This is a genomic window from Ruegeria sp. CDSB113, from assembly GCF_059611045.1.
In genome coordinates, this window is record NZ_JBXWOU010000014.1 from 1 (window position 1) to 55,915 (window position 55,915).

Consider the following 55,915-nt stretch of genomic DNA (forward strand, 5'->3'; position numbering starts at 1 on the left):
CAAACAAACTGCCAGAACCAGAAGGCCTCACAGCCTGAGCATACCGTTGGGGCGCAAAAAATGCGCCCCAACGAAACTGAATTTTGCACAAGTTTGAAAATTGGCCATGATGTCAACGTGCTAAATTTCCCCCCTTTAAGGTTTGAATGTCTGAATGGGGCGTGTTAGCCGGGATTTCCCAGCCGTTTACAGTGTGTGAATGTTAGCTTTCCGGGGCTTTTGGCTGGGGCCCTGAAAGTGGTTTTTGATATGGTATGAATTCAAAGCTAAGACCCATCTTCAGCCTGTGCAGCCCACAACGCGTGGTGGCCGGAGCGTTCTTCCTTCCTATGCTGGCTTACGCTTTTCCGCCGTTCCAGATGTCGGATTTGCCGTTTGTCATAAGCTTCTTATTTTGGTTCGGGGTGATGGGTATCGCCGTTACGTCGACCTGGATGGCCCGAAAACTGATCCGAGAATCCGGGACTGTTCTGAACTTGCCGGTGCGTGATCTGGCAATCGCCCTGTTTGTTTTGCTGTTGTTTATCCCGTCCCTTTGGGTGCTGGCCGTGGTTCTGTTTTCCATTGGGGGCCACTCCGCACCCGGCATCCCGCGGGTTATTGGATACAGCGCCTTGTTTACCGCTGGTCTGATTCTGACCAGCCGGGCAGAACCCAAAAGCGCTCCACCATCATCCCCGGCGCCGCGGCTTGCGCGACGGTTGCCTGCGTCTTTTCAGGGGCAGATTTATCGCCTGAGCTCGCGCAATCACTATGTGGATGTGGTCACATCAGAGGGTACCTTTGCGATCCGGTTACGGCTCTCTGATGCGGTCGGGGAAATGGAGCCCTTGCGCGGGCATTGTGCGCACCGGTCCCATTGGATTGTGGACAACGCAGTCACAGGCACTGAGAAGGTAGCCGACAGAATCTACTTGAAGCTGGTGAACGGTGACCTGATACCGGTCAGCCGGAAGTACAAGCCGATGCTTGAGGACGACGGGTTGATATGATCTCAGCGTGGCATTGGGATGATTTTTGGATAAGGGCCGGTCAGGATGGCCATTGCCCGGTCGCCCATCAAGTCACTTAGAACTTTCTCGGAACTTCGCAGCCCGCCTGTATAGGTGCCATAGGCCGGTAGGATAAGCCGTGCATTATCCATCAAAAACGCCGGGCGTGTGATGGTCCGACCGCGTGCCCTAATGCGGGTCTTGGGATGATAGTGCCCCGAGATTTCGTCGTGACCACTGGGTTGGGCGATATGCCGGAAAACCAATGGGCCTGCCGTGTATTCAGCCAGATGTGTTCCGCCCAGATCTATTGGACCCGGGTCGTGGTTTCCTTCGATCCAAATCCATTGTCGGCCTGCCTGAAGGGCCGTCAACGAAAGCTTCTCGGCGGTGCCCAATGCGGCCAACGCGTGCAGATCGTCAAAGCTGTCGCCCAGGCAGATGACAGTTTGCGCGCCGGTTCTGTCGATGTCGGCTGCCAGCCGGGTCAGGGTGTCCTGACTGTCATAGGGCGGCAAAGAGGGACCACCGCGCCGCGCCATACGTTCGGATTTTCCAAGATGCAGATCGCTGACGCATAGCAGATTCCGGCTTGGCCACCACAACGCACCAGTTCCCAATGCGCGCAGGTCTTGTTCAGCAAAGGAAAACGCCAACTCGTTCATGGTACGTTCTTTGCCTGTTTTGACCGCTGGCGCAAGCTGATTTACTTTGCGTCTAGTCCCGCAGCCTGTAGCAACCGGGCGCTTTCCTCGGCCAACAGTCGTTCTTCGGCGGCACCTTTGACCGGTACTTTGCCAACCTCCAGAAACAACGGTGCAGCAAGCGGAGAGACCCGATCCAGCCGAACCAAATCGATACGGTCGCCAATTCGTTCAATCATCGCTTCAATGCGTCCAAAATCCACCAGACCGCGCATCGCTTCTTCGCGGGTGATCTGCATCAGCAGGTGGTCGGGGTCATATTTCAGCAACGTGTCGTAAAGGATGTCCGATGAAAACGTAGCCTGACGCCCGCTTTTTCGTTGCCCGCCTGTATTGCGCTCGATCAGGCCTGCGATCGTGGCTGAGGCGCGAAAGGTGCGTTTCATGACAGCGTTGCCCGCCAGCCATGTCTCAAGCCCGTCACGAAGTTCGCCCAGTTGGAACAGAGGGCGTGGGTCGGTCACAGCATCCAGGCCCCAAACCAGCGTCGCATAGTCGGTGGCAACAAAACCAAGCGGCGCCAGCCCGGTTTCCTCCATCCGCTTGGTCAATAAAAGCCCAAGGGTCTGTTGCGCATTGCGCCCGGCAAAGCCGTAAACACATAAATGTTCGCGGCCATCATTGGGAAAGCTCTCGATCAATAATCGGTCGCGGTGGGGCAATCGGGACATATCCCGCTGCAACGTTAACCACTCGGACGTGTGGGCAGGTAGTTGTGGCCAGTCGGGCTGATCGAACATGCGCAGGATACGGTCGCTGAGTTGGGTCGAGGTCGCGAACTTGGTGCCCGAAAATGTAGCGATTTTGGGTTTCTTGTCGGCCCGACGGGTGACTTCCACCACCATTTCGCGCAGCCCCTCGTAACACACGATCTGCCCGCCAATCAGGAACGTATCTCCGGGCGTCAGAGAGGCAGCAAATGCCTCCTCGACTTCACCCAGCGGTTTGCCCCCGCGATTGCGCTTTAGGCGGACTTTCAGCGTGTCTGTGTCCTGAATCGTGCCCAGGTTCATACGAATACGCTGTGCAGCCCGCGGGTCTCTTAGCTGCCATTGGCCGTCGGGTCGCTGCAACAGTCGCTGCCAGCGATCATAGGCGCGCAGCGCGTAGCCACCGGTCGCACAGAAATCCAAACAGGCGTCGAACTCAGCGCGGCTGAGGTCGGAAAATGGCCCTGCTGCTGTCATTTCGGTGAACAGGGCATCTGCATCAAACGGACCTGCTGCAGCGGCGATGAGCATATGCTGGCACAACACGTCCCTTGGGCCCGGTCCGCGCGGTTCGCCATCCAGATCATGGGCCTTTGCGGCCTCCAGCGCGGCGACGCACTCTACGACTTCGAACCGGTTCGCTGGCACCAAAAGGGCCTTGGAGGGGGCGTTGTAGCGGTGATTGGCCCGACCAATCCGCTGCACCAGACGCTTGACGTTCTTGGGCGCGCCAATCTGGATCACCAGATCCACATCGCCCCAGTCGATGCCCAGGTCCAGGCTGCCGGTGCAGACAATAGCGCGTAGGTCACCGCGGACCATCGCGGCCTCAACCCGTTCGCGCTGTTGCCGATCCAGGCTGCCATGATGGATGCCAATGGGTAGCCCGTCGTCATTGGCAAGCCAGATATTGTGAAAGAAAATCTCGGCCTGCGCGCGGGTGTTGTGAAAGATAAGCGTGGTCTTATGCCGTTTGATCTGCTCAACAACGGCGGGGATCGAATAGGCCGCCCCTCCGCCGGACCAGGGCGGCATCTCTTGCGTCTCAAGCATTTGGATATCGGGGTCGGGGCCGGGATCAGCCTGAATGATCTTGCAAGGATCGGGGTGGCGGGCCAAAAACTGCGCGATGGCGTCGGGGTCTTCGACTGTGGCCGACAGGCCGACGCGTCGCAGGTCAGGGCACAAGCTTTGCAAACGGGCTAGCGCCAGCATCAATTGATCGCCACGCTTGCTTTCGGCCAGGGCGTGAATCTCGTCCACGATCACGCGCTGAACGCCTGCAAACATCCGCGGGGCGTCTTCGTACGAAGTTAGCAAGGCCAGGCTTTCAGGCGTCGTCAGTAGGATGTGCGGAGGGTCCACGCGCTGACGTTTCTTTTGCGTGGCCGAGGTATCGCCTGTCCGGTCTTCAATGCGGATGGGCAGGCCAATATCGTCCGCCGGGCCGCGCAGGTTGCGGCGAATGTCGGCAGCCAACGCTTTGAGCGGTGAAACATAGAGAGTATGCAGGCCGGGGCGATCATTTTCCGCCAGTTCGGCCAGCGTCGGCAGGAAACCGGCCATCGTTTTGCCACCGCCGGTTGGCGCAATAAGCAAAGTGGCCGGGTCCGCAGCCCGGTCAAACATCTCTTGCTGATGTGGATGGATGGACCAGCCTTTGGCGTCAAACCAATCCGTGATCCGGGCGGGAATCTGCGTCATGAACGCAGACTACCCGGCCTGTCCTGGAAATGGCACGGCGTTAATTTACGATTATCTCGTCTTTGACGAACATGTTGGCCCAAGCCCTGTCGATCAGGTCGGGGCTCATCTGATAGGGGATGCCCTCGAATTCGCAGATTGAGATCATCTGGTCGATCAGGAAGATCGGCTGATAGTTGGCATAGACGTTGTTGATGGTCGGGTACTTGACCTTCAGCAAATGCACCAAAGCGGATTCGTCCAGTGGCATGCCGCGCTTCCGCGCCACCATTGCAAAGATTTTTAGGAAGTCTTCTTGAACGGGACCACCGATCTTGATCTTGAAGAAGATCCGACGCAGGGCCGCTTGGTCGAATATCTCATTTGGGTGGAAGTTGGTCGAGAAGATAACCAGTGTGTCAAAAGGCACTTCGAACTTTTCGCCAGACTGCAGGCCAAGAATGTCCTTGTTCTCTTCCAAAGGAACAATCCAGCGGTTGATCAGCGCCTGTGGCGGTTCCTGCTGACGACCAAGGTCGTCCACGATGAAGATGCCACCGGTTGATTTCAGCTGCAGCGGCGCCTGATAGGTACGTGCAGTCGGGTTGTAGACCAGATCCAGCATTGAAAGCGAAAGTTCACCACCCGTTACCACGGTCGGGCGTTCGCACTGAACATAGCGGGTGTCGAACCGCTTGCGACGGCGCAGGCTGTTGGGGTCATCCGCCTCTTGCTCGATCGCAGTGTGGACGATCGGATCATAGACCGTGATGACCTGACCTGCATACTCGATGGCACGGGGAACATAGACGTTGTCCCCCAGCGCGTCGCGAATACCGTTCGAGATTGAGGATTTACCGTTACCCGGAGGGCCATACATCAGAATTGACCGGCCGGCGCTGACTGCGGGGCCCAGATGGTCCAGCAGGCTGTCGGGCAGAACAAGATGTCCCATCGCACCAGTTAGCTGATCACGGGTCACCTGAATATTTCGGATTGACTGACGCTTGACCTGTTCCCGGTATACGTCCAGCGGAACCGGCATAGCGCCGAAGTATTCAGATTGGCTCAGCGCGTCCAGTGCACGGGCTTTGCCGGCATCGGTTAGCTGATAGCCCATCTCGTTTCCACTGTTGGCGTTCAGTGTGCCCGTCGCTTCGAGCAGTTTCTGTTCGCGTGCAATGTCTACAAGTTCTTGTGTCACCGCACCCGGCAAACAGATCGCTTCAGCGATTTCCGTGACCGTATCCACGTTCTTTCGGAATATCGTCTTAAGCAGAATGTCCCGCATCATCACGATGGGCAGTTTCATTTCGGCCATACCCTTGGGGGCAGGGGGGGCCATAACCGAGGTCGTCTGCATATTCATGAGCGTTGCCCGTCTATCCACTAATCACGCCAAAAGCCCCACAAGGGCTGCTTGGATAAAATCTTAACCTGCTTTGTGTCAGCACAAAGGCATTGAAAAGGCGGACTGATGATAGTTTATGAGCCGGAAACAGTTCCGAAAATCAAATAGATCGCCAAACTGGCCCCTAACGGAAAACCCATCGGAAATTTCTTGCCCTGATCCCAGCTCTCCCAGTCCGGGGCGATCGCCCGAAGGCGTGTGTGCTTGGCTAGCCTGTGCGTCACATATGCACCAAGCATGGCGCAAGTGGCGATCAGCGTCATAAGCAGATAGTCACCAGCCCAAACAAAAGCCGAGGCGGCAGCCAAAAACTTGGCATCACCTGCGCCCATGACGCCAGCCGCATTGAACAGGATGCCAAAAAACAGAACGACCACGATGTGCAACAATTGCCATAGATAGGGCGGGAGTGTCAGGGTAATCGGCCCTACGCCTCCGGTCGTCCATTCGGTGGCCCAGGGTGGCAGCACAAACAATCCGACAACTGCAAAAACCACAGCCAGCGCGATCACGGCGTGATTTTTGATCAGCATGCTACGCAGATCGGTGAACGCCACATAAAAGCAGATCGGCAACACAAACGGCAAAAACCACGCGGCTGCCGTCGCAGGTATCATCATGAATCAGGCCTCTTCAAGCGCGCGAAGCGATCGAACGGCTTCCTCATAATGCTGGGGATGGGTTGCGATGGCTTCGCGGAACAGGTTCTTTGCGGTCGTGATGTCGCCTTGTTTAATCGCAGAAATACCCATTGTATTCAGCAGCATGGCACGCTCAATCTGCGTCAGAGGAACAACTGGCATGTTATAGTTGCCCTGTGCGGCCCTGGCCAACACGAGGTTGTTCTTGGCGGTAAACAGCGATTTGTCCTGACGGATTGCTTCAGAAAACAATCTTTCGGCATCGGCGTAGTCACCGCGCGACAGCTTGGAGTAGCCCCAATTGTTCATAACGCTGCCAGGGCGCGTGGTCAGACCGACGGCTGTTTCGTAAAAGTGATCCGCGCGCTTCCAGTCTTTGCTGGAGTCTGCGACGACCGCCTCAAGACGGTAACGTTGGAACGTTTCATAGGTTGGAGGAACGGAATCCAGCGTCGACTTGGCTGTTGACCAGTCACCCGCGCGGACCGATGCGGCGGCGTATTCGACCCGGTCGACGTTGCTCGCGCCCTTCATGGTCGTCACTTTTTTCCAAGCCGAAGCGGCCTCGGTCGTGCGCTTAGCGCGGGTAAGAGAAATCGCGAGGCCCCGTTGCAGGTCGATCCGGCCTGGGTTTTTTGCGGCGGCCCCTTTGAAATAGGTCACAGCCTCGTTTGGGTCAGCTGCGGTCAGAAGAACCTCGTTCAGGTTGGTTTCGTCAATGACGTTCACCTCCTGATAGGTGCGTTCGACCTTTTCTTCTTCGGTCTCTTTATCGCAGGCGGACAGAACCATCCCGCAGATCACCATCGTCAGAATCAAGAATTGTTGGCGCATTTTTTTGCGTCCCTTACTGCTCTTGCCAATGTTACGGGAGCTTGCGCAGCTTGAATTGCCCGTTGCCTTGCTGCTCCAGTGTATATTCTTGTTTTTCCGGGGTAGTATTAACAGGATTTTCCATTTTTGCGAGTGCTAAGCGCAGATTGTCCAAGATTGCGTCACTTTCGCCATTGTCCAAAGCAAAGGCGCGTCTGAACATCTGCTCTGCCTCGGGGTATTCGGCCTTTTCCATCAGCACAACACCCAGATTATTCCACGCAATGGGCCAGTCGGGTTCATCCTCTATCGCGCGGCGCAGCAGTTCTTCTGCCTGCCCCAAACGCCTGAGACCCAAGTTTGCAGTTCCCATTGAGGTCAAGAGTTCCGTTGTCATCCCCTGATCCAGCGCGGCACGGGAAAAGGAAGTCAGCGCCAGCTCATATTCTCCCGATGCCATCAGTCGGTTTCCGACCGTAACCGGATCAACGGCATCGGCTTTGGGGTCAACGCCTGGAGCGTCCAGACCGTTTGAAAGGCCCGATTCTGTACAAGAGGCCACCATGGCAAGAACCAAGGTGGCCTGAAACATGTGGCGTAACCTGAACCGGATACACCTGAAGTTAAATGTCATCGGGATGCTATCCCCCACTTGCAAAGTCCGAAATGCCTTTTGCCGAGGGGCCGACCAGAATAACCAGCAACGGCGGCACAGTCAGGATCATTGTGGCAAGTGTCATTTTGGTTGGCAACTTGTTCGCTGCCTCTTCGGCGCGCATCACCCGCTTGTCACGCATTTCACCGGCATAAACTCTCAGGGCTTCGGCGATTGACGTACCAAACGTGGCCGACTGGATCATGACAGTCACGAACGAGCTGACGTCTTGAACGCCGCAACGTGTGCCAAAGTCTCTGAGAACGCTGTCCCTGTCTTTACCGGCCTTCAGTTCGTGTGCGACAACCTCGAATTCCGAGGCGATATCCGGGTAAGAAACCTTCATCTCAGCCGCGACCCGAACAATCGCCTGATCCAGCGACTGACCCGCTTCGACGCAGACCAGCATAAGGTCCAGAGTGTCGGGGAAACCTGCAACGATGGCTTCCTGCCGTTCGGCAACGCGCCGTGTAATCCAATAGCGTGGGAGGAAGTAGAACGCACATGCCGGGATCAAGACGCGCGTGGCCATCTGGGCCGGGGTGAATTCCTGATCGCCGGCAAAAACTGTGACCAACAGAACGCCAATCGAAATGCCGACCAATCCAAGCGCAAATTGAGCAAAGTGGAAAAACCGGACCGAGTCCTTGGACTGATACCCGGCTTGGCGCAATTTGAGCTCCATCGCGGACAGTTCTTCCTTGTTCTGTGGTTCCAGGAAGTTCGCGAATTTTTGAAGTTGCTCGTTGCGGCTGGATTGTCGCAGTTTGTCCTGTTTGCCCTTCTTGCTTTCCTTGGGGGCCGCATTCGAACGCTGAAGTTTCTTGAGGGGGTCTTCTGGTTGGTTCAGCATCAGTGGCACGGCCACAAGGATCATGAAGAATCCCAAAATCCCGACCACGATTAGTGGACCGAACGGCCCCAATTGCTCGGTCAGGACTTCATTGATTTGGGTCAGAAATTCCATACTCGAGCCCTCAGACTTTGATATTCGTAAGAATGCGCATGACGATCAGGTTCAATGTCAGCATGATGCCCACAAAGAAACACATCGGAATAAACCACGGGTGGTCAAGAACTTCGTCGTAATAGTTCGGAGACTTCACCAAAATGAACAACAGGCAGCCTAGGGGGAAGCCAGACAGGAACTTGCCGGACCATTTGGCCTCGGCCGTGATCGCATTGACACGGCGGAACAGGCGAAACCGCGCTCGGATAACCTGGGCCAATCCCGCCAAAATCTCGGCGAGGTTACCACCAGCCTGTTGCTGAATTCCGACCGCAACGGACAAAAAGCGCAGATCCTGCATCCCAAGTCGTTCGGCAAGGTCCTTAAGGGCTTCACCCACGTCACGACCATAGGCGCATTCATCTGCGATGATACCAAACTCCGTCCCAAGCGGATCCTGCACTTCACTGGCAACAATTTGAATTGTCGAAACGAATGGGTTGCCGACACGAAGGGACCGAACCATCAGTTCAACTGCGTCAGGCAGTTGCTCTTCCATCAAGCCCATGCGTTTTTTGGCCTTGTTGTTGACCCAAGCATAAACGCCGCCCACGCCAATCGCGATCGAAAGCGCAATCCGCAAAACGATCTCCGTTCCTGTGCCGATACTCAACCCGACATAGGCAAAGCCAGAAACCAACATCATGATCATGATCAATTGGCGCGGCGAAAAGGCGATGGCTGCTTTTTGTGCTTTATCAGCCAACAGCGAATAGAGCGGGATGCTCTGGGATTTCATATGCTGCTGCATTTCCTTGCGCAGCTGTTCCAGAACCTGTTCGCGCCCGACGCCTTTCTCGAGCATATCCAGACGCCGGTTCACCCGGCTGTTCAGGCTGATGGACTTGCCAAATGCCACAAGATAGATGCCCTCGACCAGGAGAAGTACTCCGACGAAGATCACAACATAGATAAGGGCCTCTACGGGCAGTTGCATTTCCGGATCTCCTTAGATGGCCGTAGGTTCGTAGATGGATGGAGGCAGATCAAAGCCCCACAGACGGAAGCGTTCGGAATAGTGGCTGCGGACACCGGTCGCGGTGAAATGGCCAATGATCTTGTTGTCCGGTGTCAGGCCAACGCGTTGGAACTTGAAAATCTCCTGCATCGAAATCACATCACCTTCCATCCCCGTAATCTCGGTGATTGAGGTCATTCGACGCGAGCCATCCTGCAAGCGGCTGGCCTGAACGATTAGGTTCACAGCTGATGAGATTTGGCTGCGGACCGCTTTGAGAGGCATCTCGATTCCGGCCATTGCGATCATGTTCTCGAGACGCGAAATCCCGTCACGGGCCGAGTTGGCGTGGATCGTGGTCATCGACCCGTCGTGGCCGGTGTTCATGGCCTGCAGCATGTCGATCACCTCGGCACCACGCGTCTCGCCCACGATGATGCGGTCAGGGCGCATACGAAGGGCGTTTTTCAGACAGTCGCGCGGGCTGACTTCGCCTTTGCCTTCCACGTTAGGAGGGCGGCTTTCCATCCTACCCACATGGGTCTGTTGCAGCTGAAGTTCCGCCGTATCCTCGATGGTCAGGATGCGTTCGGCGTCATCAATAAAGCTGGACAAGGCATTCAGCGTTGTCGTCTTACCCGAGCCTGTACCGCCCGAGACGATGATGTTCAGACGCGTAGAAACAGCTGCCTGCAAATAGGCGGCCATTTCCTCGGTAAAGGCGCCGAAATTGACCAGATCATCAATGGCCAGCTTGTCTTTTTTGAACTTACGAATAGAAACCAGAGACCCGTCTACGGCGATAGGCGGCACCATTGCGTTGAAACGCGAACCGTCAGCCAGACGCGCGTCAACATAAGGGTTGGATTCATCAACACGACGACCCACGGCGGATACGATCTTGTCGATGATCCGCATCAGGTGCTTTTCGTCCTTAAATGTGATGTCGCTGATTTCAAGCTTGCCGTGCCGCTCGACAAAAATCTGCTGAGGGCCGTTTACCAAGATATCGTTGACGCTATCGTCTTGAAGCAGCGTCTCAAGCGGACCTAGTCCGGTAACCTCGTCATACAGTTCTTTGGTAAGCTGTGACCGGTCTTCACGATTCAGAACGATGTCACGGGATTCGAGGATTTCACTCGAAATCGCACTGATTTCCGCCCGAAGTTCGGATTCTCCTGCCTTTTCAAGTGCCGCAAGGTTCAGGTTTTCCAACAGCTCCCGGTGCATCTCGATCTTGATTTCACTCAATCGCTCTTTGCGCTTGCGATCCCGGTCCGAGGCTACCGGTTCGGCGGCCTTCTTTTGAATTGGGCGGCGGGCGACGGCGTTGGCAGAGGCGGTGGTCGCTTTTTCAGGAGCGGGCGTTTGCGCCGCAGCCTGAGGCGCCGGAGCAGATTCGACCGGCTGCGCTGCTGGCTGCTTCTTATATCTTGAAAACACGGCGACTACCCCTCTGAAATACTGTTACGCGGCTTCAGCGCTGCTGCTGCCCAAGCTGTGAAGTGATTTTGCAAGTTTAGCTATTTCCCGACGCAGCGGGTTCTTGGCGGCGGATTTGGCCAGCGGCAATCCGTGATCACCGCTTTGCATGACTGGTTTGCCACCATCCGGCAATTGCAGATCAATTGAAATGCCCAGGCTTTCGCCCATGCGCTTGACCCGGCCTTTGCCATTCAGGTCAGTGAATTTCGGGGCTCGGTTCAGAGCGAACCGGAGCTTGTTGAACGGCAGCTCCTCGGCTTGGAGGGCGCGCTTCAACCGCAGCGCGTTCTGAGCGGATCGCATATCCAGTTCGATCATTGCAAAGTAAACATGTGCAGCCTGAAGAACCGTTTCCGACCAATGAACAAGGGTCGTCGGCATGTCGACAACCACGTAGTCGAATCTTCTGCGGGCTATTTCGATGACGCGTTCGATGTCTTCAGGGGTGATAAGGTCCAAGGGAACCATGTCGGACGGTGCAGTCAGGACCTCAAGCTTTTCCTCATAGGTTTGAAGGGCCTGCGAGAAAACATCGTCATCCATCAATGTGGTATCCGACAGCATTTCAAATACGGTTTCGCGTCGAGGAAGGTCCAGGTACGTCGACACGCTGCCATACTGCAGATCCAGGTCGATGACGCACACGGAAGGCGCCTCTTTGTCTGATGCAGTTGCTAACTCCCAGGCGAGGTTGACCGCCATAGTCGTTGATCCCACGCCGCCTGCCAGCCCATGGACCACAAACAGCGCGCCTTCTTTCGAATCACCGTGAGCGGCTGGAGCCGTTGCAACTGCAGTCGCTGCTACCGGATCAGGTTTGTTCATCCGCTCGATGGCTTCCTGCAGTTCTCCTTCGGGAAGAGGGTAGGGGACAAACTCGTCCGCGCCCTTGCGAAGCAGCTGGTGCAGAGACGCGGGTGTGACGTCTTCGGCGATCAGAACGATCTTGATCTTTTTTTCCTTGGCCTGAGAGATGATTTCGCCCATCAGGGAAAGGTTGTCTTCATCTTCTCCGTCAATGGCAAGCGCAACGAATTCAAGGCTTTCCGCCTCTGGCTGGCTGAAAAAGGCCAGGGCCTCAGCAAAGCCAAGGTCGCCCCAACGTTCGCCCAAAATGGTCTCCATGTCCTCGATCAGAAGATCAAAGTTTTGGACGTCACGGCTGATCGTGCAAGCCAGAATAGCAGTTCCGTCATCATGCGTTTTGGCGCTTGTCATTCACACAATCCTTGTCGTCTGGGCCTGCTCACTGCCCGAACATGTCTGTTTCGGTTCAGTTCGCTGTTGCCCGGTCGCGGCCAATTCGGGCCGCACTTCACCTAATTGTTGAAAGGATGGCTTGGAACTTAGGCAAGAATTTGGCGCAAAAGAACCAATTGTAGGGAAATGGGCGACGATGTCGCCCATTTCTTATGGATTATTCATTCGTCGCTGCCGCCAGCGTCGTCACGCTGGATGTAGCTTTCTCTTGTCGCGCTTTCGACGTATTCGCGGTACACGATTTCGGCGTATTTGCCATCCAGTACCAGCGGGTTGCGATCCAAGAAGCCCGACACTTCCGTCACTGTACGCCTGTTGCGGCGATCTCGGTTCGGAGTGTCGATCAGAGGTCGTGTTTTCCCAAAGGAAACAACAGCTTCCAAGCGTGATCGCGAGATCCCCTGCTGCGTCAGGAATGCAACGGCGGCGTTTGCACGGCGCTGCCCAAGCGACTGGTTATAGGCAGTCGATCCGACGGCGTCGGTATGGCCATAAACGCGGAACCTCACTTCGGGGAACTGCTTGATCCATGCCGCTTGCCGCAACAAGACCCGCTGCGCCTGAGCGTCCAGCTGAGAACTGTTAAACGCAAAATTGATCTGCGTTGGCACTTCTGCGGCAAACCGCTGGCCCAGGATTTGTGCGTATGTCAGCTCACCGTTCATGACCTGAATGTTGTTTAGGGTTGCGTTGCCAAAGGCGCCTTGGTCAGCTTCGTACCCCGCTTCACGTGTACACGCGGCAACGGCGACCGACAGACCCAGTGTTATGATCCACTTTTGCATTGGTCCTATCCTCTCAATCATTCCAGGATGTAGCCGTATGAGCTGCCAAAGTCTTGTTTGGCGACTTCAGACGCAGCACCCGAACCAACGCGTGTGGTTCGCGCCGTTTTTCCGTTCAAGAACAGGTCAAACTCGCTAGGCGGTTTGACGCGGTCTGTCGGCAGGGCCAGGGCTTCACCACGGGTGGGTGATACCAGATGGGCTGTGACGATGATAACCAGTTCAGATTGCTGACGCTGGTATTCCGCGCTGCGGAACAAAGCACCCAATACAGGAATGTCGCCGACCCATGGGATTTGGCTGTTCAGGTCCGCGAAGTTGTCCTGAATCAACCCTGCAATCGCAAAGCTCTCTCCGTCTCGCAATTCAACTGTCGTCTTTGTTTGACGCGAGATAAAGGTAGGCACGTTGTTGCCTGCAATTGAGAAGTTGGAGTTCGGGTCAATAGTTGAGACCGATGTTCCTAACTCAAGGTTGATCAGATCACCATCCACCACGCGAGGGGTAAAGAGAACCTGCACACCGAAGTTCCGATATTCGATTGCAATGTTGCCGTCGTCCGCAGGAACAGGAATCGGGACTTGGCCACCCGCCAGGAATTCAGCTTCCTGACCCGACAGGGCTGACAGGTTGGGCTCCGCAAGAGTTCGGGCAAGCCCTTTAGTTTCAAGCGCTTCCAACAGCAACCGTACCTGTGTTGAGCCAGCACCAAAGCCGAAAAGGATAGCGCCTGTATTCGTCTGTTGGAGGGGAATGTTGTTGTTCAATGCATTGGCCAAAGCGCCTGCGCTGTTCAGGGTGTTGAAGCCGCCCGTAACGTCACCGCCGCCAAAGCCCAGCGATGCAGTCAGACTTTTCGCAACCGACCGATTCATTTCGGCAAAGCGAACTTTCAGCATAACCTGTTGAACGCCGCCAACCGACATCAGATTAGACACCCGCTCGGGCGCGTAGCGCTCGGCCAGTTCCAGAGCACGGGCCAATTTGGCCGCGCTAGAAATCGTTCCAGAAAGAACGATGCCGTCGTTGGCAGTGCGCACTTCAATTGGCTCGCTAGGCAGAATCTGCCGTAGCCTTTCTTTGAATTCAGACACATCCGGCGATACACGGACCCGAACATTGGCCAGCAGGTTGCCAGCCCCGTCGAACAAAGTCAGCGTGGTCAGGCCAGGTGCCTTACCCAAAACATAGATGGTACGATCAGAAAGCGACGAAATGTCAGCGATGCCTGCGTTGGCGATGCTGAGTTCCGCAAATGGTGTTTCGCTTTCAACGACAATTGCGCGGTTCATCGGGACGTCCAGCGTTTCCGCCGTGCCATTCTTAACCACGCGAAGTGTTTCAGCCTGGACAGCAGTGCTGGCCGAACTGATAACTAACGCCAACCCCAGAAGGGTTGCGTTTAACCAAGATATTATTTTCATGTGACCTGCCTCTCCGATCACGCCTCGTTTTAGGTCTAACGCCTATGTGCGATAACACTGCGCGAATTGCGAATTTATTGCAATAATCAATGGTTTCTGGAATTTTCCTTATGTGGATAATGCGCAACATACGAAACGAGACAAGCCGCGCTGAAGGCGCGGCTTGTGGCATTAACGTGTTGATTTTACGCTAGTTTGTGCAGGGTGTTGTTATTCCGGTGTCGACGATCTCGCCGCCGCGGCGCGCTTTGACAGTACAAACCTTTTCTTGGACTTTGACAGGGGCGGGCGCCGCTTCCTCGATTCCCAGCAGTTTTCTTTGGTCGACTTCAATCGCAGTCGCAATGGTCTCATCTTGTGCACCGACCAGCGCCAGTGACAACCGCCCGGTGTTCTGTGCCTGGGCGAGAGCGGCGACCTGTTCCGGGGTAATCGCAACAGTGACCGTCCTGGCAATAGTTGTGCCGGTAACGTCCGATCCAGCGCTCTGATCAATTGCGATCAGTTCGATGTTGGTCTGGATCAGACGCGTGATCTCTCCTTCGCCGCCGGCATCCCTCAGGGATCCTGTCCAGTATACGTCAACGTTGTCGCCCGGTCGCAAAAAGCCAGACACACCTGATGCTACATCCACGCTGATTGCAAAGGCTCGCATGCCCTTCTTTAGGCGCGAGGTAATGCCAGCTGATTCGCCAGGCTGGGTAACTTTGACTTCCAAAAGGGCTTCGTCTTTTTCGATTGTACGAAGGATAAACCGATCGCCTCTCCCATCCTTGGGAAACAAAACAGCCATGTCCGAAAAAGTCCCTTCGGGAATGGCGTCCTCTGGCCATTGCACGGTGCGAACATCTTCCTGGGTAAGACGTTCCCCGTACTTCATGGCTCGGTTAATGACCATGACGTCCACTGTCGGAATTGTCTTTACATTCGCGAGAGCGTTTTGAGTGGCCAGCCTCTCCCGCTCTAGCTCCGCTTGCGTTTGACTGATGTAGTCTTTTGCCAAGTACACCGCACCACCGGCCAGAGCGACCCCAATAATCAGAACAAGTCCAAATACCGCACGCATTTGTGTCCCCTCACACTTCTTTTTTAGTTAGATGTCGAACAGAATACGACACCATTTGACCTCTGTCTAAACGTGAATTGTGTCGAAAAGGGGGACAATGTGGGGTTTTCTTATTGCCCGTTCGTCACGGTACGAACCAAAAATCTGATCAATTCAGCCTTTATTCGCCAAAGCTCACGGTGACTTCCATGGTTTCAACTTGATCTGCTACAGTTAACATCGCAGCACCGTTCTTTGTGTCAATGTCTCTAACTGGGCCTGCGATGAATAAGGCCACAACGCCAGCCATAAATGCAACAAAGGCCGTCAACACCACCCAATCAATAGTCACAGCCCCGTCTTCACATTTGCAGAAATTTGAGATTGTTCTAAACATGGGAGCACCACGGCGAGTGTTAGAAAAAATAAGGGGCCAAGTTTGCAACTCAGCCCCTTTTAATCTCGTCAAGACGATCAGACGATTACTGCGCCACTGTCGTCTTTGACGTCGCTTACAGCTTTATTCCGGGTTGACTTGGACTTCGGACACAACGGCAGTTGAAGTGGTGGTCAGCGCGGAGCCAATGTTGTCCGCAACAGCTTTGGTGCCGTTGCCGATCTGAGTGTATGCAACTGCGGCCAGGCCAACAACGGCTGCGGTCAGAACGACCCAGTCTACTGTTACGGCGCCGTCTTCGTCTTTGCGGAAATTCTTGATGAACTTGATCATGTTACGTCCCTCCTAAAGGATCAAAAAAGTCTATTAAACCTCGGCGTCTTTCAGAGCTTTCTCTCTCAGTCCGCTCCCGATCGTCTCGGTATGGCACTATGATTGACCGCTGTGCATGGCAGGAATTGGGCCAAACCCTATTTTTTTTTGGTAAAGTTTAACTTTTTGGTAGTTCTTTTAGTAAGTGATTGTAAGAAAACAATAAAAAAACAAACTTGGCAGAGATTGTCTGGTAGCCCCGATGCAAATTTGCGGCAAATGAGGCGAAATTGCCCCATTTCGCATTGTTTTTCTGGCCTTGCGGGCAGATTTGAGGTTCAACTCAACCAAAAGAAAAACATGAGGCAGGCAAATGAATCTCCGGCTCGCAATGACTTGCGCCGGTTTGGCGGCGTTGATGCTGTCTGGCCCTGTGCCAGTCGTGGCAAACGAGGTTGAGCCAAGAGGCGTCTACAAAAGGGTCAAGGCCCCTAAGCCCGGCACACGACCGCGCGTCACGGTCCAGATCACGCCCGATGAGCATGCGAAGACCCCGTCTGCCCCTAGTACAGGCGTAGATTTAGTCGAACCTGAAATCATTGCGCGCACGCGTGTCGTACCGCCAACTCTTCCCGGTGCGGGCAAAAAACCAGTTGGCTCGTACAAGGCTTTCTGGGAGAGAGTGTCGCCGTCCTTGGCCGAGACCGGGTCCGGACGACTGCACGATGCCATGAATGCACTGGCTGCCATCAACGTCGCGGCACCGCGTTTACAGACCCTGCAAAATATCGCCCAACAGCGCCGCGTGGATATTCTGCGCTCGACCGTGGGAACAAATGTCTCACCGGCATTGGTTCTGGCGGTCATTTCCGTGGAATCCGCCGGGCGCACCGACGCTGTAAGCTCGGCAGGGGCACAAGGATTGATGCAGCTGATGCCTGCAACCGCCAAACGTTTTGGGGTTCAGGACAGTACGCAGCCGTCGCAAAACATCGCGGGAGGTGTGAAGTACCTGAACTGGCTGATGGAAGAATTCGGTAACGACCCGATCCTCGTCCTTGCGGGGTATAACGCCGGGGAAGGGGCCGTACGTAAGCACGAAGGCGTCCCGCCTTACGCAGAGACCCGTGATTACGTACCCAAAGTTCTTGCAGCGTTTCAGGTGGCGCGGGCGTTGTGTTCGACACCGCCCCAGCTGATTACGGATGGGTGTGTATTCCAATCGCTGAACTGAAAACGGCCCACCTGAATTTGGTGGGCCTTTTCATTGGTGTGAATCAGTTGACGATGTTGGCCTCGGTCGCGGCGCGGATTTCGTCCTCGGTCACGCCTTCAGCGATCTCGATGATCTTCAAGCCACCATCAACCACGTCCAGAACGCCAAGGTTGGTGATAATGCGGTTCACCACCTTCTTGCCGGTCAGGGGCAGGGTGCACTTCTTCAGCAGCTTGGATTTGCCGTGCTTGTTGGTGTGGTCCATCACGACGATCACGCGACGAACACCTGCAACCAGGTCCATCGCGCCGCCCATGCCCTTCACCAGCACGCCCGGAATCATCCAGTTGGCCAGATCGCCTTCTTCATCGACCTCCATCGCGCCCAGAACGGCAGCCGCAATCTTGCCGCCGCGGATCATGGCAAACGATGTGGCACTGTCGAAATAGGCGGTGCGGGACAGTTCCGTGATCGTCTGCTTGCCAGCGTTGATCAGATCCGGATCTTCTTCGCCTTCAAAGGGGAAAGGACCCATGCCCAGCATGCCGTTTTCCGATTGCAGGGTGATGTCCTTGTCGCCCACATAGTTGGCCACCAGCGTCGGAATACCGATGCCGAGGTTCACATACATGCCGTCTTCCAGCTCTTGCGCCGCACGTGCGGCCATCTGATTGCGATCCCAGGGCATTATGCTTCCTCCTTCTTACGGGTGGTGCGTTGTTCGATGCGCTTTTCGTGCTGACCCTGAATGATGCGATGCACGTAGATGCCGGGCAGGTGGATCTTATCAGGGTCCAGCGAACCACGCGGCACGATTTCCTCGACCTCGGCGATGCAGATCTTGCCACAGGTCGCAGCAGGTACGTTAAAGTTGCGCGCGGTCTTGCGGAAGATCAGGTTGCCGGTTTCATCGGCTTTCCAGGCTTTGACGATGGCCAGATCGGCAAAGATGCCTTCTTCCAAGATGTAAGTCTCGCCATTGAAGTCTTTGTGCTCTTTGCCTTCGGCGATCACGGTGCCCACACCGGTTTTGGTGTAGAACCCGGGGATGCCTGCGCCACCTGCACGCATACGCTCGGCCAGAGTTCCTTGTGGGTTGAATTCCAGCTCCAGCTCTCCGGCCAGATATTGGCGCATGAACTCGGCGTTTTCACCGACGTAAGAGCTGATCATCTTTTTGACCTGCTTGGTCTGCAACAGGATGCCGATTCCGAAATCGTCAACGCCGGCATTGTTCGAGGCAAACGTCAGATCTTGTGCGCCCGAGTTCTTGATCGCCTCAAGCAGCAGTTCGGGAATGCCGCACAGGCCAAAACCGCCTGCCGCGATCATCATGCCGTCTGAAATCACTCCATCGAGTGCCTCAGTGGCATTGGCATAGACTTTCTTCATGGAAAACTCCCCCAATGACATGGTGATGGCGCAGGTTGTGCCGCCACGTCACGGGGAAGTCAATGAAACCAAGGGGTGGGTGGTATTTCTACCTAACCCCCTGTCAGGTGGCCGCCTTTTTGGTTGTTTTCTTGGCCGCAGCCTTCTTCTTGGGGGCCGCTTTTTTCTTGGTGCCCTTTTTGGTTGCGCGTTCGTTGACCAGTTCGATGGCCATTTCCTGTGTCACGTCTTCGGGCTTGATGTCCTTGGGAATCGTCGCATTGACCTTTTCCCATTTCACGTATGGCCCATAACGCCCATCCAGAACCTGCATCGCGCCGCCATCGGGATGCTCGCCCAATTCCTTCAACGCCTTGGCCGCTGCGCGACGGCCACGCCCGGGGTTGGCACGCTTTTCGGCCAGCAACTCGACCGCGCGGTTCATGCCGATCTCGAACACGTCGTTGGGGTCTTTGAGGTTGGCGTAGACCGGCTTGGCCTCATCCGCCAATTGATGCATCAGATAGGGACCAAACCGCCCGAAATTCGAACTAATCATGCCGCCCTCGGGGTGTTCGCCAATCTGGCGGGGCAGGGACAACAGCGTCAGCGCCTTGTCCAGATCCATGTCATCCTTGCTCCAGCCACGCGGTAGTGAGGCGCGCGGTGGTTTCTTGTTCTCGGGCGTCGGTTCGCCGCGCTGAACATAGGGGCCAAAGCGGCCGGATTTCAGCCAGATATCATCCCCTGCATCTTCGCCCAGAAGACGTTCCTCGCCTTCAGCGCCTTCGCCGGCGATGGGGCGGGTATAGGTGCATTCAGGATAGTTTCCACACCCAACGAACCCGCCGGTTCGCGACGTTTTCAGGTGCAATTGACCCATTCCGCATTTCGGACAGACACGCGGGTCCGAGCCGTCTTCACGCGGCGGATAAAGCTGCGGCGCCAGGGCTTCGTCGAGTTTGTCCAGAACCTCGGAGATCCGCAATTCGGACGTCTCGCCGATAGCAGCCGAGAAATCGCGCCAGAACTTGCTCAGCAACTCCTTGTAGTCACGCCCACCGGCGCTGACGTCGTCCAATTGTTCTTCCAGATTGGCGGTGAACTCATACCCCACGTACTGCCGGAAGAAGTTCAGCAGGAAGATCGTAACGATCCGGCCCTTCTCCTCGGGGATCAGCCGGTTCTTGTCTTTGCGCACATATTCCCGGTCCTGAATCGTGGTCACGATCGAGGCATAGGTCGACGGTCGCCCGATCCCCAGCTCTTCCATCCGCTTGACCAACGTAGCCTCGGTGTAGCGCGGCGGCGGTTGAGTGTGGTGCTGCAGGGCCAGTACAGATTCGTTCTCGGACAGAATGGCCTCTTTCGCGGCTTTTTCAGTGCCCTCGCTGGTCGCTTTGGTGAACTGATCGCGCAGGGATGTTTTGGCAAACCGAGCTGGATCGCCCTGCATGATTTGCGGCAGGCGCTTTTCATCATCATCGGCCACGTCGTCGCGGCCTTCTTCATAAACGCGCATGAACCCGTCGAACAGAACAACCTGACCGGTGGCGCGCAGGCCGACCTGGCCGTCATCGCTGCCAATCTCGACCGTCGTGCGCTCCAGCCGGGCCGCAGCCATCTGGCAGGCAATTGTACGTTTCCAGATCAGGTCATACAGTTTGCGCTGATCCTCATCTGTGACCTTCAGGGCCTTGGTATCGCGGGACATATCCGTCGGGCGGATACATTCGTGCGCTTCCTGGGCGTTCTTGGCCTTGTTTTTATAGATACGAGGGCTGTCCGGCACGTATTCTGCACCGTAACGGTCCGCGATGGTATCGCGGGTGGCCGCCACGGCCTCGGGCGCCATGTCGATGCCGTCGGTCCGCATATATGTGATGTAGCCCGCCTCGTAGAGGCGTTGAGCAACCTGCATCGCGTGACGCGCGCCCATTCCGAACTTGCGGCTTGCTTCCTGCTGCAAGGTAGAGGTCATGAAGGGTGCACTGGGGTTGCGTGCGGCGGGCTTGGCCTCGACCGAAGTAACGCTTAGCGCGCGGCTGGTGATGGCTTGCACCGCCAGTTCAGCCTGCGTGGCGTTGGCCAGATCATGTTTGTCCAGTTTTTTACCGGCCAGCGTGACCAAGCGCGCCTCGTAAGTCTGGCCGCGCGGTGTTTCGAACACTGCCTTCACAGACCAATATTCGACTGGTTTGAAGGCTTCGATCTCCATCTCGCGCTCGACGATCAGGCGCAGACAGACTGACTGAACGCGACCGGCAGACTTCGCGCCGGGCAGCTTGCGCCACAGAACCGGTGACAAGTTGAAACCCACCAGATAGTCCAACGCGCGGCGGGCCAGATAGGCCTCGACCAAAGGCATGTCGACCTGACGCGGGTTCTGCATCGCCTCGGTCACCGCATCCTTGGTGATCGCGTTGAAGGTCACGCGGCTGACAGGCGTATCTTTCTTGATCGAGCGCCGCTTGGTCAGGGCTTCTTGCAGGTGCCAACTGATGGCCTCACCCTCACGATCAGGGTCAGTCGCGAGAATCAGAGCGTTGTCTTCTTTCAGCGCATCGGCGATGGCTTTGACATGTTTGCGGCTGTCGTTGCCGACCTCCCATTTCATCTCAAATTCATGCTCGGTATCGACGGATCCGTCCTTGGGCGGCAGGTCCCGGACATGGCCATATGAGGCCAGCACTGTGTAGTCGGGGCCAAGATATTTGTTGATCGTTTTGGCCTTGGCAGGGGATTCTACAACAACTACAGGCATTTAAGGGAAAACCTCGCTCGACGGAATTGGCGCCTTCTATGATCGTGCAAGATGTGGAGGGCAAGGGCGAATTGTCAATGCGTTCCTTTGAACACAGGAATTATGTGGTAATTTCAACCACGTAACCTGTGCATAAAAAGGACTTGGGCAGAAACCAGGCCTCAGCGATGAAGATTATGCTGACAGCGACAGGAGGCCGCCGGGCTGACGCTGGATCTGTCCCTCGAGTTCCAGATCAATCAATGCGGGTCCGATTTCTCCGGCCGTTGCGGCAATGTCGCGGATCAACTGATCTTCGGCAATCGGTGAGGGACCCAACCGCGACAGGATTTCACGATGCAGTGCGGTACCTGCGATCACGGGTTCTGCCAATACGTTGGGTACGGTGAGGGCTTCGGCCTGACGGGCAGTTGCTTGTTTCGGTAGCGCCTCAATGACGTCTTCGGCGGCTCGTACCAATATCGCGCCGTCCCGGATCAGCATGTTGCACCCGGCAGCGCGTGCATCAAAGGGATGCCCCGGCACAGCCAGAACCTCGCGCCCCTGATCCAAGGCATCCCGCGCAGTAATCAGACTGCCGGATTTTGCGGCAGCTTCGACGACGACAACCGCCTGCGCCAGACCTGAGATAATCCTGTTTCTGCGCGGGAAGTGCCGGGCCTGCGGTGTGACGCCCATAGGCTGTTCGGAGACACGCAATCCGGTTTGGCCAATCTTTTCCGCCAAAACAGTGTTTTCGGTGGGATAGACGACATCCACGCCGCCTGCCATCACAGCGACGGTGCCCGTTTCAAGCGCAGCCATATGTGCCGCTGTATCAATGCCGCGTGCCAGGCCGGACGCAACTACATAGCCTTGCTTGCCGAGATCTGTGGCAAGCCCCCGCGCCATCCGCGCCCCCAGGGACGAACAATTCCGCGCGCCGACCAGTGCAATCGACCGGCGCTGAAGCAGAGAGCTATCTCCAATCACCCAAAGCAATGGCGGGGCGTCGGAAAGATCATGCAAGGCATCTGGATAATCGGCGGAGCCAAGGCACAAAAGGTGCGCGTTCGCGGCTTTTGCGGCCTTGAGTTCCGCCTCAATCACGCCGGGGGGGCAAACTTTGTACCCATCAATTCCGGCAGCGCGTGCCATTTCCGGCAGTGCGGCCAGCGCGTTCTGCGCCGAGCCATGTTCCCGCAGCAACCGACGAAACGTCGCCGGACCAACCTTGCGAGAGCGCAACAGACGAAGCCAGGAGAACCGATCCTCTTCCGTGGTGGGTGGGAGTGTGGGGTGATAGGAAGAATGCTGCTCTTCGGTCATCCGATGCTCCGCCTGATTGCAGAACTGGTTTACGATTGCTGGGGTTAACAGCTTATGAAACTCTTCAAATTATCCGGATAATTTTCGGCGTTTATAATTCAGAGTTATCTAGTGTGTTGAAATGTATGAAATAAAAATAACTGCCTTCAACGCGGTCGCCTGACAGGATGTTAAGGCGCAGGCGGACTGAAAGCGCAGTGTTAACCCTGCGCTCTCGATTGCCCGCCAAGCGATTCCCGGTTATGCGGCCGATCCGCCGACCGTCAGGCCATCCATCAGAACGGTAGGCTGGCCAACGCCGACCGGCACCCATTGGCCGTCTTTGCCACAGGTGCCCATGCCCGGATCCAGCGCCATGTCGTTGCCCAATCCCCGTATGCGTTTAAGGGCGGATGGGCCATCGCCGATCAGGGTCGCGCCTTTGACCGGCGCCCCTATCTTGCCGTTTTCAACGCGGTACGCCTCGGTGCACGAAAACACGAATTTGCCGTTGGTGATATCCACCTGACCGCCGCCGAAACCAACGGCCCAGATCCCGTCCTTGATGTCCGCAACCAAAGAGGCCGGATCGGCGCTGCCCCCCAGCATCACCGTGTTCGTCATCCGCGGCATGGGTTTGTGCGCATAGCTTTGCCGCCGTCCGTTTCCGGTGGGGGCCACGCCCATTAGGCGCGCGTTCTGACGATCCTGCATATAGCCGGTCAGGACGCCATCTTCGATTAGAACCGTGCGCGAACTGGGTGTGCCTTCGTCGTCCAAAGAGATCGAGCCGCGACGATCCGGTATCGTGCCGTCATCGACGACGGTCACGCCTTTGGATGCGATCTGCTGTCCCATCAAACCGGCAAAGGCCGAGCTTCCCTTGCGGTTGAAATCCCCCTCCAAACCGTGTCCGATTGCTTCGTGCAACAGGATGCCCGGCCAACCGGGGCCAAGCGCGACCTCCATCACGCCGGCAGGGGCCGGGATCGCGTCGAGATTGACCAAGGCGATCCGCAACGCCTCGCGCGCTTTGTCCTGCCAATCCGACGGATCGATAAGGCCGTCGAGCCCAACGCGCCCGCCACCCCCGGCCGAGCCACTTTCGCGGCGACCGTTCTGTTCGACGATGACCGAGATATTGAGGCGGGTCATTGGCCGCACGTCTCGCATCAGTACGCCGTCCGGGCGCAAAATCTCGACTTCTTGCACGGCTGCGGCGATTGTCGCGCTAACCTGCACGACGCGGGGATCCATGTCGCGGGCATAGGCGTCGATCTCGCGCAGCGTTTCGATCTTGACCGGGAAATCAGCGGATTCAATCGGGTCTTCGTCCGTATAAAGGCGGGTATTGGTGGCGCGGGGACCATCGGCCAGCGTGCCGCCGCCGTCGCCGACAGCGAGGCGCGCGGTTTCTGCCGCCCGTTTCAGGGCCGGAATTGAGACATCGGTGGAATGTGCATACCCGGCTACTTCGCCCTGCACCGCCCGCAGGCCAAACCCTTCGGATGCGTCATAAGATGCTGTCTTCAAGCGCCCGTCATCAAAGACCAAAGCCTCGGATTTTCGCCGCTCGACAAACAGCTCACCGTCTTCTGCCCCAGAGGTGGCGGATTGCAAAACCGCAAGCGCCTCGTCATGCGGAATAGCGCTATCAAATGGGCGAAACGGGTCGTTGGACATCTGTTGGGACCTTCCGAGTTTGATCCAGATCAAAAATAGCGTCTGTTTGACGCAAGCATTTTGCTTTATCTACCCGACGGAATATGGTTTTTAACGCGGCCAAAGACAACGGGAGAGGTGCGACTGATTCACACCTTTTCGCCAGAGAAGCAAAGATCAGACGATCAGGACAGAAAATGAAGAATGCTTTGATGCTTTCGGGGTTGATGACAGCCCTCTCCAGCCTTCCCGCAATGGCTCAGGAGCTTGAGATTATTGGTAAGCCGGTTGATGGCGGCCTTGGGTTCCAGCCCGCTGCCACCAGCCTGGCCTCGGGGATTCACCGGCTGGATGATATGATTCTGGTGATCATCACCGCGATCTGCTTGTTTGTTGCAGGTCTGCTGATCTACTGCATCATTCGCTACAATTCGCGTAACAACCCTGAGCCGGCGCGATTCTCGCACTACACCCCGGTTGAGATTGCCTGGACCCTTGGCCCGATCCTGATTCTGGTCTTCATCGGTGCCTTCTCGCTGCCGGTTCTATTCAATCAGCAGGAAATCCCCGAAGGCGACATCACCATCAAAGTCGTTGGGAACCAGTGGTATTGGACCTACGAATACGTTGATCACGATTTCGCCTTTGACAGCTATCTGCTGGGCCACCCGGCCACACTGGACGAAGGCGCACGCCCAGCCGATGCTGACGTGACCCCATTTGTTCTGAACGATGCGATGCGTGCCAAACTGGCGGATGCGGGCTACAGCGATGACGAATGGTTGCTCGCCACCGATACCGCCGTTGTGGTTCCGGTTGGCAAGGTCATCGTCATGCAGGTTACCGCTTCAGACGTGATCCATTCGTGGACCATCCCGTCCTTCGGCGTAAAGCAGGATGGTGTTCCGGGTCGACTGGCCGAGCTGTGGTTCGAGGCCGAGAAAGAAGGCATCTATTTCGGTCAATGTTCCGAACTGTGCGGCAAGGACCACGCTTACATGCCAATCACCGTCAAAGTGGTCAGCGAAGAAGCATATGAGCATTGGCTGCAAGGCGCGCTGGAAGAATATGCAGGTCTACCTGCAACTTATCAGGTTGCATCGAAGTGATGACCCGCGCGGGCTGAACGCTCGCGCCAAGAGTAACGCAGGCTGCGCGTTTTTCGCGCAGCTTTCGCCCCAGAAGGACCGGAAATGAGCGACGCAAGCATCAATGCCAGCACAGTGAGCGCCAAATCCCACGCGGATGAGGCCAGCTTTGGTGATTTCTTTGCCTTGCTGAAGCCGCGCGTGATGTCGCTGGTCGTGTTTACCGCTTTGGTCGGCCTTCTTGCAGCACCGGTTCCTGTTCATCCATTCGTGGGCTTTTGCGCCATCCTGTTCATCGCCATTGGCGGCGGCGCATCCGGCGCTTTGAACATGTGGTGGGACGCCGATATCGACCGCGTGATGAAGCGGACCAAAGGCCGCCCGATCCCCTCCGGCAAAGTCCAGGAGGGTGAGGCGATGGCAATCGGGCTGGCCCTGTCGGGGCTGTCCGTTATTATGCTGGGTCTGGCGACCAACTGGTTTGCTGGCGCTTTCCTGGCCTTCACGATCTTTTTCTACGTTGTCGTCTATACGATGTGGCTGAAACGCTCGACGCCGCAGAACATCGTCATCGGCGGAGCTGCTGGGGCTTTTCCGCCGGTTATCGGCTGGGTTGCTGCAACCGGGTCGATGTCGATCGAGCCGTGGCTGATGTTTGCCCTGACTTTCATGTGGACCCCGCCACATTTCTGGGCTCTGGCGCTGTTCATGCGCTCGGATTACGACGATGCGGGTGTTCCGATGCTGACCGTCACACATGGTCGTCGCGCCACGCGCTGGCACATTCTGGTCTATACCGGGCTGCTGGCCATGCTGGCAGTTGGAACCGCATTCTCGGGTATTGGCGGTCCGATCTACCTGACCGTCGCTGTGGTGTTGAACGCTCTGTTCCTGCGCGGAGCGTGGCAGATTTCGCGCCGCAACGAGGATGATTCCGAGGCCGACAATTTCAAGGTCGAACGCGCGTTCTTCAAGCTGTCGCTGCTATATCTGTTCCTGCATTTCGGTGCTATCCTGGTCGAAGCACTACTGAAACCCTATGGGTTAGGAGGTTGGTCATGAGCCTGCGTAAGAGCCACGAACTGCACCAACGCCGGTTCAGTCGTAACCTAGGGGTCGGTCTGACGCTGGCTGCCTTTATCGTGATCATCTTCGGCCTGACGATCGTCAAGGTTTCGGGCACGGATTTCAGTCTGGCAACGCAAGAAGTTCAGTACTGATGGCGTTGACGGGTCCTCAGAAAACTGTTGCACAGACCGTTGGCGTGGTTGTCGTCATGGGCAGCTTGGCCTGGGCATCTGTTCCGTTTTATGACTGGTTCTGCCGTGTCACCGGTTTTGGTGGAACCACTGGTGTGGCCGCGACTGCACCCGAAGACATTCTGGACCGAAAGGTTACCATCCGCTTTGACGCCTCGAAGGCGAAAGACATGGCATGGGAATTCAAGCCGGTCGCGCGCGAGATGGAAGTGCGCATTGGTGAAACCGGGCTGGCCTTTTACGAAGCCTACAACCCGACCGACCGCCCCATTGCCGGGCAGGCGTCCTATAACGTGACACCGTATTCGGCCGGCGGGTACTTTCAGAAAATCGCCTGTTTCTGCTTTGAAGAGCAGGTGCTGCAACCTGGTGAACGTGTTGAGATGCCGGTCACCTTTTTCGTCGACCCTGAAATGGTCGAGGATCTTGAAGCTAAGTATGTTCATACGATTACACTGTCGTATACATTCTACGAAATTGACCTGCCCGAGGGCGTTGCCGCTCTTGAGACGCAGGCTGATATAACAACGAACTAACGCCTGTAGGTGAGGGACGCTGATGGCACACGCAAAAAACCATGATTATCACATTTTGGCCCCGTCGATCTGGCCTCTGATCGGCGCGATCGGCGGCTTTGTGATGCTGTTCGGAGCCGTCCTGTGGATGCACGGGGTTACCTCGTGGATGTTCTGGGCCGGTCTGGTGGCCGTTCTTTACACCATGTTCGCATGGTGGTCAGAGGTTGTTGTCGAAAGCCGCCAGGGCGATCACACACCAGTTGTCCGCATTGGCCTGCGCTATGGCTTCATCCTGTTCGTTATGTCCGAGGTGATGTTCTTCTTTGCCTGGTTCTGGTCGTTCTTCAAACATCGCATGTACCCGATGTACGACTATGCCGGTACCGAATACATCCAGCCTGACATTCATGCGGTTGACCCGTTCCACCTGCCGCTGATCAACACCCTGGTCCTGCTGCTGTCGGGCTGTGCAATCACCTGGGCGCACCACGCGCTGGTGCACGGCAATGATCGCAAGGCGCTGGTGCAAGGGCTGGCCATCGGTATCGCTCTGGGTGTCGCGTTCACCGGTCTGCAGGCATTTGAATACTATGAGCTGCTGGCGCATGAAGGCTGGAAATTCGGCGGTGATCAGTTCTATTCGAACTTCTTCATGGCAACCGGCTTTCATGGTTTCCACGTTCTTATCGGTACCATCTTCCTTTCAGTGTGCTTAATCCGGGCGCTCAAGGGTGACTTCACGCCTGAAAAACACGTCGGGTTTGAGGCGGCTGCCTGGTACTGGCACTTCGTTGACGTTGTCTGGCTGTTCCTGTTCTTCGCAGTATACATCTGGGGCCAGGCGCCGTTGATGTAGCGCCAGACGGGCGAACAAATTGCAAAAGCCGCCCTTTTTGGGCGGCTTTTTCTCTATTCGGGACGCAAGATTGCGCCCCATACAATTGCAAGGTTGCCTTTCTGCGGCTGCAGCCCTTAACAAGACGCCGGCTCTTGCAGAGCCTTCGAACAACACAACCTGGTCCTGACATGCGCCGCATTCTCTTTTTGATGATCTTTGGCATTGCCGGTCTGGCGATCCTTGTGTCGCTGGGTGTCTGGCAAATGCAGCGGTTGGCGTGGAAACAAGACGTTTTAGCCGAGATCGAAAATCGGATTTCAGCCGATCCGGTTGATTTGCCTGACACCGTGTCGCGGGATGCTGACAAGTATCTGCCGGTTACGATTACAGGCGAGATGGAGCCGGGCGAGATCCACGTTCTTGTCTCGGTCAAACAGGTTGGGGCGGGCTATCGCATCATCCAATCTTTCAGCACAAATGACCGGACAATTCTTGTGGACCGGGGCTTTGTTCCTGTGACCGCGAAGCACGATCAAAGGCTGAACGGCCCGATGGTGATCACTGGAAATCTGCACTGGCCGGACGAAATTGACGGCTACACGCCTGAGCCGGATATTGACGACAATATATGGTTTGCCCGTGATGTTCCGAACCTGGCCGCCGCACTTGGGGCTGAGCCAGTACTGCTAATCGCGCGGTCGCAAACCGACCCCAACATCACACCCTTGCCTGTTTCGGTGACGGGTATCCCGAATGATCACTTGCAATATGCAATAACATGGTTTGGCCTGGCTTTGGTCTGGGCCGCGATGACCGGATATTTTCTGTGGCGCAGCCGCGCCCCTTCTGAGAGTGACGCGACATGAAATACATCTCGACCCGCGGGCAGGCGCCCGAACTGACGTTTGAAGAGGCGATGCTGACCGGATTGGCTCGTGACGGTGGTCTGTACCTGCCTGCCGAGATCCCGGTGATGACGCAGGATGAGATCGCGGCACTGGCCGGACTGCCGTTTGAGGAAATCGCGTTCCGGGTGATGTGGCCCTATGTCAGCGGATCTTTCGGTGAGAGTGAGTTCAAAGAGATCATCGGCCGCGCCTACGAAGGCTTCGGCCATGACGCCCGCGCGCCATTAAAGCAGTTGAACGAAAACCACTTCCTGTTGGAGCTGTTCCACGGGCCGACCTTGGCCTTCAAAGACTTCGCCATGCAGCTGATCGGTCAACTGTTTCAGGTGGCGCTGAAGCGCCGTGGCGACCGTGTGACCATCGTTGGCGCGACCAGCGGTGACACCGGATCGGCTGCGATTGAAGCGTTCCGGGGGCTCGACGCCGTGGACGTGTTCATCCTGTTCCCGCATGGCCGAGTTTCGGAAGTGCAGCGTCGGCAGATGACGACACCTGCGGACCGCAACGTGCATGCGTTGGCGGTGGACGGCGATTTTGACGATTGTCAGGCCGCGCTAAAGGACATGTTCAACGATTTCGACTTCCGCGACGGCGTGAAGCTGGCTGGCGTGAATTCGATCAACTTTGCCCGTGTTCTGGCGCAGATTGTCTACTACTTCTCCGCTGCTGTCAGCCTCGGCGCACCGCATCGCAAGGTCAGCTTTACGGTGCCGACCGGCAATTTCGGTGACATCTTCGCGGGCTACCTTGCCAAGCGCATGGGCCTGCCAATTGATCGTCTGGTTGTCGCAACCAACCAGAACGACATTCTGCATCGTTGCCTGTCGGGCGAGGGGTACTTCAAGGGCGACACCATCCCCTCGATCAGCCCGTCGATGGATATTCAGGTCAGTTCGAACTTTGAGCGTGCGCTATACTATGCTTATGGTGAGGATGGCGGGGCTGTCGCGCAGTTGATGGATGAATTGAAGAACGGCGGCTTCAATGTCAGCCAGGGCGCAATGGAAGCGCTGCGCGAGAGCTTTGACTCGGACCGTGTCTCTGAAGAAGAGACGCTGGCGACAATCAAGTCCACTCTGACCCATAGTGCGGAACTGGTTTGCCCGCATACCGCCGTGGGCATCAAGGTTGCAGAAGAACATCGCGCGGCTGACGTTCCGATGATCACACTGGCCACCGCGCACCCTGCAAAATTCCCGGCAGCGGTCGAGAAGGCAAGCGGCGAACATCCGCCTCTTCCATCCCGCATGTCTGATCTGTATGAACGTCCGGAACTGGTGACCCGCATCGCCAACGATCTGGGCACCCTCGAGGATCATATCAGAAGGCATATCGCTGAGTGACTGTCAGACAAGACCAACTGAAGAACGGATTTCGTATCGTCAGTGAACATATGCCGGGGTTGCAATCAGCGGCCATCGGCATTTGGGTGACCGCCGGTGGGCGGCACGAGCGGATTGAACAGAACGGTATCGCGCATTTCCTTGAGCATATGGCTTTCAAGGGAACCCAGCGCCGTTCGGCTTTGCAAATCGCTGAGGCGATCGAGGATGTGGGCGGATATATCAACGCCTACACGTCGCGCGAGGTGACGGCTTATTACGCGCGTGTTCTCAAAGACGATGTGGCGCTGGCGATGGATGTCATCGGTGACATCGTTCTGAACCCGATCTTCGACCCGCGTGAGATCGAAGTTGAACGCGGTGTGATCCTACAGGAAATCGGTCAGGCCTATGACACGCCTGACGATGTGATCTTTGACTGGTTGCAAGAACAGAGCTATCACGATCAGCCTCTGGGTCGAACCATTCTGGGTCCGACCGAACGGGTCAGTGCGTTTTCGCGCGAAGATTTGTCCGGGTTTGTGGCTGAACACTATGGCCCCGAGCAGATGATCCTGTCTGCTGCCGGTGCCGTTGATCATGACGAGCTGATGAAAACCGCTGAGGCGTTGTTTGGCCATCTTAAACCCTGCAAGGGGCTGATCCCGGAAACCGCCCGTTTCACTGGCGGCGAAGCGCGGCAGGAGAAAGAACTGGAACAAGCCCATTTCGCGCTGGCGCTGGAAAGCCCGGGCTATCGCGACGATGCGATCTATACCGCACAGATTTATTCTACGGCGCTTGGCGGCGGCATGTCCTCGCGCCTGTTCCAGGAAGTGCGCGAAACGCGCGGATTGTGCTACACGATCTTTGCGCAGACCGGAGCTTATGCCGATACCGGCACGACGACGATTTACGCCGGAACGTCGGCGGATCAGGTCGCAGAGCTGGCCAGCATAACGATTGATGAGATGAAGCGCGCAGCCGAAGACATGAGCGCCGAAGAGGTTGCCCGCGCCCGCGCGCAGATGAAGGCCGGTATGCTGATGGGGCTGGAAAGCCCGTCGAACAGGGCGGAACGTCTGGCGCGTCTGGTGCAGATCTGGGACCGGGTTCCCTCGCTTGAGGATGCTGTGGCCAAGATTGACGCCGTCAGCACCGAAGATGTGCGTGCCTTCGCCGAGCAGATGGCAGTGCAGGCCCCTGCGGCGCTGGCGCTATACGGCCCTGTCTCGGGCGCACCCACGCTGGCGCAATTGCAGGAGAGGCGTGCGGCGTGATGCTGTTGGGCAGACGCAAGCTGAAACTTGAAACCGAGCGCCTGAGCTTGCGCCCGCCCGCGCATTCCGACTTTAACGACTGGGCGGCGCTACGGCGCGCGTCACAGGAATACCTAACCCCGTGGGAGCCGATCTGGGCCAAGGATCACCTGAGCCGCAAATCCTTTACCAACAGGGTTTATTGGGCGCAGCGCTCCGTGGCCGGTGGAACAGCGATCCCTTTGTTTCTGTTCCGCCGCACGGATGACGTGCTGTTGGGGGCCATCACGCTGGACAACGTGCGCCGTGGCCCGGCACAGGCAGGGACATTGGGGTATTGGACGGGCCAGTCTTTTGCCCGCCAGGGCTATATGCGCGAGGCCATTGGGGCGGTCGTTCATCACGCCTTCACCCGACTGGACCTCAGTCGAATTGAGGCTGCGTGTTTGCCCGAGAACAAACCATCACGCGGGTTGCTGGAAAGCTCGGGTTTCAAATACGAGGGCGTGGCGCAGTCGTACCTGCAGATCAACGGGCGTTGGCGGACGCATGTGCTGTATGCCAGCTTGCGCTCGGACCGGCGCGGAAAGACGGACGCAGGGTAGGGCGCCGTTGCGGTGTCATTGGGGGGCTCTGGCCCCGCCGCGGCAAGCCGCGTCTCCCCCGGGATATTTTTAGCCAGATGAACAAGGGGCATGACTTGTCGAGCGCTTGCGCTACAATCCGGGCATGCGGTGGATTGTTGTAGGGTTGATGATGATTGCAGGCGGGGCTGTGGCGCAGGAGCGGCGGCCGAGCCATTGCATTGCCATAGCGGATGCCGCACCGGGGATAGAATACATTCACAAAGCAGCCTGGCAGGATCCGGTGCCGGAGTATTCGGTTCGGATCAGCTATATCGCTCATGCGTCGTTTATGATCCAGACGCAGGGCGGGTTGAACGCAGTGACGGACTTCACCGGTTTCATCGGCAGCGCGGATCTGATCCCGGACGTGGTGACGATGAACCATGCCCACGGCACCCATTGGACCGCCCATCCGGATCCAGCCATCCCAAATGTGATGCCGGGGTGGGGCGAGTTCGGGCAGGGGATCGAACACTATCTTGACCTGGGAGAGATGCTGATACGCAATGTCTCGACCGATATCCGATCCTCTTATGGCGGTGTGGAAGAGCGCGGAAATTCGATCTTTGTGTTTGAGGTTGAAGGGTTGTGCATAGGCCATCTGGGTCATCTGCATCACGTGCCGTCGGATGAACAATTTGCCGCCCTGGGGCGTTTGGATGTTGTGATGGCTGCCGTGGATGGCGGTACGACGATGCCGTTGCCGGAAATGATCACGGTTTTGAAGCGGCTGAAAAGCTCTGTCATTATTCCAATGCACTGGTTTTCCAGCTTTTCACTGGACCGGTTTCTGGTCGATATCCGCAATGACTTCCCCGTTGAGCGCAAAGATGTGTCTGAGATCACCGTGTCTCTACGCACGTTACCTGATCGTCCGACGGTCGTGGTGCTGGAACCTCAATACCTCATCGAACTGGAATAAGGCTTGTCGGGACGTCGCGACTTGGGCAAGGAAAGGGTATGAAACTAAACCCTGCCGATGACATTTTTGCCCAGTCGATCCGCTCTGCCTTGGGCGATGATGTTCTGCACCCCGTTGAGGCACGATATCTGGAAGAGCCGCGCCGCAGGTTTGCGGGTCATGTGGGCGTTCTGGCCCTGCCGAGGTCGGTAGAACAAGTTTCGACGCTCGTTCAGTTGGCCTCGGACGCGGCGGTTCCCATCGTGCCTTATGGCGGCGGGACCGGGCTGGTCGGCGGGCAGGTGATGACCGATGGTCCGGCCCCTTTGCTGATTTCTTTGGAGCGGATGTCCGCCATCCGGGCAGTTTATCCGGCCGAGAATATTCTGATCGCTGAGGCCGGTGCCATTCTGGCCGATGTTCAGGCCGCTGCCGAAGAGGCGGATCGGCTGTTTCCCCTTGCGCTGGCCGCACAGGGATCGTGCCGGATCGGCGGCAATCTTGCGACGAATGCGGGCGGGGTTAATGTTTTGCGCTACGGCAATGCGCGTGATTTGTGTTTGGGGCTTGAGGCCGTTTTGCCGAATGGCGAGATCTGGCACGGTCTGAGCCGTTTGCGTAAGGATAATACCGGGTACGATCTGCGCAACCTGTTGATCGGAGCGGAAGGTACGCTGGGGATCATAACCGCAGCGGCGTTGAAACTGTCCCCACGTCCGGGGGAAACCGGCACTGCGATGTTCCAGGTGACCTCGCCCGAGGCTGCCATTGATCTGCTGGCGATGGCACGCGATCAGGTGGGCGAGGGGGTCAGCACCTTTGAGTTGATCCACAAGCAGGGTCTGCAGTTCCTGACCGAGGTTTTGCCCGATATCCGTCAGCCCTTTGACGTCCAGCCCGATTGGATGGTGCTGGTGGAGTTGGGACTTTCCGGCTGTGCGTCACCGTCAGACGCGCTGATGGCGTTGTTCGAGGCTGCAGAAGCGCGCGGGCTTGTAGCAGATGCGGTCGTAGCCCAAAGCGAAGCGCAACGACTGGAACTTTGGGCGGTGCGTGAGCAGATCCCTGAGGCCAATCGGTTGATCGGTTCGGTATCCAGCCATGATATCTCGGTCCCGATTTCGGATATCCCAGCGTTTATCCAGCGTGGGTCCGAGGTAGTGAATGCGTTGGGGACATTCCGTATTAATTGCTTTGGGCATTTGGGCGACGGCAATCTGCACTACAACGTGTTTCCGCCGCAGGGGCACAACCGCGCGGAATATGATGCCCAGCGGCGTAGTGTTAAGCGCGCGGTGCATGATTTGGTGCATGAGTTCAGTGGGTCGATCAGCGCCGAGCACGGCATAGGACGTTTGAAAACGGATGATTTGGAGAGCTATGGCGATCCGGTAAAGCTATCTGCGATGCGTGCGATCAAAGCTGCCCTTGATCCAAAGGGGATCATGAATCCAGGGGCCGTTCTAAAGACGTAGGCGCGACCCACTTCGCATGGGCCGCGCGCCGATATTACGATCCAGGCAGAATAACCTTATCAATCACGTGGATGACGCCGTTCGACGTCTCGATATCTGCCTGCACAACGTTGGCGTCGTTGACCATCACGCCGTTGTCCAGGTCGATCTTGATTTCTCCACCCTGAACGGTCGCGGCCGTCATGTCATCGGACAGATCGCCTGACATCACTTTTCCGGGCACCACATGATAGGTCAGGATTGCAACCAGCTGATCCTTGTTCTCGGGCTTCAGAAGGGTTTCGACTGTGCCTTCGGGAAGGGCGGCAAACGCCTCATCCGTGGGAGCGAAAACGGTGAACGGACCTTCGCCTTTCAGCGTATCAACCAGTTCTGCGGCCTGAACGGCTGCGACGAGGGTTTCAAAGCTGCCTGCGCCGACGGCGGTGTCGACGATATCTTTGGAATGGCCATCAGCATATGCCGCAGTTGATACGAATAGGCTTGCGACACCGGCAATTGCGAGATTGCGAAACATGGTATGATTTCCCTGGTTGGAATGCCCTTGGTGGCATCAATCGGGGTACGCTGCATCACTGAAATGAGATCACTGTTTGTGCCGATAAGTTCGGGTTGATCCAATAAAAAACCGCGCTAAGCCAGCGCGGTTCCAGGTTTCCAATCACGAATTTGTGATTGCACGGGACGTCAGAGGCCTTCGAATTCGCACAGGACGTGGACATCCATCCCCATGTCTTCCAATGCCTTGCGCCCGCCTAACTCTGGCAGATCGATAATGAACGAGCATGAGACGATCTCGCCCCCCAAACGTTCGATCAGTTTGATGCCCGCGGCAGCGGTACCACCTGTCGCCAGCAGATCATCGACGACAAGGATTTTTTCACCCGGCTGGATGGCGTCGTCGTGGATTTCGACAATCGCCTCGCCGTATTCAAGCTTGTAGTCCTGGCTGATCGTGGTTCCCGGCAGCTTGCCCTTTTTACGGATGGGCACGAAACCGACGCTTAGCTGGTGCGCGATAGCTCCGCCCAGGATAAAGCCGCGCGCCTCAAGGCCAACAACCTTGTCGATGCGCTCACCGGCATAGGGGTGCAGCATTTGATCAATCGCCATGCGGAATCCGCGCGGATCCGCGAACAGGGTCGTGACGTCCCGGAACATGATCCCTTCATGTGGGAAATCCACGATGGTCCGAATGTAATCTTTGACCGACTTGTTTCTGGACATGGCCATCCCCTCTGGCGTCAAAACACGCTGGGCTGTTTGGCCCATTGATGTGAGTCATGCAAGGAAAGATTGCCGCCCCAGGCGTGCGGCGTTTCGACTGGCGGTAGTCGCGATACAGTGCATCGACCGGCCGCGTCAGATATGGTTTGTGCCCCTTGCCCTGATCTTTAGAAAAAACCGCCAGAGCGACATGAAGGTTCGTTGCCATAATCTTCTTTTGTTGTTAGGTGCTCGTGAAATACAAATTCTATGCGAAGTATATACAAAGACTATCTTGTAGGTCTGGGATTTTGATGGGAATGGGACGCGTGAGAACGAAAGACAGTAAGATTTCAACCAAGAAAAACAGTCAGTTGGTCCTGCGGCTGGACAAGGATGAACGGGACGAGTTTGTTCAGCTTTGCAAAGAGTTGGACACTTCGGCCGCGCGAGAAATCCGGCGGTTCATTCGCGGTTTCATGAAGGAACACGCTGAGGGCTGAGCCCTCAGGCCGGGCGGCGCAGGACAGCCGTGGCCACACCCATCCCGATTAATGCCAGCCCTCCGAACCGGGTCATAGCGGTGATGACGCCTGAACGGCTGATCATCTGGCGCAGGTGGTCCGCCAACAGGGCGTATGCCAGCGAATTCAGCCATGCCAGACCCACGAAGGTTGCGATCAGGATAGCAAATTGCGGTCCGAGCGGGTCAGCCGGGCGCAGAAACTGAGGAACGAAAGCGATAAAAAACGCGATAGATTTCGGGTTCAACGCGGTGACGGCGGCAGCATGGCCAAAAACGCTGTGTGCGGTGACATTGCGCCCGGTGTCCACAGTCTCAAGCCCGCCTGATGGTGCGCTGCGTAACAGTTTGATCCCCAGCCAGACCAAATAGGCGGCACCGACCCATTTGAGGGCCGTGAACAGGGTAGCCGAGGCCAGGACCAGCGCGCCAAGCCCCAAAAGAGAGGCCGTCATAGCCACCAGATCTCCAACAGCTACACCCGTCGCCGAGGCGACAGCCACGCTGCGCCCCTTGGACAGGGCATAGCTGAGAACCAGCAGGACCGTCGGGCCTGGGATCAATAGTAGGGCGGTGGATGCAGCGACAAAGGCGAGCCAAAGGTCAAGGGACATCGGAAATCCTGTGAATACGTTTCCCGCAGCAAGCCCGGACCAGCGCGCAAGGTCAAGCCCTGCGTGGTTGCGTTGTCAGACGCATCAGCGCCTCGAGCGGGCCGCGATTGAATTTGCGGGACCACAATAGGGCAAAGATCGAGGCCGCGGCACAGAACGCAATAGCGTAACTCGCGATCTGTGGGGCGTTCAGTGAACCATTCAGCAACCCGGCCTCCTCCAGTATGCCCATGCCGATCAGGATGTGGGCCATATAAAGCGTCAGGCTTTGCCGGCCGGGCGCGGTCAGGGCGGGGCTGATGTGCAACCTTTCGATCTTGGGCCACAGCTTCAACAGCAATCCGATCACCACGCAAGCCGAGCCGGTTCCGGCAATAATGTAGAACGGTCCCGGTGGGATGGACGCGGTTCCCAGATAGATCACCAGATCAGGGTCCGAGGCCAACATTTGCGGAAACAGGGCAAATACGGCAGCTCCGAACCCCCACATGATCAGCCTGTGTTGAATGCAGATCGTGTGCAGTTCGGATCGTCCAATAGCCATTCCGATCAACAGGAACGCCGCCCAGGGAAGGACCGGGTGCCAGCCGTTGAAAAACAGGTTACGCAAAAAACCGGGCAGGGTCCAAAGGTCGGTGTATGTCAGCGTTTCCCAGTCCCAGCCAAGGTCGTAGTTGAAAATCATGACGGCGAGGACAGCCAGCGCCACCACCCCAACTGAACCCAACCACAATGCACGGGTTGGTGCCGTCAGGAAAGCAGCGCCAACAACGAAGTACACGGCGTAGAAATGCAGGATATCGGCGTCAAATACGGTCATGTTGATCAGGCCGAGCGCGAACAGAAACACCGCGCGCCGTAGCAGCACCGACGTTGAAACAGAGGATAACCCAATTCCGATGCCGGCCAGGATGACGAACAAAGCGGCCGCGCGGCCTTCAAGCAAATCGATCAGTGTCGAGGCCCAGTCATTGCCAGGGGCGACCTGAGCGGCAATGCGGAAATTCACCAGAACCATTCCGCAAAACGCCAGAAATCGGGCTGCGTCCAATGCCTCAAGTCGCTTCATGCTATCCCTCTGTTTCGCCGGCGTTTTGACGGTGCCGTGCGAACCACAGATCGGTGCAGTACAGGCGATTTTTCAAGATGAAGGGCAAAAAAGAGCCAGGGCTGTGCAACGCGGCAACAAGTTTTAAGATTGGATTAAGTGTAACCCGCGCGGCTTGAAACGGTTCCTTGGGCCACCGACCTTGGAGCGGACGCAACACTTCGGAGAGGCCGATGGTTCAAACAGATCAAACACGCGTGAACGCGGCACCTGAAACCAGCCACTCGCGGCTTGCCCACGTAAAGGGCGCGCTGATCCTTTTGGTTCCGGTCCTCGCGGTGATCTATGCGGGCATCGTGGGGTACATGTATGTGAACCAGCAATCGCTTTTGTTCAAACCAGATGGAGAATTACCAGCGCCCAACACGGTAGGGTTGGCTGATGTGGAGTCCGTTTCCTTCACAATGTCCGATGGCGTTACGCTGACCGCGTGGTCCGCCCCGCCCGCGACCGATGATGCGCCGACGGTTTTGTTCTTTCATGGCCAATCGGGCAACCTGGGCGACCGGGCCGATCGGATGAGAGAGATCCTCAACAGTGGCTTCGGCCTGTTGGCCCCGAGCTATCGCGGATATCCGGGCAGCGAGGGCGAACCGTCCGAGATGGCGCTGATTTCCGACGGCATCCAGATGTATGACCAGCTGGATCGCCAAGGCGCGGACGTTGTGTTGCACGGCCAAAGTCTTGGAACAGCCGTTGCAACCGCGGTGGCCGAACAGCGCCCAAATGCACAGCTGCTGGTGCTTGAGGCACCCTTTACGGCCACGGTGGACGTCGCGGCGGAAAGGTATCCCTGGCTACCCGTGCATGCCCTGATGCGGGATAAGTTCGCGACCCGTGATTTGATCGGGAACGTGACCGTTCCGACTTTGATCTTCCACGGGACCCAGGATGAAACGGTCCCGCTGCATCATGGTGAAGAACTGGCCGCGATGTCTGGGGATACCGCGCAGATCTATGTTATCCCGGACGGCACACACAACGACCTCTGGTCGCATGGGTTGTGGGATCAGGTTCAACAGTCTTTGCCAGCCAACTAAGGTTGCCAGTCAGAGAATCCGACCAGCAACAGCATCCAGTTTTGCCAACACGGTGGGATCACGTTTCTCCGGTGCGGTCAGGATGGCATATTCCAAAGCCCGGTCGCAGCCATGAGGGCAGGGCGCGCGGTCAGCGCCCAGCAGATCGGGCAGACCTTTGACAAGCGCACGGCCTTTTTCGGCATTGCCGGTCAGCGTGGCGATGATGGCGGTGACGTCCACCTCGCCGTGGTCCGGATGCCAGCTGTCGTAATCGGTGACCATCGCGATCGAGGCATAGCAAAGCTCGGCCTCGCGAGCGAGTTTGGCCTCGGGCATGTTAGTCATGCCGATTACGTCGCAGCCCCAGTGTTCGCGGTACATCTTGGATTCCGCCAATGTCGAGAACTGTGGCCCCTCCATTGCCAGATAGGTGCCGCCGCGATGGATGGTGATGCCTGCTGCCTTGCCGGCAGATTCACAGGCATCCGAGAGGCGCGGGCAGGTGGGGTGCGCAACGCTGACATGGGCCACGCAGCCGGTGCCAAAAAAGCTTTTCTCCCGCGCAAACGTCCGGTCGATGAACTGATCGACGATCACGAAATCGCCCGGCGCCATATGCTCGCGAAACGACCCGCAGGCCGAAACTGAGATCACATCCGTCACGCCAAGCCGTTTCAGCGCGTCAATATTGGCGCGGTAAGGAACGTCAGTCGGGGAATGTACGTGACCACGCCCGTGACGGGGAAGGAACGCCATCTCAACGCCATTCAGTGATCCCGTCAGGATCTGATCCGAAGGATCGCCCCATGGCGTTTCGACCGTGACCCATTCCGCATTTTCCAAACCGTCGATGTCGTAAATGCCTGATCCGCCGATGATGGCGATTTTGGTTTGGGTCATGGCTGCTCTCCGTAAAAACTGTTGAAAGAGTTCTGCGTGGCAGCCGCGGGTTTGGCAAGTGGCTTCAAGGGTTTGTGTAACTTGCTTGCTAGCTATGCGGTTTACGCATATCAGGGTCCCGCTGGGTGCAGTATCTAATGTCAGGTATGACAGGTAAAAGGCATCTTTCGCGCGAACAAACAACCCCACAGGACGTCTCATGCCCCGAGCCATGCTGGCAAGCTTTGCCAATCGTATAGCCAAACCTGATCTCCGCTGGATGCCGGATGAGGGGCTGACGGTCTCACGCTTGCGGATTGAGCTGTTGTCGGGCCTGACCGTTGCGTTGGCTCTTGTGCCCGAAGCAGTAGCATTTGCCTTTGTCGCAGGTGTGCACCCGTTGGTCGGACTGTATGCGGCGTTCATGGTCGGTTTGATCACGGCGCTGATTGGCGGTCGGCCGGGCATGATCTCCGGCGCGACCGGTGCTCTGGCCGTTGTGATGGTGGCGTTGGTGGCAGAACACGGGGTGGAATACCTGTTCGCCACGGTGGTTCTAATGGGCATTTTGCAGGTCATTGCAGGCGCGATGCATTGGGGCCGGTTCATCCGATTGGTGCCGCATCCGGTGATGCTGGGCTTTGTGAATGGTCTGGCTATCGTGATTTTTCTGGCCCAGATGGGCCAGTTCAAGGTTCCGGGCACCATGGAAAACACCGGTCACGGCCTAAGTGGTGGCGAATGGCTTTCGGGTCTGCAGATGTATACGATGCTGGGTCTGGTCGCCCTGACGATGGCCGTGATCTGGGTCACGCCGCGGATCACACGGATCGTGCCCGCGCCATTGGCCGGTATCTTTGTCGTTGCCGCGCTGGTGATTGGCTTTGGTCTTGATGTGCCGCGCGTCGGCGATCTGGCCTCAATCGAGGGCGGTCTGCCCGCATTCCACATCCCGATGGTGCCGCTGAACTGGGAAACCTTTGAGATCATCTTGCCTTACGCCGTCATTCTGGCCGCAATCGGTTTGATTGAATCTCTGCTGACCCTGAACCTTGTTGGTGAGATTACTGGAAAGCGCGGCGGCGCGTCGCAAGAGTGTATCGCGCAAGGTGTGTCCAATGTAGCGACTGGATTCTTCGGCGGCATGGGCGGTTGTGCGATGATCGGTCAGTCGATGATCAACGTAAAATCGGGCGGTCGTACACGCATTGCTGGGATCGCTGCGGCGCTGTTCCTGTTGATCTTCATCCTGTTCGCCTCACCCCTGATTGAGCAGATTCCACTGGCCGCGCTGGTGGGTGTGATGTTCATGGTGGTGATCGGAACCTTTGCCTGGAACTCGTTCAAGATCATGCGCAAAGTGCCCCTGATGGATGCGTTCGTCATCGTTTTGGTGACCGTTGTGACCGTGATGGAGGACCTTGCGGTTGCCGTGGTTGTTGGTGTGATTGTCTCAGCGCTGGCCTATGCCTGGAACAACGCCAAGCGTATCCATGCCGTCACCCGTGAGTCTGCCACGGAAGAAGGTGCAAAGGTCTATGAAATTCAGGGGCCGCTTTTCTTTGGCTCATCCGATGGTTTTACCGAGCTGTTCGATGTTCAGAATGACCCTGACACCGTAATCGTCGACTTTGCCGAAAGCCGCGTCGTGGACCAATCCGCGCTGCAGGCCATCGAGAACATCGCTGGAAAATACGAGGCTGCGGGCAAACGCGTCATGCTGCGCCACCTCAGCCGGGATTGTCACAAACTGCTGAACAAGGCCGGCCACCTTATGGTCGATAGCGACGATGACCCGGACTACGAACTGGCCGTCGATTACTCGGTCCGCACGGGTGTGCTGGGCGGGCATTGATTGTAAAAGGCGGCCACTTCGGCCGCCTTTTACTTTGGAGCAATCCGTTCCAATTCTTCAATATTACCAGACAGAAGCGCCTCTTCGGCTTCGGCGATCTTCTCGGCGGGCCAATCCCACCAGTTCAGTGTTAAAAGCCGATCGATGGTGTCCTTTTCGAACCGGAACCGCCGCACTTCGGCAGGGTTTCCGGTAATGATCGCATAGGGCGGTACGTTTCCGCGAACAACAGACCCGGCACCAATAATTGCCCCCGAACCGATCTGCGCACCGGGCAAGATCATTGCACCATAGCCAATCCAGACATCGTGGCCGATGAGAGTGTCGCGCGTGTCCGGCTGAAATCCGGTCATTCCGTCCGGGTCAAACACTGGAAACGGAAAGCACGTCAATCCATCCATTGAATGATTGGCCGATGATGTGAGGAAACGTACGCCATGGGCGATCTGGCAGAACTTCCCCAGCATTAGCTTTTCTTGCGAAAACGGAAACAGGTACGGAGCAAGTCGTTGCGCCCAATCCTCGGGCGCATCGAAGTCCGAAGCATAGCTGAAAGCTCCGACCTTAAACCTGGGATGGTCAATCGCTTCAGACAGGAAAACCGTGCCCTTGTGATCAGAGCCATCAGGGAGCGTGATCGGGTATCTGCGTAAGGGGTCTGGAAGCGGCATTAGTCATCCGGTCGTGAAAGGCTGAACAGCTCGGTGACCACTGAATAGTCCCGGTACCCAAGCCTTGCCAGCGGCTGGAATGTTGTGACGTCGAACATGCCATCCTTCAGGCAATCGTCGCGCAGATGTACGCCGGTTACTTCTCCGAACACTACCCGATTGGCCTCGCCCGGAAGGGACACGATCTGGGTTAGCTTGCATTCCAGCGCTGCCGGAGCCCCTTCGATCCGGGCGCATGGGATGGTTTCGCATTCCAAGGGTGTCAGGCCTGCATGGCCAAATTCGTCGACATGTTTCGGCAAGCCTGCTGAGCTGGCATTCATCGCGTCGCGATGTGCGTGGGCCACGACGTTTACACAAAACACCCCCGTTGCCTTGATATTGGCAAGACTGTCTTTTGTGCCGTCCTGATCGTGTTTGGTTCCGGTTGAAGCAAACATCACCTGCGGCGGGGTGTAAGCAACGCCGTTGAAAAACGAATACGGAGCCAGATTGTTGATCCCATCTGTGTCACGCGTGGAAATCCAGCCGATCGGTCGTGGCGTGATAATGGCGTTGAACGGATTGTGCGGCAGGCCGTGGCCGTCTTCGGGGCGATAGAACATAAGATCTCCAAGCGTTTGCCCAAGGCGTACCGAAGTGCTAGGGCGATTGCCAGCTAGGAAAAGAGGGCAGGGGTGCAGCAGTTCGTGATCAGGCCGGAGGAGCCGGATGATTGGTGGGAGGTCGAGGCACTTTACGACCTGTGCTTTGCGCCGGGGCGTGAGGCGCTGTCCTCGTATCGTCTGCGCGATGATGTTCCGCCCGTGTCGGGCCTTTCGCTTGTTGCGCGCGACGGGCAGGGCATTCTGGCCGGGGCGATCCGTTTCTGGCCCGTGCATGTGGGCGATCACGACGCTTTGTTGCTGGGCCCCGTGGCCGTGCACCCGACCCATCAGGGCGAAGGTCTGGGGGGGTTCCTGATCCATCAGGGGCTTGAGGCCGGTCGCGAAATAGGCTGGCAAAGGGCGATGCTGGTGGGCGATGCGCCTTATTATGCGCGTTTCGGGTTCACACGACTTTCCGGTGTGGAAATGCCGCCGCCAACAAACCCAGACCGGGTCTTAGGCGCGGAATTGAGCCCCGGTGAATGGTTGAATGTGCGTGGCGCGGTCACACGCTGGACCCGCTGAGCTATTGAAACCCTGCCGTTCAGCCCCGATGTTTAACGTCAGGAGGGCTTATATGCAGGACGTGCTTCTAGTCGAAAAGCTGGATACCGATGCCGAATTGGATCGGTTGGCCAAGTATTACAGAACCGCCGGAGGTCCCGGCGTTAAACTGTTGAACAGTTTGGGAGGTTCGGCAGAATCCTTACTGGAACAACTTCCTGTATCTGTGCGGGAGGGGCTGACAGGGGCCACGGAACAGGCGCTTTGGCTAGCGATGCACGCAGCCGAGGGTTCGCGTCGTGCCATTCCGGATCAAAAGCCATGGGTGAACACGGCTGTCGCAACGGCGATGGGGGCGGCCGGTGGCATGGGTGGCGTGTCGACTGCCCTGATGGAATTGCCTGCAACAACGGCCATGCTATTGCGTGCCATTCAGGGTGCGGCGTTCCGCGAAGGGTTCGATCCGTCCGAGGAAGGCGTCAAATTTGATTGCGTTCGGGTCCTGTCTGCAGCCGGACCACTGTCTTTTGACGATGGCGCAGATCTGGGCTTCTTTTCGGTCCGCCTGACGTTGACTGGCCCAGCGATGCAAAAGCTAATTTCAGCGGTAGCGCCGCGTCTGTCCATTGTACTGGGCCAGAAGCTGGCGGCGCAATCGATACCGGTTCTGGGTGCGATCGCAGGTGGTGGAACAAACTATGTCTACACCCGATATTATCAACAGGTGGCGCGCGTTCACTTCGGGTTGCGGCGACTGGCAATCGATGCCGATATCCCGCATGAAGATCTGGTTCGGAAGCTGGCTGCCCGCGTTTGAGACCGACCTAAATGCTTGGAAGAAACCGCACCATATGGTATTCTGACCCCAGCCGGCCGCTAAATGTATAAAAACCTCAAAGGTCGGCGATTGAGGATGAAAGCAGTTTGAAAGGTGGTGCGGCGTGATCGGTGCGAGGCAACCGACGTGTCTGCAGGGAAGCGAACAGCACCTGCGGCTTAAGCATCAATCGGCGGCCCTGTGCTATCGCATCAAACACGGAAAGCTCAGGGTTTTGCTGATCACAACGCGCAAATCCAAGCGCTGGATCATACCGAAGGGCTGGCTGATCGAGGATATGACACCGTCGCAAACCGCCAGACGAGAAGCTTGGGAAGAGGCTGGGGTTAAAGGCAATTGCGCAAACAATCCCATGGGCCGTTTCTCATATGTGAAACCCCGCTCCAGTACGAACCCCGTATTGTGTCTGGTGGATGTCTTTCCCCTCTATGTTACGTCGATTGCGCCTGAATTTCCTGAACGGGCCCAACGAAAGCGAAAGTGGGTTTCGCCCAAAAAAGCGGCCTCTCTGGTGAAATCGCGGGAACTGTCCCTTTTGTTACGCCGTCTTGGCCCGATTCTACACTGACTCGCCTTGCGAAGGGCTTGATCTTGCCATGTCTGTCGGTATCTATTTGCCTACCGGAAAATGGACGGACCATGATTCAATATTCGCTGAAATGCAGCCGCGACCATACATTTGACAGTTGGTTTCAATCGGCCGCCGCTTACGACAAACTCGCCTCCGCAGGTATGGTGACCTGCGTTGTGTGTGGTGATGCGCAAGTAGATAAGGCTATCATGACCCCTCGCGTTCGTCCGGCCCGCAATGCTCAGACAACTGAACCACAAGGCAAACAGGTGGATGTCGCGACCCCGTCGCCAGACATCGAGAAGGTGTTGGCCGATCTGCGCCGCAAGGTCGAGGAAAACTCGGACTATGTCGGCAAGGATTTTGCCAAAGAGGCGCGTAAGATCCATTTGGGCGATGCGCCCGAACGCGCGATTTATGGCGAAGCCAAGCCCGACGAGGCCAAAGCGCTGATCGAAGACGGTGTGCCGGTTTCGCCGCTTCCATTTCTGCCCACCCGCAAAACGAACTGACCCATGCATATAGTCATCACCGGGGCTAATCGCGGAATTGGGCAAGCTCTGGCAGATCGTTATCGCGCGCAGGGGCATGACGTAACCGGAACCGCGCGGGATTCCAGTGCGCAGCTTGTACTGGATGTGACTGATCCGAAACAGCAAGCCGCCATGGCACAAGGGCTTGCGGGTCGTCCGGTTGATCTGTTGATCTGCAACGCCGGGGTCTATCTGGACAAAGGCCACGGCATTGACGGCTATCCGGCCGACATGTGGGCGCAGAGTTTTGCAACCAATGTGACAGGTGTGTTTCTGACCGTGCAGGCGCTTTTGCCCAATCTTCAGGCCGCGAAAGGCAAGGTTGCGATCCTGTCGTCCCAGATGGCGTCGCATACGCGCGCGCCCGGTGGCAGCTATATCTATCGCGCGTCCAAAGCGGCGGCTCTGAATCTGGGGCGCAATCTGGCGACGGATCTGCGCGCGGATGGCGTCGCCGTGGGTATCTATCATCCGGGTTGGGTGCAAACGGATATGGGGGGCACTCAGGCTGCGATCACTGTTGATCAGGCTGCCGACGGGCTACTTGACCGCTTTGGGGCATTGTCACTCGCCACTACCGGGTGTTTTGAAACCTGGGATGGTCAGCCGCATGCTTATTGACGTTTCAAAGCTGCCGTGGGGATTTCATAAACTTCATCCGGATCGATGAAGACCACCGTCAAGTCTCCCCGCGTTTCATGGCTGATCCGGGCAGGTGAGCTGCTAGAGGTCGGGATGCCATCCGTGAAATAGATGCTGCGCACTTCAGCGCCGCCCAGTCCCACTGCCAGGGTCGTGGTCCCGTCGTCATGGTGGCGCAGTTCGGCGTGGCAGCTGCTTAGCGCCGCACCGGCTTTGGCACAGGGCACCGTGCCCAAAGCATTTTTGCCGTCGGTTGCTGCCAGCGTTGAAACCTGCGCAAGGGCGGATGAAGACAAAAGGGCGAAGACTGCAGCAACGCGGAACATGGAAAACCTCTGGGAATAATTGCGGGGTGCAGGCTGACAGCCTCTTGGTCGGTTGTAAAGCGATCAGATGCGGCCATCCGACTGGTTTTGAACTCTTGCCCTTGCGGCCCCCCTCGCATAAGACGCACAGGACCAGAAATCCAAGGCGCGGAGACACTTGCCCCCATGCCCTTACTCGTGATGAAATTTGGCGGCACTTCGGTGGCCAACCTTGACCGTATCCGCCGCGCAGCGAAGCGCATCGGCGTCGAAGTGGCAAAGGGCTATGACGTGATCGTCATCGTCTCGGCCATGTCCGGCAAGACAAACGAGCTTGTGGGCTGGGTCGACGAAACATCGCCACTATACGATGCGCGCGAATATGATGCCGTCGTGTCCTCGGGTGAGAATATCACCGCTGGCTTGATGGCGTTGACGTTGCAGGAAATGGATGTCCCGGCCCGCAGCTGGCAGGGCTGGCAGGTTCCGTTGATGACCACCAGCGCCCACAGCCAGGCCCGGATCGAAGAAATTCCGACTGATAACCTGAACCAGAAGTTTGGCGAGGGAATGAAAGTAGCCGTTGTCGCCGGGTTCCAGGGCATTAGCCCCGAAGGCCGCATCACGACCCTGGGCCGGGGTGGGTCGGACACCACCGCCGTGGCATTTGCCGCCGCCTTCGGTGCCGAGCGGTGCGACATCTACACGGACGTTGACGGTGTCTATACCACCGACCCGCGCATCTGCGAGAAGGCACGCAAGCTGGACCGCATTTCGTTCGAGGAAATGCTGGAATTGGCCTCGCTGGGGGCAAAGGTGCTGCAGACCCGCTCGGTCGAATTGGCGATGCGGTATAAGGTGAAACTGCGCGTTCTCTCAAGCTTTGAAGAACAATCCGACGAGGCCGGTACGCTGGTCTGCGATGAGGAGGATATCATGGAATCCAATGTTGTGGCCGGTGTGGCCTATTCCCGCGACGAAGCCAAGATGACCGTTGTATCGGTGGCTGACCGCCCGGGCATCGCGTCGATCATTTTTACCGCGCTCAGCGATGCGGGCGTGAATGTCGATATGATCGTGCAGAACATCTCGGACGAAGGGCGCACGGACATGACTTTTTCCTGCCCCACCGATCAGGTGGCGCGCGCTGAACAGGCATTACTGGCGATCAAGGATGCGGGTGAGCTAAACTATGCCGAACTGGTCGCGGATCAGGATGTCTGCAAGGTCTCGGTCGTGGGTATCGGTATGCGCTCGCAGTCGGGCGTGGCGGCCAAGATGTTCAAGATACTCTCGGATGAGGGGATCAACATCAAGGTCATTACAACCTCTGAGATAAAAATTTCCGTCCTCGTCGACAGGAAATACATGGAACTTGCTGTTCAGGCACTGCATGATGCCTTTGAATTGGACAAGGCGGCCTGAGCATTTCAGCCCAAGGTCTCGCCTGATTCCGTAATTTGGGTGGGATATGGCGGAAGGCACCGAAACAGAATCCCGTAAGCTGCTGGGGCGGCTGCGCGAAGAGATGGCGAGCGAAGCCGCCGGTCAGGAACGTCTTGACCGGATCACGCATCTGATTGCCGACAGTATCCGGGCCGAGGTGTGCTCGATCTATCTGTTCCGGGATGCCGACACTCTTGAGCTTTGCGCGACCGAGGGATTGTCGCCAGAGGCGGTTCACAAGACACGTATGCGGTTGGGTGAAGGGCTTGTGGGTCATGTCGCGCAATCCGGCAAGGTCGTGAACACCGCCGACGCGCCTTCGACCAAAGGGTTTCGGTATATGCCGGAAACCGGTGAAGAAAGGTTCTCGTCCTTCATCGGGGTGCCGATCCAACGTTTGGGTGAAAAGCTGGGCGTACTGGTCGTGCAATCCCGTGATGCGCGCGTGTATTCTGCTGACGAGGTCTATGCGTTGGAAGTGGTCGCCATGGTTCTGGCCGAGATGACCGAGCTTGGTGCCTTTGTGGGCGAGGGCGCAGCGCTTTCACCCCGTCACCAGCAATCGGTACAATTTGAGGGGGGACCAGCACAGGAAGGATCTGCCGAAGGGCATGTCTGGTTGCATGAACCCCGTGTTGTCGTCACCAACCCGATTGCTGACGATCCCCACCGCGAACGTGAACGTCTGAACGAGGCCGTGGATGAGCTGCGCGTGGGCGTCGACAAGATGCTTGAGATTTCGCAGGGCGGTGACAAGGAACAATTGCAGGTTCTGGAAGCCTATCGCATGTTTGCCAATTCCAAAGGTTGGATGCGTCGGATGGAAGAGGACATTGCCCTGGGCCTTAGCGCCGAAGCGGCGGTTGAGAAAGAGCAATCGCAGGCGCGGGCGCGCATGGGGCAGGTTACCGACCCCTATCTGCGGGAACGGCTGGCAGATCTGGATGACCTCAGCAACCGGCTGCTGCGTATCCTGACCGGGCAGGGGGGCACCAACGGGGCCGACCTGCCACCCGATCCGATCCTGGTTGCCCGAAATATCGGGCCAGGGGATCTGCTGGAATATGGTCGCTCGTTGAAAGGGATCGTTCTTGAGGAAGGCTCGGTCGGTAGCCACGCAACGATTGTGGCTCGCGCCCTGGCAATTCCACTGGTGGTTCACGTTGGGCACATCACGACCGAGGCGTTGAACGGAGATCATATTCTGGTCGATGGCGATCAGGGTATGGTCCAATTGCGTCCGGAAGATACGGTTGTCTCCGCGTTTCGCGATAAAATCGCAATGCAGGCCAAAGCGCAGGAACGCTATGCCTCGATCCGCGATACTCCGACAGTGACGCGCGATGGTGAACGGATCAATCTGGTTATGAATGCGGGCCTGATGGCCGACCTGCCGTCGTTGGGCAATTCCGGGGCCGAGGGTGTGGGCCTGTTCCGCACCGAGCTTCAGTTCCTGATCCGCAATCAGATGCCCAAGCGGTCCGAGCTTGTGACACAATATCAGCGCGTCATGGATGCTGCTGGCGACATGCGCGTGGTGTTCCGCACACTGGATATCGGGTCGGACAAAGTTCTGCCCTACATGAAGCACGTCGAAGAGCCCAACCCGGCTTTGGGCTGGCGCGCTATTCGCGTTGGTCTGGACAAGCGCGGCGTTATGCGGATGCAGTTGCAGGCGTTGATGCGTGCAGCCAATGGGCGGCCTTTAACAATCATGTTCCCGTTTGTGGCGCAGGCCGAAGAATACCGTGAGGCACGTTGGGAAGTGAACAAGACCATCGAACGCGAAAAGCGCCTTGGTCATGTGCTGCCAGAATCGATCGAAGTTGGCGCAATGCTGGAAACGCCGTCTCTCGCCTTTGCCCCGCAGAAGTTCTTTGACGAGGTCGATTTCGTCTCGATCGGGGGCAATGACCTGAAACAGTTCTTTTTTGCCGCTGACCGCGAAAACGAGCTGGTGCGCCGGCGCTATGACACGCTGAATGTCAGCTTCCTGACCTTCATCGAACGGATTGTCGAACGCTGCAATATCTCGAACACGCCGTTGTCTTTCTGTGGCGAGGATGCCGGGCGACCGGTTGAGGCGCTATGTCTTGCAGCCATGGGTATTCGGACCTTATCCATGCGCCCGGCGTCGATTGGCCCAGTCAAAAGCGTGCTGTTGCGCGCCGATCTGCAGTCACTGCGTAAGATCATCGCTGACGCCCGCCATCGTGGAGACCAATCAGTTCGATCCTCGGTAATGGAGTGGTTGCGGAATCAGGGTTGATTTTCCAGTCGCGCTTCCCTATTCAGTGCCTAAATGTTAGCGGTAACAATGCTTGCATCACAAGGACCAGTGATAACTGCGTCTGAGTGATGCCAGCAGATTTGAAGGAGCCCATAGATGGTTTCACGCGTAATCCCGGTAGACCCGTTCGATCTGGTGCTATTCGGCGCGACCGGCGATCTGGCGCAGCGCAAGATCTTGCCCGGGCTCTATCATCGGTTCGAAGTCGGCCAGATGCCCGAAGACGCAAAGATCATCGGCACGGCGCGGTCCGACTTGAACAGTGACGGGTTCCGTGACCAAATACGCGCCTCGATGAAAGAATTTGCGCCTGCGTTCAAAAAGGACGTTCTGGATCAGTTTTTGAGCCATGTTGAATATGTTCCCGTTGACGCAATGGGGGACTCCGGCTGGAAAGACCTTGCCAAAACCTTGCGTCCTGACGTTGTGCGCGCGTTCTACCTGTCAGTTGGCCCCAGCCTTTTCTCTGGCATCGCAAAAAGGCTCAGCGATTATGGTATGGCGACGCCCGACAGCCGTATCGTGGTCGAAAAACCTTTTGGCCACGACCTCGCCTCAGCCAAGGCGCTGAACTCCGGGCTGCGAGCCTGCTTTGAAGAGCATCAGATATATCGGATTGACCACTACTTGGGAAAGGAAACCGTGCAGAACCTGATGGCACTGCGCTTTGCCAATTCCCTGTTCGAACCTCTCTGGAACGCGACACATGTCGATCATGTTCAGATTACCGTGGCAGAGACCGTTGGCGTCGAAGGGCGCGGAGCCTATTACGATCAGTCCGGTGCAATGCGGGACATGGTGCAGAACCATCTGGTTCAGCTATTGTGCCTGACTGCGATGGAACCTCCGTCCAAATTTTCGCCCAACGCCGTGCGTGATGAGAAAGTCAAGGTGATCGAGGCGCTGGAGCCTGTTGCGCCGTCTGACATCGCACGCGGCCAATATCGTTCGAGCAAAGGTGGCGACGGTTATTTGGATCATGTTGGCAACCCCGCGAGCCGCACCGAAAGCTACATCGCTCTTAAGGCCCATATCGGCAACTGGCGCTGGGCCAGTGTGCCGTTCTATTTGCGAACTGGAAAACGCCTGCGTGCCCGCGAATCCGAAATCGCGGTGTTTTTCCGGGATCCGCCGCATACGATCTTCCCCAATGTCGGCCCGCTGCACGGCAACGTGCTGGTGATCCGCCTGCAACCGGACGAAGGTATTACCCTGCGCACGACGATCAAAGAACCGGGGCAGGGCGGGTTCCGCCTTTCAGATGTTGCATTGGACATGAGTTTTGCCGAGGCGCTTGGGGACGAAGCACAATCGCCGGATGCATATGAGCGTTTGGTGATGGACGTTATCCGCGGCGACCAAACCCTGTTCATGCGCGGGGACGAGGCCGAAGCCGCCTGGGCCTGGGTTGATCCCATTATTCACAGTTGGGAAGAGCGAGGAGATCGCCCCGCAAAATATGATCAGGGCAGTTCCGGCCCAGAAGAAGCGCTGATGCTGATGCATCGCGATGGGCGCCGCTGGCGTCAGATCGGAGGGTAATCATGGTACATTCAGTCATCACCGACGTCACTCAACGCATCATCGACCGCAGCGCCGAACTGCGCGGTCCGCATCTTGAGCGTATGGAACATGCCCGATCCAAGGGACCAGCGCGCGCGCATTTGTCGTGCAGTGGTCAAGCCCACGCCTATGCCGGTGCGGGTGAGGATCAGCAAGCGATGGCCACTGATACGGCCGGTAATTTGGGCATCGTCACCGCCTATAACGACATGCTTTCCGCCCACCAGCCGTTCGAGCGTTATCCCGCACTGATCCGTGACGCGATCCGAGCGGCAGGTGGCACCGCACAAGTTGCGGGTGGCGTGCCAGCCATGTGTGACGGCGTCACCCAAGGCGAGGCGGGGATGGAGTTGTCTCTGTTTTCCCGCGACGTGATTGCCTTGGCGACCGGAGTGGCGCTGAGCCACAACACCTATGATGCGGCCGTTTTCCTGGGCGTTTGTGACAAGATCGTTCCCGGTTTGATTATCGGCGCACAGGCGTTTGGCCATCTGCCCGCTGTTTTCCTGCCAGCCGGACCGATGACCAGCGGTCTGCCCAACGATGAAAAAGCCAAGATTCGCCAGAAATTCGCCGCCGGAGAAATCGGCCGCGACGAGCTTATGGCCGCTGAAATGGCCGCTTATCACGGACCGGGTACTTGCACTTTTTATGGCACCGCGAACACCAATCAGATGCTGATGGAATTCATGGGCCTGCACCTGCCGGGCTCCAGCTTTGTAAATCCCAACACGCCTCTGCGGGATGCGCTGACCGAGGAAGGCGCGCGCCGGGCCCTGTCGCTGAGTGCGTTGGGCAACCACTATACACCAGTCTATCAGGTGCTGGATGAGCGGGCGTTTGTGAACGGCATCGTGGGTCTGATGGCCACGGGTGGGTCGACCAACCTGCTGATCCATCTGATCGCAATGGCGCGCGCAGGTGGTATCGTGTTGGATTGGCAGGATTTTTCTGACATTTCCGCCGTGGTTCCCTTGGTTGCGCGGGTTTATCCGAACGGTCTGGCAGATGTGAACCACTTCCATGCAGCGGGTGGTCTTGGGTACTGCATTGGAACGCTACTGGAAGACGGGCTGCTGCACCCTGACACTCTGACTGTCGCGGGGCAGGGTCTGCAAAATTACACCAAAGAACCGAAGCTGAAGAACGGTGAGCTGGTTTGGGAAGACGGGGCTGGCCACAGCCTGAACGAAAAAATCGTCCGCCCGGCGAAAGACCCGTTCCAACCCACTGGTGGGTTGTCGCGCCTGACTGGCAATTTGGGCACCGGCGTGATGAAGGTTTCGGCCGTCGCCCCGGAACATCAGGTTGTCGAAGCGCCTGTACGCGTGTTCCATGATCAGGACGAAGCAAAAGCCGCGTTCAAGGCCGGAGAGTTCACCGGCGACGTCATCGTTGTTGTCCGGTTCCAGGGACCCAAGGCAAATGGCATGCCCGAGCTTCACTCGCTGACGCCGATCCTGTCGATCTTGCAGGGCCGTGGGCAAAAGGTGGCGCTTGTAACCGATGGTCGTATGTCCGGCGCGTCTGGCAAAGTCCCTGCGGCGATCCACCTCTGTCCCGAGGCGCTGGATGGCGGGCCGATCGCTTACCTGCAGGATGGCGACATCTTGCGCGTCGATGCGGTGAAGGGCGAGTTGGAGATTCTGACCCCCGGGGTTCTGGACCGTACGCCTGCCACTGCTGATCTGTCGGCCAACCAACACGGCGTAGGGCGCGACCTGTTCGCTACCTTCCGCCAAAATGTCGGATCAGCAGACACCGGCGCCAGTATTTTCGGAGTTTGACCTATGTCCAAAACCCAACGCACGCGCGAAATCTGCGCACTTGCGCCCATTGTTCCTGTCCTTGTCGTCGATGACGCGGCTCAGGCGCGCCCATTGGCCGAGGCGCTTGTCGCAGGTGGCCTCCCCGCGCTTGAGGTTACTCTGCGCACACCCGCCGCGCTGGACGCGATCCGCGCGATGGCGGATGTGCCGGGCGGCGTCGTCGGCGCAGGAACTTTGGTGACGCCCGAAGATGTGCGCGCCGCGAAAGAGGCAGGCGCGCAATTCGGGGTCTCGCCCGGTGCCACCGACATTCTGATCGCGGCCTGCGAGGCCGAAGGCCTGCCCTTGTTGCCCGGCGCCGCCACAGCCAGTGAGGCGATGCGTCTGTTGGAACACGGCTATGACATGCTCAAGTTCTTCCCGGCCGAAGCATCGGGTGGTGCACCGGCGTTGAAGGCGATCGGCGCGCCGTTGCCGCAAATCAAGTTTTGCCCGACCGGTGGTGTGTCCCCCGAAAATGCAAAGGATTACCTGTCCTTGTCCAATGTGGTTTGCGCGGGCGGAAGCTGGGTTGCGCCGAAAAAGATGGTCATTGATGGGGATTGGGCCGGTATCGAAAACCTTGCGCGCGCGGCCTCCAAGCTGATGGATTGACGCCGCCTAAAGCTGCGCTAGGGTGGGCGTAAATTCATACAGGTTGATCCCATGACAGACCCCATTTCCTTGGCGCAAGGGCGCGAGTATCTGGCGATTCCAGGACCTTCGGTCATCCCTGATGCGGTTTTGCAAGCCATGCACCGCCCGTCGCCGAATATCTACGAAGGCGAGCTGATCGAGATGATGCCATCGCTGACCCGCGATCTGTGTCGCGTGGCGCGGACCGAGCATAGTGTTGCTATCTATATCTCTAACGGCCACGGAACGTGGGAAGCGGCGCTGTCCAACGTCATCGCACCCGGTGAAACCGTTCTAGCCCCCGCATCTGGCCGATTTACCCATGGCTGGGCCGAGATGGCCGAGGGTATTGGCGCCAAGGTTCAATTGATCGACTTCGGCCCGTCCTCGGCGTGGGATTTTGACCGCATTGCCGAGGCATTGCGTGACGACACAGCCCACATGATCAAGGCGGTACTGGCCGTTCATGTGGACACCTCAAGTTCAATCCGGAACGACATTCCGGCACTACGCGCCTTGTTGGACGATCTGGACCACCCGGCGCTTTTGATGGCGGATTGCATTGCCTCGCTGGGGTGTGACCGGTTCGAAATGGATGCCTGGGGCGTCGACGTCACAGTTACGGCCTGTCAGAAGGGGCTGATGACACCCGCTGGCACCGGATTCGTGTTTTTCAATGACAAAGCACAGGCCAAACGGGCCGCTATGCCACGTGTTTCGCAGTATTGGGACTGGCAGCCACGATCCAACCCCGAGCTGTTCTATCAGTATTTCAACGGCACCGCGCCAACCCATCACCTCTACGGTTTGCGTTCGGCGCTGGACATGATCCATGCCGAGGGGATGGAGCAGGTTTGGGCGCGTCACGAACGCCTAGCTAAGGCGATCTGGGAAGCGTGTGAAATCTGGGCGCAAGGTGGCGCGCTGCATCTGAATGTTGCTGATCGTCATTACCGCAGCCACGCTGTCACCGCCTTGCGACTGACCGAGGGGCGCGGCACGCCATTGCGCAAGTTCACTGAAAACCAACTGGGTTTGACCCTTGGCATTGGTCTTGGGATGGACGACTGGGACGGATGCTTCCGTCTTGGACACATGGGCCACGTCAACGGCCAGATGGTTATGGCTACGTTGGGCAGCGTGGAAACAGCCTTGGCCGCGCTGGATATCCCTCGCGGCAAAGGCGCGTTAGAAGCTGCAGCTGCGGTGCTTGCGTCGAAGACCTAACGCCGCGCCTCGGCAAGCGCATTTGGCAATGCTGCGGCAAAGGCATCCAGATCGGATGCCTCGCCACAGCTGACGCGGATGCAGCGATTTTGCGGCGCGGCAAAGGGCATTCGCACGAAAATGCCCTGCGTGACCAATGAGTCCAGAACAGCCTTGGCGAAGGCCCCATCCTGCCCGCAATCAATGGCGACGAAATTGGTTGCCGAGGGAAGGGGCTCCAACCCGTTCTTGCGGGCAATCTGGCTGATC

56 protein-coding genes (1 of these 56 cut by a window edge) are annotated in these 55,915 nt (G+C 57.3%); 27 read left to right on the forward strand and 29 right to left on the reverse strand.

Annotation, left to right across the window (positions count from 1 at the left end):
* Positions 1-254: 254 nt before the first annotated feature.
* Positions 255-992 carry a LytTR family DNA-binding domain-containing protein gene (locus AC2FIS_RS19275; protein WP_496774968.1) on the forward strand — a complete coding sequence of 246 codons (738 nt, stop codon included), beginning with the start codon at positions 255-257 and terminating at the stop codon, positions 990-992.
* 2 nt (positions 993-994) lie between these two features.
* On the opposite strand, the gene pdeM is transcribed toward AC2FIS_RS19275, so the two are convergent.
* From pdeM to AC2FIS_RS19350, 15 genes are all read right to left on the reverse strand, one after another.
* Positions 995-1,657: a ligase-associated DNA damage response endonuclease PdeM gene (pdeM, locus tag AC2FIS_RS19280; RefSeq protein WP_496774969.1), complete on the reverse strand. Its 663-nt coding sequence runs from the start codon at positions 1,655-1,657 to the stop codon at positions 995-997.
* Positions 1,658-1,698: 41 nt separating this feature from the next.
* Complete coding sequence (locus AC2FIS_RS19285) at positions 1,699-4,110, reverse strand: ligase-associated DNA damage response DEXH box helicase (protein ID WP_496774970.1); 2,412 nt, start codon at positions 4,108-4,110, stop codon at positions 1,699-1,701.
* A gap of 40 nt (positions 4,111-4,150) precedes the next feature.
* The gene (locus tag AC2FIS_RS19290) at positions 4,151-5,458 is read right to left on the reverse strand and encodes a DUF8689 domain-containing protein (RefSeq protein WP_108861713.1); all 1,308 of its coding nucleotides are present in this window, start codon (positions 5,456-5,458) and stop codon (positions 4,151-4,153) included.
* 116 nt (positions 5,459-5,574) lie between these two features.
* On the reverse strand, positions 5,575-6,120 hold the full coding sequence (locus AC2FIS_RS19295; RefSeq protein ID WP_496774971.1) for a prepilin peptidase: 546 nt from the start codon (positions 6,118-6,120) through the stop codon (positions 5,575-5,577).
* Between the two features lie 3 nt (positions 6,121-6,123).
* Positions 6,124-6,975, reverse strand: a complete 852-nt coding sequence (locus AC2FIS_RS19300; protein ID WP_496774972.1) for a tetratricopeptide repeat protein — start codon at positions 6,973-6,975, stop codon at positions 6,124-6,126.
* Between the two features lie 31 nt (positions 6,976-7,006).
* The gene (locus AC2FIS_RS19305; RefSeq protein WP_496774973.1) at positions 7,007-7,546 is read right to left on the reverse strand and encodes a tetratricopeptide repeat protein; all 540 of its coding nucleotides are present in this window, start codon (positions 7,544-7,546) and stop codon (positions 7,007-7,009) included.
* A gap of 49 nt (positions 7,547-7,595) precedes the next feature.
* A complete protein-coding gene (locus AC2FIS_RS19310) occupies positions 7,596-8,576 on the reverse strand; it encodes a type II secretion system F family protein (RefSeq protein WP_496774974.1) in 981 nt (326 codons plus the stop codon).
* Between the two features lie 10 nt (positions 8,577-8,586).
* Entirely contained in the window at positions 8,587-9,555 is a 969-nt protein-coding gene (locus AC2FIS_RS19315; protein ID WP_496774975.1) for a type II secretion system F family protein, read from the reverse strand.
* A 12-nt stretch (positions 9,556-9,567) separates the two neighbouring features.
* Positions 9,568-11,019, reverse strand: a complete 1,452-nt coding sequence (locus AC2FIS_RS19320; RefSeq protein ID WP_496774976.1) for a TadA family conjugal transfer-associated ATPase — start codon at positions 11,017-11,019, stop codon at positions 9,568-9,570.
* Positions 11,020-11,043: 24 nt separating this feature from the next.
* Positions 11,044-12,279 carry a CpaE/TadZ family protein gene (locus AC2FIS_RS19325; protein WP_113790557.1) on the reverse strand — a complete coding sequence of 412 codons (1,236 nt, stop codon included), beginning with the start codon at positions 12,277-12,279 and terminating at the stop codon, positions 11,044-11,046.
* A 203-nt stretch (positions 12,280-12,482) separates the two neighbouring features.
* Positions 12,483-13,106: an OmpA family protein gene (locus tag AC2FIS_RS19330; RefSeq protein WP_496774977.1), complete on the reverse strand. Its 624-nt coding sequence runs from the start codon at positions 13,104-13,106 to the stop codon at positions 12,483-12,485.
* Positions 13,107-13,123: 17 nt separating this feature from the next.
* Positions 13,124-14,530 (reverse strand): type II and III secretion system protein family protein, encoded by a 1,407-nt coding sequence (locus AC2FIS_RS19335; protein WP_496774978.1) that lies wholly within the window; start codon positions 14,528-14,530, stop codon positions 13,124-13,126.
* Between the two features lie 190 nt (positions 14,531-14,720).
* Positions 14,721-15,596 (reverse strand): Flp pilus assembly protein CpaB, encoded by an 876-nt coding sequence (gene cpaB, locus AC2FIS_RS19340; protein WP_496774979.1) that lies wholly within the window; start codon positions 15,594-15,596, stop codon positions 14,721-14,723.
* Between the two features lie 160 nt (positions 15,597-15,756).
* On the reverse strand, positions 15,757-15,972 hold the full coding sequence (locus tag AC2FIS_RS19345) for a hypothetical protein (RefSeq protein ID WP_113790553.1): 216 nt from the start codon (positions 15,970-15,972) through the stop codon (positions 15,757-15,759).
* Positions 15,973-16,095: 123 nt separating this feature from the next.
* The gene (locus AC2FIS_RS19350) at positions 16,096-16,305 is read right to left on the reverse strand and encodes a Flp family type IVb pilin (RefSeq protein WP_496774980.1); all 210 of its coding nucleotides are present in this window, start codon (positions 16,303-16,305) and stop codon (positions 16,096-16,098) included.
* A gap of 352 nt (positions 16,306-16,657) precedes the next feature.
* Here AC2FIS_RS19350 and AC2FIS_RS19355 point away from each other — a divergent pair, with 352 nt between their 5' ends.
* Positions 16,658-17,518, forward strand: a complete 861-nt coding sequence (locus tag AC2FIS_RS19355; RefSeq protein WP_496774981.1) for a lytic transglycosylase domain-containing protein — start codon at positions 16,658-16,660, stop codon at positions 17,516-17,518.
* Between the two features lie 43 nt (positions 17,519-17,561).
* Here AC2FIS_RS19355 and AC2FIS_RS19360 read toward each other — a convergent pair whose 3' ends face one another.
* The 5 genes from AC2FIS_RS19360 to tldD all read right to left on the reverse strand — a co-directional run bounded on the left by AC2FIS_RS19360 (position 17,562) and on the right by tldD (position 24,605).
* On the reverse strand, positions 17,562-18,188 hold the full coding sequence (locus AC2FIS_RS19360; RefSeq protein WP_058276937.1) for a CoA transferase subunit B: 627 nt from the start codon (positions 18,186-18,188) through the stop codon (positions 17,562-17,564).
* A complete protein-coding gene (locus AC2FIS_RS19365; RefSeq protein WP_496774982.1) occupies positions 18,188-18,892 on the reverse strand; it encodes a CoA transferase subunit A in 705 nt (234 codons plus the stop codon). Before AC2FIS_RS19365 ends, AC2FIS_RS19360 begins: the two co-directional genes overlap by 1 nt.
* 103 nt (positions 18,893-18,995) lie before the next feature.
* Positions 18,996-21,635, reverse strand: coding sequence for a type I DNA topoisomerase (topA, locus tag AC2FIS_RS19370; protein WP_496774983.1), 2,640 nt, complete (start codon positions 21,633-21,635; stop codon positions 18,996-18,998).
* A gap of 174 nt (positions 21,636-21,809) precedes the next feature.
* Positions 21,810-22,943, reverse strand: a complete 1,134-nt coding sequence (gene dprA / locus AC2FIS_RS19375; protein WP_496774984.1) for a DNA-processing protein DprA — start codon at positions 22,941-22,943, stop codon at positions 21,810-21,812.
* A gap of 240 nt (positions 22,944-23,183) precedes the next feature.
* Positions 23,184-24,605, reverse strand: a complete 1,422-nt coding sequence (tldD, locus tag AC2FIS_RS19380; RefSeq protein WP_496774985.1) for a metalloprotease TldD — start codon at positions 24,603-24,605, stop codon at positions 23,184-23,186.
* A 176-nt stretch (positions 24,606-24,781) separates the two neighbouring features.
* Here tldD and coxB point away from each other — a divergent pair, with 176 nt between their 5' ends.
* The 11 genes from coxB to AC2FIS_RS19435 all read left to right on the forward strand — a co-directional run bounded on the left by coxB (position 24,782) and on the right by AC2FIS_RS19435 (position 34,778).
* Entirely contained in the window at positions 24,782-25,693 is a 912-nt protein-coding gene (gene coxB, locus AC2FIS_RS19385) for a cytochrome c oxidase subunit II (protein WP_496774986.1), read from the forward strand.
* 84 nt (positions 25,694-25,777) lie between these two features.
* The gene (gene cyoE, locus AC2FIS_RS19390; protein ID WP_496707188.1) at positions 25,778-26,734 is read left to right on the forward strand and encodes a heme o synthase; all 957 of its coding nucleotides are present in this window, start codon (positions 25,778-25,780) and stop codon (positions 26,732-26,734) included.
* Positions 26,731-26,892, forward strand: a complete 162-nt coding sequence (locus AC2FIS_RS19395; protein ID WP_199528566.1) for a cytochrome c oxidase system small membrane protein — start codon at positions 26,731-26,733, stop codon at positions 26,890-26,892. Before cyoE ends, AC2FIS_RS19395 begins: the two co-directional genes overlap by 4 nt.
* Positions 26,892-27,467 carry a cytochrome c oxidase assembly protein gene (locus AC2FIS_RS19400; protein ID WP_496774987.1) on the forward strand — a complete coding sequence of 192 codons (576 nt, stop codon included), beginning with the start codon at positions 26,892-26,894 and terminating at the stop codon, positions 27,465-27,467. Before AC2FIS_RS19395 ends, AC2FIS_RS19400 begins: the two co-directional genes overlap by 1 nt.
* A 22-nt stretch (positions 27,468-27,489) precedes the next feature.
* A complete protein-coding gene (locus AC2FIS_RS19405; RefSeq protein ID WP_058272267.1) occupies positions 27,490-28,305 on the forward strand; it encodes a cytochrome c oxidase subunit 3 in 816 nt (271 codons plus the stop codon).
* 170 nt (positions 28,306-28,475) lie between these two features.
* Entirely contained in the window at positions 28,476-29,153 is a 678-nt protein-coding gene (locus AC2FIS_RS19410) for an SURF1 family protein (RefSeq protein ID WP_496774988.1), read from the forward strand.
* Positions 29,150-30,538: a threonine synthase gene (thrC, locus tag AC2FIS_RS19415; RefSeq protein ID WP_496774989.1), complete on the forward strand. Its 1,389-nt coding sequence runs from the start codon at positions 29,150-29,152 to the stop codon at positions 30,536-30,538. Before AC2FIS_RS19410 ends, thrC begins: the two co-directional genes overlap by 4 nt.
* The gene (locus AC2FIS_RS19420; RefSeq protein ID WP_496774990.1) at positions 30,535-31,797 is read left to right on the forward strand and encodes a M16 family metallopeptidase; all 1,263 of its coding nucleotides are present in this window, start codon (positions 30,535-30,537) and stop codon (positions 31,795-31,797) included. Before thrC ends, AC2FIS_RS19420 begins: the two co-directional genes overlap by 4 nt.
* On the forward strand, positions 31,797-32,381 hold the full coding sequence (locus AC2FIS_RS19425) for a GNAT family N-acetyltransferase (protein WP_496722699.1): 585 nt from the start codon (positions 31,797-31,799) through the stop codon (positions 32,379-32,381). The genes AC2FIS_RS19420 and AC2FIS_RS19425 overlap by 1 nt, the downstream gene beginning before the upstream one ends.
* A 124-nt stretch (positions 32,382-32,505) precedes the next feature.
* A complete protein-coding gene (locus AC2FIS_RS19430; protein WP_496774991.1) occupies positions 32,506-33,324 on the forward strand; it encodes an MBL fold metallo-hydrolase in 819 nt (272 codons plus the stop codon).
* Positions 33,325-33,362: 38 nt separating this feature from the next.
* Positions 33,363-34,778: an FAD-binding oxidoreductase gene (locus AC2FIS_RS19435; RefSeq protein WP_496774992.1), complete on the forward strand. Its 1,416-nt coding sequence runs from the start codon at positions 33,363-33,365 to the stop codon at positions 34,776-34,778.
* A gap of 34 nt (positions 34,779-34,812) precedes the next feature.
* Here the strand turns inward: AC2FIS_RS19435 and AC2FIS_RS19440 are convergent, their stop codons facing one another.
* A complete protein-coding gene (locus AC2FIS_RS19440; RefSeq protein ID WP_496722704.1) occupies positions 34,813-35,295 on the reverse strand; it encodes a fasciclin domain-containing protein in 483 nt (160 codons plus the stop codon).
* A gap of 170 nt (positions 35,296-35,465) precedes the next feature.
* The gene (locus tag AC2FIS_RS19445; RefSeq protein WP_058272309.1) at positions 35,466-36,005 is read right to left on the reverse strand and encodes an adenine phosphoribosyltransferase; all 540 of its coding nucleotides are present in this window, start codon (positions 36,003-36,005) and stop codon (positions 35,466-35,468) included.
* Positions 36,006-36,304: 299 nt separating this feature from the next.
* On the opposite strand from AC2FIS_RS19445, the gene AC2FIS_RS19450 reads away from it, so the two are divergent.
* On the forward strand, positions 36,305-36,487 hold the full coding sequence (locus AC2FIS_RS19450) for a hypothetical protein (protein ID WP_496774993.1): 183 nt from the start codon (positions 36,305-36,307) through the stop codon (positions 36,485-36,487).
* A gap of 4 nt (positions 36,488-36,491) precedes the next feature.
* Here AC2FIS_RS19450 and AC2FIS_RS19455 read toward each other — a convergent pair whose 3' ends face one another.
* Together AC2FIS_RS19455 and AC2FIS_RS19460 are read right to left on the reverse strand one after the other, a co-directional pair.
* Positions 36,492-37,121, reverse strand: a complete 630-nt coding sequence (locus AC2FIS_RS19455; protein WP_496774994.1) for a LysE family translocator — start codon at positions 37,119-37,121, stop codon at positions 36,492-36,494.
* 52 nt (positions 37,122-37,173) lie between these two features.
* Positions 37,174-38,190, reverse strand: coding sequence for a DUF418 domain-containing protein (locus AC2FIS_RS19460; RefSeq protein ID WP_496774995.1), 1,017 nt, complete (start codon positions 38,188-38,190; stop codon positions 37,174-37,176).
* A gap of 212 nt (positions 38,191-38,402) precedes the next feature.
* On the opposite strand from AC2FIS_RS19460, the gene AC2FIS_RS19465 reads away from it, so the two are divergent.
* Positions 38,403-39,269, forward strand: coding sequence for an alpha/beta hydrolase (locus AC2FIS_RS19465; RefSeq protein ID WP_496774996.1), 867 nt, complete (start codon positions 38,403-38,405; stop codon positions 39,267-39,269).
* 9 nt (positions 39,270-39,278) lie between these two features.
* On the opposite strand, the gene AC2FIS_RS19470 is transcribed toward AC2FIS_RS19465, so the two are convergent.
* Positions 39,279-40,151 carry an S-methyl-5'-thioadenosine phosphorylase gene (locus AC2FIS_RS19470; protein ID WP_496774997.1) on the reverse strand — a complete coding sequence of 291 codons (873 nt, stop codon included), beginning with the start codon at positions 40,149-40,151 and terminating at the stop codon, positions 39,279-39,281.
* A gap of 199 nt (positions 40,152-40,350) precedes the next feature.
* On the opposite strand from AC2FIS_RS19470, the gene AC2FIS_RS19475 reads away from it, so the two are divergent.
* Positions 40,351-41,985, forward strand: a complete 1,635-nt coding sequence (locus tag AC2FIS_RS19475; protein WP_108861741.1) for a SulP family inorganic anion transporter — start codon at positions 40,351-40,353, stop codon at positions 41,983-41,985.
* A 29-nt stretch (positions 41,986-42,014) separates the two neighbouring features.
* On the opposite strand, the gene AC2FIS_RS19480 is transcribed toward AC2FIS_RS19475, so the two are convergent.
* A complete protein-coding gene (locus AC2FIS_RS19480; protein ID WP_496774998.1) occupies positions 42,015-42,656 on the reverse strand; it encodes a CatB-related O-acetyltransferase in 642 nt (213 codons plus the stop codon).
* On the reverse strand, positions 42,656-43,261 hold the full coding sequence (locus AC2FIS_RS19485) for a flavin reductase family protein (RefSeq protein ID WP_108861743.1): 606 nt from the start codon (positions 43,259-43,261) through the stop codon (positions 42,656-42,658). Before AC2FIS_RS19485 ends, AC2FIS_RS19480 begins: the two co-directional genes overlap by 1 nt.
* Before the next feature lie 72 nt (positions 43,262-43,333).
* Between AC2FIS_RS19485 and AC2FIS_RS19490 the strand changes: the two genes are divergently transcribed.
* From AC2FIS_RS19490 to AC2FIS_RS19510, 5 genes are all read left to right on the forward strand, one after another.
* Positions 43,334-43,828, forward strand: a complete 495-nt coding sequence (locus AC2FIS_RS19490; protein ID WP_496774999.1) for a GNAT family N-acetyltransferase — start codon at positions 43,334-43,336, stop codon at positions 43,826-43,828.
* 52 nt (positions 43,829-43,880) lie between these two features.
* A complete protein-coding gene (locus tag AC2FIS_RS19495; RefSeq protein ID WP_496775000.1) occupies positions 43,881-44,624 on the forward strand; it encodes an EcsC family protein in 744 nt (247 codons plus the stop codon).
* Positions 44,625-44,748: 124 nt separating this feature from the next.
* Entirely contained in the window at positions 44,749-45,213 is a 465-nt protein-coding gene (locus AC2FIS_RS19500; RefSeq protein WP_496775001.1) for an NUDIX hydrolase, read from the forward strand.
* Between the two features lie 71 nt (positions 45,214-45,284).
* Entirely contained in the window at positions 45,285-45,728 is a 444-nt protein-coding gene (locus AC2FIS_RS19505) for a DUF1178 family protein (RefSeq protein ID WP_496768167.1), read from the forward strand.
* 3 nt (positions 45,729-45,731) lie between these two features.
* A complete protein-coding gene (locus tag AC2FIS_RS19510) occupies positions 45,732-46,370 on the forward strand; it encodes an SDR family NAD(P)-dependent oxidoreductase (protein ID WP_496775002.1) in 639 nt (212 codons plus the stop codon).
* Here the strand turns inward: AC2FIS_RS19510 and AC2FIS_RS19515 are convergent.
* The gene (locus tag AC2FIS_RS19515) at positions 46,364-46,717 is read right to left on the reverse strand and encodes a hypothetical protein (RefSeq protein ID WP_496775003.1); all 354 of its coding nucleotides are present in this window, start codon (positions 46,715-46,717) and stop codon (positions 46,364-46,366) included. The two genes, AC2FIS_RS19510 and AC2FIS_RS19515, sit on opposite strands and share 7 nt — an antisense overlap.
* Before the next feature lie 165 nt (positions 46,718-46,882).
* Here AC2FIS_RS19515 and AC2FIS_RS19520 point away from each other — a divergent pair, with 165 nt between their 5' ends.
* The 6 genes from AC2FIS_RS19520 (at position 46,883) to AC2FIS_RS19545 (ending at position 55,666) form a co-directional block, all read left to right on the forward strand.
* On the forward strand, positions 46,883-48,121 hold the full coding sequence (locus tag AC2FIS_RS19520) for an aspartate kinase (protein ID WP_058272246.1): 1,239 nt from the start codon (positions 46,883-46,885) through the stop codon (positions 48,119-48,121).
* Between the two features lie 46 nt (positions 48,122-48,167).
* Positions 48,168-50,411 carry a phosphoenolpyruvate--protein phosphotransferase gene (gene ptsP, locus AC2FIS_RS19525; protein WP_113790526.1) on the forward strand — a complete coding sequence of 748 codons (2,244 nt, stop codon included), beginning with the start codon at positions 48,168-48,170 and terminating at the stop codon, positions 50,409-50,411.
* A 117-nt stretch (positions 50,412-50,528) separates the two neighbouring features.
* Positions 50,529-51,974: a glucose-6-phosphate dehydrogenase gene (gene zwf / locus AC2FIS_RS19530; protein ID WP_496775004.1), complete on the forward strand. Its 1,446-nt coding sequence runs from the start codon at positions 50,529-50,531 to the stop codon at positions 51,972-51,974.
* A gap of 2 nt (positions 51,975-51,976) precedes the next feature.
* Entirely contained in the window at positions 51,977-53,782 is a 1,806-nt protein-coding gene (gene edd, locus AC2FIS_RS19535) for a phosphogluconate dehydratase (RefSeq protein WP_496775005.1), read from the forward strand.
* Positions 53,783-53,785: 3 nt separating this feature from the next.
* Positions 53,786-54,418, forward strand: coding sequence for a bifunctional 4-hydroxy-2-oxoglutarate aldolase/2-dehydro-3-deoxy-phosphogluconate aldolase (locus tag AC2FIS_RS19540; RefSeq protein WP_496775006.1), 633 nt, complete (start codon positions 53,786-53,788; stop codon positions 54,416-54,418).
* A gap of 51 nt (positions 54,419-54,469) precedes the next feature.
* Positions 54,470-55,666: a pyridoxal-phosphate-dependent aminotransferase family protein gene (locus AC2FIS_RS19545; RefSeq protein ID WP_496775007.1), complete on the forward strand. Its 1,197-nt coding sequence runs from the start codon at positions 54,470-54,472 to the stop codon at positions 55,664-55,666.
* Here the strand turns inward: AC2FIS_RS19545 and AC2FIS_RS19550 are convergent.
* Positions 55,663-55,915, reverse strand: partial view of a pyridoxal phosphate-dependent aminotransferase gene (locus AC2FIS_RS19550; RefSeq protein WP_496775008.1) — the 3' end only. Its footprint extends 848 nt past the window's final position; 253 of the gene's 1,101 nt are visible here — the last part of the coding sequence; the start codon falls outside the window, past its right edge; the stop codon is at positions 55,663-55,665. The two genes, AC2FIS_RS19545 and AC2FIS_RS19550, sit on opposite strands and share 4 nt — an antisense overlap.

Excerpts from the sequence above, each read along its gene's own strand:
- AC2FIS_RS19455 (WP_496774994.1), bottom strand. The coding sequence starts at position 37,121 with ATGTCCCTTGACCTTTGGCTCGCCTTTGTCGCTGCATCCACCGCCCTA.
- AC2FIS_RS19310 (WP_496774974.1), bottom strand. The coding sequence starts at position 8,576 with ATGGAATTTCTGACCCAAATCAATGAAGTCCTGACCGAGCAATTGGGG.
- AC2FIS_RS19315 (WP_496774975.1), bottom strand. The coding sequence starts at position 9,555 with ATGCAACTGCCCGTAGAGGCCCTTATCTATGTTGTGATCTTCGTCGGA.
- AC2FIS_RS19430 (WP_496774991.1), top strand. The coding sequence starts at position 32,506 with ATGCGGTGGATTGTTGTAGGGTTGATGATGATTGCAGGCGGGGCTGTG.
- AC2FIS_RS19290 (WP_108861713.1), bottom strand. The coding sequence starts at position 5,458 with ATGAATATGCAGACGACCTCGGTTATGGCCCCCCCTGCCCCCAAGGGT.
- AC2FIS_RS19445 (WP_058272309.1), bottom strand. The coding sequence starts at position 36,005 with ATGTCCAGAAACAAGTCGGTCAAAGATTACATTCGGACCATCGTGGAT.
- AC2FIS_RS19400 (WP_496774987.1), top strand. The coding sequence starts at position 26,892 with ATGGCGTTGACGGGTCCTCAGAAAACTGTTGCACAGACCGTTGGCGTG.
- AC2FIS_RS19480 (WP_496774998.1), bottom strand. The coding sequence starts at position 42,656 with ATGCCGCTTCCAGACCCCTTACGCAGATACCCGATCACGCTCCCTGAT.
- AC2FIS_RS19305 (WP_496774973.1), bottom strand. The coding sequence starts at position 7,546 with ATGTTTCAGGCCACCTTGGTTCTTGCCATGGTGGCCTCTTGTACAGAA.
- topA (WP_496774983.1), bottom strand. The coding sequence starts at position 21,635 with ATGCCTGTAGTTGTTGTAGAATCCCCTGCCAAGGCCAAAACGATCAAC.
- AC2FIS_RS19335 (WP_496774978.1), bottom strand. The coding sequence starts at position 14,530 with ATGAAAATAATATCTTGGTTAAACGCAACCCTTCTGGGGTTGGCGTTA.
- AC2FIS_RS19350 (WP_496774980.1), bottom strand. The coding sequence starts at position 16,305 with ATGATCAAGTTCATCAAGAATTTCCGCAAAGACGAAGACGGCGCCGTA.
- AC2FIS_RS19275 (WP_496774968.1), top strand. The coding sequence starts at position 255 with ATGAATTCAAAGCTAAGACCCATCTTCAGCCTGTGCAGCCCACAACGC.
- cpaB (WP_496774979.1), bottom strand. The coding sequence starts at position 15,596 with ATGCGTGCGGTATTTGGACTTGTTCTGATTATTGGGGTCGCTCTGGCC.
- AC2FIS_RS19510 (WP_496775002.1), top strand. The coding sequence starts at position 45,732 with ATGCATATAGTCATCACCGGGGCTAATCGCGGAATTGGGCAAGCTCTG.
- AC2FIS_RS19360 (WP_058276937.1), bottom strand. The coding sequence starts at position 18,188 with ATGCCCTGGGATCGCAATCAGATGGCCGCACGTGCGGCGCAAGAGCTG.
- AC2FIS_RS19345 (WP_113790553.1), bottom strand. The coding sequence starts at position 15,972 with ATGTTTAGAACAATCTCAAATTTCTGCAAATGTGAAGACGGGGCTGTG.
- AC2FIS_RS19330 (WP_496774977.1), bottom strand. The coding sequence starts at position 13,106 with ATGCAAAAGTGGATCATAACACTGGGTCTGTCGGTCGCCGTTGCCGCG.
- AC2FIS_RS19495 (WP_496775000.1), top strand. The coding sequence starts at position 43,881 with ATGCAGGACGTGCTTCTAGTCGAAAAGCTGGATACCGATGCCGAATTG.
- AC2FIS_RS19285 (WP_496774970.1), bottom strand. The coding sequence starts at position 4,110 with ATGACGCAGATTCCCGCCCGGATCACGGATTGGTTTGACGCCAAAGGC.
- AC2FIS_RS19450 (WP_496774993.1), top strand. The coding sequence starts at position 36,305 with ATGGGACGCGTGAGAACGAAAGACAGTAAGATTTCAACCAAGAAAAAC.
- AC2FIS_RS19365 (WP_496774982.1), bottom strand. The coding sequence starts at position 18,892 with ATGAAGAAAGTCTATGCCAATGCCACTGAGGCACTCGATGGAGTGATT.
- AC2FIS_RS19435 (WP_496774992.1), top strand. The coding sequence starts at position 33,363 with ATGAAACTAAACCCTGCCGATGACATTTTTGCCCAGTCGATCCGCTCT.
- AC2FIS_RS19355 (WP_496774981.1), top strand. The coding sequence starts at position 16,658 with ATGAATCTCCGGCTCGCAATGACTTGCGCCGGTTTGGCGGCGTTGATG.
- zwf (WP_496775004.1), top strand. The coding sequence starts at position 50,529 with ATGGTTTCACGCGTAATCCCGGTAGACCCGTTCGATCTGGTGCTATTC.
- dprA (WP_496774984.1), bottom strand. The coding sequence starts at position 22,943 with ATGACCGAAGAGCAGCATTCTTCCTATCACCCCACACTCCCACCCACC.
- AC2FIS_RS19485 (WP_108861743.1), bottom strand. The coding sequence starts at position 43,261 with ATGTTCTATCGCCCCGAAGACGGCCACGGCCTGCCGCACAATCCGTTC.
- coxB (WP_496774986.1), top strand. The coding sequence starts at position 24,782 with ATGAAGAATGCTTTGATGCTTTCGGGGTTGATGACAGCCCTCTCCAGC.
- AC2FIS_RS19425 (WP_496722699.1), top strand. The coding sequence starts at position 31,797 with ATGCTGTTGGGCAGACGCAAGCTGAAACTTGAAACCGAGCGCCTGAGC.
- AC2FIS_RS19405 (WP_058272267.1), top strand. The coding sequence starts at position 27,490 with ATGGCACACGCAAAAAACCATGATTATCACATTTTGGCCCCGTCGATC.
- pdeM (WP_496774969.1), bottom strand. The coding sequence starts at position 1,657 with ATGAACGAGTTGGCGTTTTCCTTTGCTGAACAAGACCTGCGCGCATTG.
- AC2FIS_RS19515 (WP_496775003.1), bottom strand. The coding sequence starts at position 46,717 with ATGTTCCGCGTTGCTGCAGTCTTCGCCCTTTTGTCTTCATCCGCCCTT.
- AC2FIS_RS19410 (WP_496774988.1), top strand. The coding sequence starts at position 28,476 with ATGCGCCGCATTCTCTTTTTGATGATCTTTGGCATTGCCGGTCTGGCG.
- AC2FIS_RS19545 (WP_496775007.1), top strand. The coding sequence starts at position 54,470 with ATGACAGACCCCATTTCCTTGGCGCAAGGGCGCGAGTATCTGGCGATT.
- AC2FIS_RS19505 (WP_496768167.1), top strand. The coding sequence starts at position 45,285 with ATGATTCAATATTCGCTGAAATGCAGCCGCGACCATACATTTGACAGT.
- AC2FIS_RS19460 (WP_496774995.1), bottom strand. The coding sequence starts at position 38,190 with ATGAAGCGACTTGAGGCATTGGACGCAGCCCGATTTCTGGCGTTTTGC.
- AC2FIS_RS19440 (WP_496722704.1), bottom strand. The coding sequence starts at position 35,295 with ATGTTTCGCAATCTCGCAATTGCCGGTGTCGCAAGCCTATTCGTATCA.
- AC2FIS_RS19465 (WP_496774996.1), top strand. The coding sequence starts at position 38,403 with ATGGTTCAAACAGATCAAACACGCGTGAACGCGGCACCTGAAACCAGC.
- AC2FIS_RS19325 (WP_113790557.1), bottom strand. The coding sequence starts at position 12,279 with ATGACAAGCGCCAAAACGCATGATGACGGAACTGCTATTCTGGCTTGC.
- cyoE (WP_496707188.1), top strand. The coding sequence starts at position 25,778 with ATGAGCGACGCAAGCATCAATGCCAGCACAGTGAGCGCCAAATCCCAC.
- AC2FIS_RS19520 (WP_058272246.1), top strand. The coding sequence starts at position 46,883 with ATGCCCTTACTCGTGATGAAATTTGGCGGCACTTCGGTGGCCAACCTT.
- AC2FIS_RS19540 (WP_496775006.1), top strand. The coding sequence starts at position 53,786 with ATGTCCAAAACCCAACGCACGCGCGAAATCTGCGCACTTGCGCCCATT.
- AC2FIS_RS19470 (WP_496774997.1), bottom strand. The coding sequence starts at position 40,151 with ATGACCCAAACCAAAATCGCCATCATCGGCGGATCAGGCATTTACGAC.
- thrC (WP_496774989.1), top strand. The coding sequence starts at position 29,150 with ATGAAATACATCTCGACCCGCGGGCAGGCGCCCGAACTGACGTTTGAA.
- AC2FIS_RS19300 (WP_496774972.1), bottom strand. The coding sequence starts at position 6,975 with ATGCGCCAACAATTCTTGATTCTGACGATGGTGATCTGCGGGATGGTT.
- AC2FIS_RS19395 (WP_199528566.1), top strand. The coding sequence starts at position 26,731 with ATGAGCCTGCGTAAGAGCCACGAACTGCACCAACGCCGGTTCAGTCGT.
- edd (WP_496775005.1), top strand. The coding sequence starts at position 51,977 with ATGGTACATTCAGTCATCACCGACGTCACTCAACGCATCATCGACCGC.
- ptsP (WP_113790526.1), top strand. The coding sequence starts at position 48,168 with ATGGCGGAAGGCACCGAAACAGAATCCCGTAAGCTGCTGGGGCGGCTG.
- AC2FIS_RS19295 (WP_496774971.1), bottom strand. The coding sequence starts at position 6,120 with ATGATGATACCTGCGACGGCAGCCGCGTGGTTTTTGCCGTTTGTGTTG.
- tldD (WP_496774985.1), bottom strand. The coding sequence starts at position 24,605 with ATGTCCAACGACCCGTTTCGCCCATTTGATAGCGCTATTCCGCATGAC.
- AC2FIS_RS19475 (WP_108861741.1), top strand. The coding sequence starts at position 40,351 with ATGCCCCGAGCCATGCTGGCAAGCTTTGCCAATCGTATAGCCAAACCT.